This is a genomic window from Maribacter sp. UBA3344 (assembly GCF_002362375.1).
Lineage (GTDB): Bacteria > Bacteroidota > Bacteroidia > Flavobacteriales > Flavobacteriaceae > Maribacter > Maribacter dokdonensis.
The window spans coordinates 1-57,671 of the sequence record NZ_DERI01000010.1 but is presented as its reverse complement, the minus strand read 5'-3'; the positions used below and the strand labels follow the sequence as shown (position 1 = coordinate 57,671).

Annotated in this window: 44 protein-coding genes and 1 pseudogene (1 of these 45 running past the window's edge); 24 read left to right on the top strand and 21 right to left on the bottom strand. The window is 34.2% G+C overall.

Going from position 1 to position 57,671, the window contains the following annotated elements:
- Positions 1-1,893: the 3' portion of a non-ribosomal peptide synthetase gene (locus B2Z27_RS07185; protein ID WP_286813160.1), read on the top strand. 2,067 nt of this gene lie to the left of the window's left edge; the window shows 1,893 of its 3,960 coding nt (coding positions 2,068-3,960); the start codon falls outside the window, past its left edge; the stop codon is at positions 1,891-1,893.
- Between the two features lie 25 nt (positions 1,894-1,918).
- On the opposite strand, the gene B2Z27_RS07180 is transcribed toward B2Z27_RS07185, so the two are convergent.
- Positions 1,919-2,776, bottom strand: a complete 858-nt coding sequence (locus B2Z27_RS07180; protein ID WP_286813159.1) for a class I SAM-dependent methyltransferase — start codon at positions 2,774-2,776, stop codon at positions 1,919-1,921.
- A gap of 479 nt (positions 2,777-3,255) precedes the next feature.
- Between B2Z27_RS07180 and B2Z27_RS07175 the strand changes: the two genes are divergently transcribed.
- The 8 genes from B2Z27_RS07175 to B2Z27_RS07140 all read left to right on the top strand — a co-directional run bounded on the left by B2Z27_RS07175 (position 3,256) and on the right by B2Z27_RS07140 (position 19,250).
- Positions 3,256-10,623 (top strand): non-ribosomal peptide synthetase/type I polyketide synthase, encoded by a 7,368-nt coding sequence (locus B2Z27_RS07175; RefSeq protein WP_286813157.1) that lies wholly within the window; start codon positions 3,256-3,258, stop codon positions 10,621-10,623.
- 39 nt (positions 10,624-10,662) lie between these two features.
- Positions 10,663-11,355, top strand: a complete 693-nt coding sequence (locus B2Z27_RS07170) for a 4'-phosphopantetheinyl transferase family protein (protein ID WP_286813155.1) — start codon at positions 10,663-10,665, stop codon at positions 11,353-11,355.
- A 201-nt stretch (positions 11,356-11,556) separates the two neighbouring features.
- Entirely contained in the window at positions 11,557-12,345 is a 789-nt protein-coding gene (locus B2Z27_RS07165) for a polysaccharide biosynthesis/export family protein (protein ID WP_286813153.1), read from the top strand.
- A gap of 78 nt (positions 12,346-12,423) precedes the next feature.
- Positions 12,424-14,742 carry a GumC family protein gene (locus B2Z27_RS07160; protein WP_286813151.1) on the top strand — a complete coding sequence of 773 codons (2,319 nt, stop codon included), beginning with the start codon at positions 12,424-12,426 and terminating at the stop codon, positions 14,740-14,742.
- Positions 14,743-15,117: 375 nt separating this feature from the next.
- Complete coding sequence (locus B2Z27_RS07155) at positions 15,118-16,041, top strand: hypothetical protein (protein WP_286813149.1); 924 nt, start codon at positions 15,118-15,120, stop codon at positions 16,039-16,041.
- Positions 16,041-17,408, top strand: coding sequence for a lipopolysaccharide biosynthesis protein (locus tag B2Z27_RS07150; RefSeq protein ID WP_286813148.1), 1,368 nt, complete (start codon positions 16,041-16,043; stop codon positions 17,406-17,408). The genes B2Z27_RS07155 and B2Z27_RS07150 overlap by 1 nt, the downstream gene beginning before the upstream one ends.
- Positions 17,409-17,427: 19 nt before the next feature.
- A complete protein-coding gene (locus B2Z27_RS07145; protein ID WP_286813147.1) occupies positions 17,428-18,318 on the top strand; it encodes a glycosyltransferase family 2 protein in 891 nt (296 codons plus the stop codon).
- On the top strand, positions 18,315-19,250 hold the full coding sequence (locus tag B2Z27_RS07140; RefSeq protein WP_286813146.1) for a nucleotide-diphospho-sugar transferase: 936 nt from the start codon (positions 18,315-18,317) through the stop codon (positions 19,248-19,250). The genes B2Z27_RS07145 and B2Z27_RS07140 overlap by 4 nt, the downstream gene beginning before the upstream one ends.
- Before the next feature lie 44 nt (positions 19,251-19,294).
- On the opposite strand, the gene B2Z27_RS07135 is transcribed toward B2Z27_RS07140, so the two are convergent.
- The gene (locus B2Z27_RS07135) at positions 19,295-20,731 is read right to left on the bottom strand and encodes a right-handed parallel beta-helix repeat-containing protein (protein WP_286813145.1); all 1,437 of its coding nucleotides are present in this window, start codon (positions 20,729-20,731) and stop codon (positions 19,295-19,297) included.
- 460 nt (positions 20,732-21,191) lie between these two features.
- Between B2Z27_RS07135 and B2Z27_RS07130 the strand changes: the two genes are divergently transcribed.
- Together B2Z27_RS07130 and B2Z27_RS07125 are read left to right on the top strand one after the other, a co-directional pair.
- Positions 21,192-21,956: a WecB/TagA/CpsF family glycosyltransferase gene (locus B2Z27_RS07130; protein WP_286813144.1), complete on the top strand. Its 765-nt coding sequence runs from the start codon at positions 21,192-21,194 to the stop codon at positions 21,954-21,956.
- A gap of 472 nt (positions 21,957-22,428) precedes the next feature.
- Entirely contained in the window at positions 22,429-24,696 is a 2,268-nt protein-coding gene (locus tag B2Z27_RS07125; RefSeq protein ID WP_286813143.1) for a hypothetical protein, read from the top strand.
- A 34-nt stretch (positions 24,697-24,730) separates the two neighbouring features.
- Here B2Z27_RS07125 and B2Z27_RS07120 read toward each other — a convergent pair whose 3' ends face one another.
- From B2Z27_RS07120 to B2Z27_RS07055, 14 genes are all read right to left on the bottom strand, one after another.
- Positions 24,731-25,636 (bottom strand): hypothetical protein, encoded by a 906-nt coding sequence (locus tag B2Z27_RS07120; RefSeq protein WP_286813142.1) that lies wholly within the window; start codon positions 25,634-25,636, stop codon positions 24,731-24,733.
- Positions 25,637-25,828: 192 nt separating this feature from the next.
- Positions 25,829-26,731, bottom strand: a complete 903-nt coding sequence (locus B2Z27_RS07115) for a glycosyltransferase family 2 protein (RefSeq protein WP_286813141.1) — start codon at positions 26,729-26,731, stop codon at positions 25,829-25,831.
- A complete protein-coding gene (locus B2Z27_RS07110; protein ID WP_286813140.1) occupies positions 26,731-27,267 on the bottom strand; it encodes a putative colanic acid biosynthesis acetyltransferase in 537 nt (178 codons plus the stop codon). The genes B2Z27_RS07115 and B2Z27_RS07110 overlap by 1 nt, the downstream gene beginning before the upstream one ends.
- Before the next feature lie 8 nt (positions 27,268-27,275).
- On the bottom strand, positions 27,276-28,253 hold the full coding sequence (locus tag B2Z27_RS07105) for a nitroreductase family protein (protein ID WP_286813139.1): 978 nt from the start codon (positions 28,251-28,253) through the stop codon (positions 27,276-27,278).
- A gap of 27 nt (positions 28,254-28,280) precedes the next feature.
- Entirely contained in the window at positions 28,281-29,420 is a 1,140-nt protein-coding gene (locus tag B2Z27_RS07100; protein WP_286813138.1) for a polysaccharide pyruvyl transferase family protein, read from the bottom strand.
- Positions 29,417-30,568: a glycosyltransferase gene (locus B2Z27_RS07095; RefSeq protein WP_286813137.1), complete on the bottom strand. Its 1,152-nt coding sequence runs from the start codon at positions 30,566-30,568 to the stop codon at positions 29,417-29,419. The genes B2Z27_RS07100 and B2Z27_RS07095 overlap by 4 nt, the downstream gene beginning before the upstream one ends.
- A 45-nt stretch (positions 30,569-30,613) precedes the next feature.
- Complete coding sequence (locus tag B2Z27_RS07090) at positions 30,614-31,282, bottom strand: acyltransferase (RefSeq protein ID WP_286813136.1); 669 nt, start codon at positions 31,280-31,282, stop codon at positions 30,614-30,616.
- Positions 31,283-32,263 (bottom strand): glycosyltransferase family 4 protein, encoded by a 981-nt coding sequence (locus B2Z27_RS07085; protein ID WP_286813135.1) that lies wholly within the window; start codon positions 32,261-32,263, stop codon positions 31,283-31,285.
- A gap of 19 nt (positions 32,264-32,282) precedes the next feature.
- A complete protein-coding gene (locus B2Z27_RS07080; RefSeq protein ID WP_286813134.1) occupies positions 32,283-33,518 on the bottom strand; it encodes a WcaI family glycosyltransferase in 1,236 nt (411 codons plus the stop codon).
- Between the two features lie 264 nt (positions 33,519-33,782).
- A complete protein-coding gene (locus B2Z27_RS07075) occupies positions 33,783-35,411 on the bottom strand; it encodes a hypothetical protein (RefSeq protein ID WP_286813133.1) in 1,629 nt (542 codons plus the stop codon).
- 73 nt (positions 35,412-35,484) lie between these two features.
- Positions 35,485-36,858: a lipopolysaccharide biosynthesis protein gene (locus tag B2Z27_RS07070; RefSeq protein WP_286813132.1), complete on the bottom strand. Its 1,374-nt coding sequence runs from the start codon at positions 36,856-36,858 to the stop codon at positions 35,485-35,487.
- Positions 36,859-36,968: 110 nt separating this feature from the next.
- A complete protein-coding gene (locus B2Z27_RS07065) occupies positions 36,969-39,269 on the bottom strand; it encodes a GumC family protein (protein WP_286813131.1) in 2,301 nt (766 codons plus the stop codon).
- Between the two features lie 57 nt (positions 39,270-39,326).
- On the bottom strand, positions 39,327-40,673 hold the full coding sequence (locus tag B2Z27_RS07060) for an undecaprenyl-phosphate glucose phosphotransferase (protein ID WP_286813130.1): 1,347 nt from the start codon (positions 40,671-40,673) through the stop codon (positions 39,327-39,329).
- A gap of 531 nt (positions 40,674-41,204) precedes the next feature.
- Positions 41,205-41,684: a UpxY family transcription antiterminator gene (locus tag B2Z27_RS07055; RefSeq protein WP_215998573.1), complete on the bottom strand. Its 480-nt coding sequence runs from the start codon at positions 41,682-41,684 to the stop codon at positions 41,205-41,207.
- A 241-nt stretch (positions 41,685-41,925) separates the two neighbouring features.
- Between B2Z27_RS07055 and B2Z27_RS07050 the strand changes: the two genes are divergently transcribed.
- Entirely contained in the window at positions 41,926-42,192 is a 267-nt protein-coding gene (locus tag B2Z27_RS07050) for a hypothetical protein (protein ID WP_286813128.1), read from the top strand.
- A gap of 338 nt (positions 42,193-42,530) precedes the next feature.
- On the opposite strand, the gene B2Z27_RS07045 is transcribed toward B2Z27_RS07050, so the two are convergent.
- On the bottom strand, positions 42,531-44,447 hold the full coding sequence (locus tag B2Z27_RS07045; RefSeq protein WP_286813127.1) for a hypothetical protein: 1,917 nt from the start codon (positions 44,445-44,447) through the stop codon (positions 42,531-42,533).
- Between the two features lie 1,032 nt (positions 44,448-45,479).
- On the opposite strand from B2Z27_RS07045, the gene B2Z27_RS07040 reads away from it, so the two are divergent.
- From B2Z27_RS07040 to B2Z27_RS07000, 9 genes are all read left to right on the top strand, one after another.
- On the top strand, positions 45,480-47,276 hold the full coding sequence (locus B2Z27_RS07040) for a ParB/RepB/Spo0J family partition protein (protein WP_286813126.1): 1,797 nt from the start codon (positions 45,480-45,482) through the stop codon (positions 47,274-47,276).
- Between the two features lie 261 nt (positions 47,277-47,537).
- Positions 47,538-47,699, top strand: a complete 162-nt coding sequence (locus B2Z27_RS07035; protein WP_286813125.1) for a hypothetical protein — start codon at positions 47,538-47,540, stop codon at positions 47,697-47,699.
- A gap of 16 nt (positions 47,700-47,715) precedes the next feature.
- Entirely contained in the window at positions 47,716-48,552 is an 837-nt protein-coding gene (locus tag B2Z27_RS07030) for a DUF932 domain-containing protein (protein WP_286813124.1), read from the top strand.
- Positions 48,553-48,813: 261 nt separating this feature from the next.
- Positions 48,814-49,380: a Crp/Fnr family transcriptional regulator gene (locus B2Z27_RS07025; RefSeq protein WP_394340207.1), complete on the top strand. Its 567-nt coding sequence runs from the start codon at positions 48,814-48,816 to the stop codon at positions 49,378-49,380.
- A 60-nt stretch (positions 49,381-49,440) separates the two neighbouring features.
- Positions 49,441-50,241, top strand: a complete 801-nt coding sequence (locus tag B2Z27_RS07020) for a sulfite exporter TauE/SafE family protein (RefSeq protein ID WP_047550317.1) — start codon at positions 49,441-49,443, stop codon at positions 50,239-50,241.
- Between the two features lie 9 nt (positions 50,242-50,250).
- On the top strand, positions 50,251-51,129 hold the full coding sequence (locus B2Z27_RS07015; protein ID WP_286813123.1) for a sterol desaturase family protein: 879 nt from the start codon (positions 50,251-50,253) through the stop codon (positions 51,127-51,129).
- A 70-nt stretch (positions 51,130-51,199) separates the two neighbouring features.
- Positions 51,200-51,574 (top strand): rhodanese-like domain-containing protein, encoded by a 375-nt coding sequence (locus B2Z27_RS07010; RefSeq protein ID WP_286813121.1) that lies wholly within the window; start codon positions 51,200-51,202, stop codon positions 51,572-51,574.
- 11 nt (positions 51,575-51,585) lie between these two features.
- Positions 51,586-52,203 carry a class I SAM-dependent methyltransferase gene (locus B2Z27_RS07005; RefSeq protein WP_286813119.1) on the top strand — a complete coding sequence of 206 codons (618 nt, stop codon included), beginning with the start codon at positions 51,586-51,588 and terminating at the stop codon, positions 52,201-52,203.
- Positions 52,204-52,275: 72 nt separating this feature from the next.
- On the top strand, positions 52,276-53,604 hold the full coding sequence (locus B2Z27_RS07000) for an MBL fold metallo-hydrolase (protein WP_286813118.1): 1,329 nt from the start codon (positions 52,276-52,278) through the stop codon (positions 53,602-53,604).
- A 76-nt stretch (positions 53,605-53,680) separates the two neighbouring features.
- Here the strand turns inward: B2Z27_RS07000 and B2Z27_RS06995 are convergent, their stop codons facing one another.
- The 4 genes from B2Z27_RS06995 to B2Z27_RS06980 all read right to left on the bottom strand — a co-directional run bounded on the left by B2Z27_RS06995 (position 53,681) and on the right by B2Z27_RS06980 (position 55,597).
- Complete coding sequence (locus B2Z27_RS06995; protein ID WP_286813116.1) at positions 53,681-54,310, bottom strand: TlpA family protein disulfide reductase; 630 nt, start codon at positions 54,308-54,310, stop codon at positions 53,681-53,683.
- A 10-nt stretch (positions 54,311-54,320) separates the two neighbouring features.
- Positions 54,321-54,746, bottom strand: a complete 426-nt coding sequence (locus B2Z27_RS06990; RefSeq protein WP_286813115.1) for a sulfur reduction protein DsrE — start codon at positions 54,744-54,746, stop codon at positions 54,321-54,323.
- A gap of 6 nt (positions 54,747-54,752) precedes the next feature.
- Positions 54,753-55,151 (bottom strand): DoxX family protein, encoded by a 399-nt coding sequence (locus B2Z27_RS06985; RefSeq protein ID WP_286813114.1) that lies wholly within the window; start codon positions 55,149-55,151, stop codon positions 54,753-54,755.
- 128 nt (positions 55,152-55,279) lie between these two features.
- Complete coding sequence (locus B2Z27_RS06980; protein ID WP_286813112.1) at positions 55,280-55,597, bottom strand: hypothetical protein; 318 nt, start codon at positions 55,595-55,597, stop codon at positions 55,280-55,282.
- Positions 55,598-55,794: 197 nt separating this feature from the next.
- Here B2Z27_RS06980 and B2Z27_RS06975 point away from each other — a divergent pair, with 197 nt between their 5' ends.
- The 3 genes and pseudogenes from B2Z27_RS06975 to B2Z27_RS06965 all read left to right on the top strand — a co-directional run bounded on the left by B2Z27_RS06975 (position 55,795) and on the right by B2Z27_RS06965 (position 56,959).
- On the top strand, positions 55,795-56,352 hold the full coding sequence (locus B2Z27_RS06975) for a YeeE/YedE family protein (protein ID WP_286813110.1): 558 nt from the start codon (positions 55,795-55,797) through the stop codon (positions 56,350-56,352).
- A gap of 3 nt (positions 56,353-56,355) precedes the next feature.
- Positions 56,356-56,769, top strand: a pseudogene (locus tag B2Z27_RS06970) (DUF6691 family protein).
- A 34-nt stretch (positions 56,770-56,803) separates the two neighbouring features.
- On the top strand, positions 56,804-56,959 hold the full coding sequence (locus B2Z27_RS06965; RefSeq protein ID WP_286813108.1) for a hypothetical protein: 156 nt from the start codon (positions 56,804-56,806) through the stop codon (positions 56,957-56,959).
- Positions 56,960-57,671 lie beyond the last annotated feature (712 nt).

The following is a 57,671-nucleotide window of genomic DNA, read 5'->3' as shown; positions in this document are numbered from 1 at the left end:
CTTTTATTGCAAAAAGCAATTGCCGATAATATTACCATAATGTGGGGAACGCCAACCATTTGGCAGATTTTACTGGATTCCGGTTGGGAAAAACCATTACCTATAAAAGCATTGATCGGTGGAGAACCTGTGCCTAAAGCACTTTCATTACAATTATTGGAAAAATGTGATGAAGTGTGGAATATTTATGGCCCTACCGAAACCACGGTATGCTGTATACTTACTAAAATTACGGCAAACGATAATCCTATTTCAATAGGTAAGCCTATTGCCAATACTCAAATTTACCTCCTGGATGACCAGCGAAATCCTGTATCAAAAGGTATGGTAGGTGAGATCGTTATTGGCGGTGAGGGAGTAACAAACGGGTATTTAGGTCAAAGAGAACTAACTAATGAGCGTTTTGTGAATAATACGTTTGTTGGTGACGGGCAATCTAAAATGTACTTATCGGGCGATTTAGGTAAACTTTTGCCTAACGGTCAAATAGAGTGTTTGGGTAGGAAAGATGGTCAAGTAAAAGTTCGTGGTCATAGAATTGAGCTTGGCGAGATAGAACACGCTCTACTGAAATTAAAGGGAGTTTCAGCTGCTGCAACAGATGTTAGAAATCATGCTTTAAAAGCATATATTGTTTTTAATGGAAGTAATGAGGATTGGGATGCAAGTGTGTTGGAATGGAAAAATCAACTTGCCGAGGAATTGCCTTCTTTTATGTTGCCTTTTGAATATATAAGACTAAAGGAATTGCCGGTGACCATAAACGGCAAGTTAGATAGAAAGAGCCTGCCCGATACTGTTTTAAATGGTGAAACCAATATAAATGAGCCTAGTAGGACATTAACAAAAGCAGAAGAATTGGTTTGTGAAGTATGGAAAGAATGCTTGTTTTTAAACCAAGTACATCTAGATGATGATTTCTTTGAGCTTGGCGGGCATTCATTAATAGCAGCCAAGGTAATGACCAGTTTGGAGCAAAAATTTGGTCAGCGCTTACCTCTTTCTTCATTGTTTGAGTATTCTACAGTTAGGGGACTGGCTAGTTTATTAAAAATAGAAGAAAATACCGTAACCTGGGATTCTATGGTGCCAATACAACCAAAAGGTTCTAAGACCCCTTTGTTCATTGTTCATGGAGCAGGTTTAAATATTCTTTCGTTTAAAACCCTAAAGGACCATATGGATCCAGAGCAACCCATTTATGGTTTTCAGGCAAAAGGTCTTGACGGTAAAGAAGCTATGTTGACTTCTGTGGAAGAAATAGCATCTCATTATAATGATGCGTTATTGGCAACACAACCTAAAGGACCGTATAAATTAGCGGGTTATTCCTCTGGGGGTATTATTGCTTATGAAATGGCAAAGCAGTTGATGGATAGAGGAGAACAGATATCTACCTTGGCATTATTAGATACCTATGCGTATGCGCATTATGGGCGTAATACATATTTGGGTAAAAAATTGGCATTCGGTAATTATATAGCGAATAAGGCTTTACATGTATTAAAACAATTATTGTTAAGCAGAGAGGGCTTTAATTATAGAGTAGGCGTTACCAAGGCAAACTTGAAGAAGTTTTATCTAAGGTTGAAAAAGGATAAGAATACCTTGTCTAAAATGGATTACGATTGGGAATATGAAAGCAGAATTATTGAGCATAATAAGGTCGTGGATAAATACCATTTAAAACCTTTGCCCATTAAGGCAGATCTGTTCAGAATACAAGATGTAATAGATTATACCCATGATCCTAAAAATTTGGGGTGGAAATCATATGCCAAAAATGGTATAGAAGTTCATTATGTACCCGGAGAGCATTTAACAATGTTTTCACCACCTAATGATAAAATTTTGTCAAAGACGCTCCAAAACGTTCTAGATAAAAATAACTAGGTGTAAAAATGATAGCCATACCAGACTATCTTAAGGCTACCATTACAGCTTTTTTACTATAATTATCAGCACCTATATAACTAAAATAATGATCAAGGGTGCTGTCTTTTGTTGAGCTATGCCATAATGTAAAACCAGCTTTCTTAAAAAGTACCTTGTAATTGTGGGAAAATGAACGCTCATACCCATATGGCTCTGAACCGGTATTAGCATTAAGGTCATGGTTAACACCATTAGGCTCAATAGCTACAAAAATGGTGTTTCCTAATCTATTTATCTGTTGTAAAAAGTCTAGGAGCTTACTTTCGGTAAAGTATTCAAGTACACCTCTAGAGGTAACAAATATCATATTCTTATTGGCATACGTGTTTACCCAATCAAAAGCATCGTAGGCAACAAACTCAAGTCTTTGGTTCTTGCTGTATGTTTTTTGGTTACGAATTATTTGATTTTCACTTAGGTCAATACCTACGAACCTGTCTATTTGTGGAAATTGTTCGCTTAAATAATTTAAAACTTTTCCGTTGCCGGTGCCAATCTCCACTAGGGTATTAAAATCTTCCTCTTCTATAGATAATTTGTTCTTTAAAAGGTCAAACATAAAAGAACATTCGGGTAAGAAGTTTTTTTCAAAGGAGTCATCGGTGGCCGTAAAGAAATCATCTCCTTTGTTTTTCCAATATGCCTTATGAAATTCTGATAGTGTGTTGTAGTCTGATTTATCCTCTACTTTTTTTAATAGGGACTTGCGCATAAAAAGCTCAATCAGGGTAATTTTATTTCTATCGGTAATTGTCATGCCGGTTTTTGCAAGTTTCTTAGCTTTTTTTGGCATCAACAATATGAGTAAGTCACCTATGAGATATATAAGCTTTCCTTTCATTTTAACCTTGTTGTAATTTACTTGTGAAAATAAACAATATATCTATTTGAAATCGCCGATTATCTTAAATATAACACAGTTCATCTACCTAGTCATATTTGAGTGAAATTGTATATCGAAGAACGTCTTTTTTTATTCGATGAAATTATAGGAATGAAATAATTTATGTTTCAGTTATAGATGATGTATAATTTTTTAATTAATTGACAATCAATTACTTGTAATTTAATTTTGATTGAAATTGTTCATTGCTTGCTGTTAGCTGAAATCTTATTTATACAATAGATTCACTAATTTTACTACTATTATAATGTTCAATGATACATTCAAATATTTTATAAAAATAGGTATGCTTGTTGAAGCTTTTAGCACAAAACAATTTTCTTTTAACCTATTCAATAATCCATGCAGTATGTTTTGGGCATTTGCAATTTGAAAAGTACTTGAACTTAGTTGATAATTATAGCATTAAGTAAGATATGAATGCCAAAAATAAAGGGGCTGTTTCCAGTAGCGCTAAAATCTATTGGGAAAATTTATTGTCAGACGACATAAAATTGCTTGACTTGCCCAATAGAAATTTAAAAGTAAACGATACCGCTTCAAAAGGGGTTTTGTTGCGTACTTATTTTTCTGAACAGTTGTCTGGTTATTTGAAATCAAATACTTCTTCCTCTAATGAATTAACGACTTTTGCAATTTCGGCATTAGCTATACTCTTTCATAGGTATACAAATCAGAACGATATTGCTTTTGGACTATTGTTAGATCAAAATCTATCTTTATTTAGAAATACCATTGAGGCTGAATTTAACTTTAATAGGGTAAATAAAGACACTACTGAAAGGTTATTGCTAAATCAAGAAAATTTTTATCCTTCTGAAGAGCTATTGGCAGATTTTAATTTAATCGATACCAATAGTCACAATGTACTACAAGATGTCGTGCTTTCCATTAACGCTATAAAAACTGATGATACTTCTGTCTCTAATGATATTGATACATTCAATGAGATTAAAAGGATAGGTGAAGTCCATGTCAAATCTAATTTGGAAATTAATCTTGAGATTAATGCTGATACTATTAGGTTAGATGTCGTATATAATGATGCGGTATTTGAAAATAGTTTTATTGAACAGTTTATGATGCATTATATGAGCATCATTTCTCCATTAATGAAAAATTCAACTTCTGAAATAGGAAGTATAGATTTTCTTCTAGAAAAGGAGCGTGATATATTATTAAATGAATTCAATACACCTACCGTAGACTATCCAACGGATAAAACCGTGGTTGATTTGCTTAAAGAACAGGCTCTAAAAACTCCAGATCGTATAGCTGTTGCCTTTGAGGAGCATACATTAACGTACAGGGAGTTAGATGAGCTGTCCAATCAATTTGCAAATTATTTAATTCAAAAGAAAGGGGTTAAACCAAGGGACCTGGCATGTTTGATTCTAGATAGGAGTGAATGGCTAATTATTGGTATGATGGGGATTATGAAAACTGGTGCCGCATACGTGCCTGTTGACCCAAACTACCCGGAAAAACGCAAAGAATATATTAAAAACGATAGCAATTGCAATATAACGGTAGATGCCGCGGCAATTGAAGAGTTCAAGGCAACTAAAGCAAGTTTTACAACTGCCCCATTAACAGGTGTAGTGCTATTGCCTAACGACTTGATTTATATCATTTACACTTCAGGAACTACAGGTAATCCTAAAGGTGTCATGTTAGAACATAGAAATATCGTTAGTTTATTTGTTAACGATGATCCTTTCTATGATTTCAATGAGAACGATGTTTGGACCATGTTCCATTCATACTGTTTTGATTTTTCCGTTTGGGAGATTTACGGAGCGTTGTTGTTTGGGGGTAAATTGATAATTCCTTCCAGTGAAGTGATCAAGGATCCTTTTGAATTTATGTCCTTGCTCATAAAAGAAAAGGTGACCATTCTGAACCAAACACCATCATCATTTTTAAATATCATGGGTAGCTTACCTTCAGGTGATATCGATCTGAAATTGCGATACGTCATTTTTGGTGGTGAGGCATTGTTTCCAAAATATTTAGAAAAATGGTACCGTAAATTTCCGGGTATTCAATTTGTAAACGGCTACGGTATTACCGAAACTACCATATTTACAACATTTAAAATCATTGATGATGAGGATGTAAGAACCAATGTTTCCAATATTGGTAATTGTGTGTCATCGTTAACTTCACATGTGGTGAATACCAAAAACCAGTTACAACCTGTAGGGGTTATAGGTGAACTGTGCATTTCAGGTCATGGATTGGCAAGAGGTTATTTAAATAGATCGGAATTGACCAGTGAAAAGTTTATTGCGAATCCTTTTGAACCTGGGCAAAAAATGTATCGCTCGGGAGATTTGGTAAGAAGACTTTCAAATGGTACTCTAGAGTATATTGGCAGAATTGACCATCAAGTTAAAATTCGCGGACACCGTATAGAATTAGGGGAAATAGAATCTACCATTAATGCTTTAGACGGTATTGAACGTACTGTGGTGTTGCCAAATACAAATGAGGAAGGTGAAACCAGATTGGTAGCATATATGCAGGCTGTTGGTGAGAAACCTGAAATGACCGGTATTAGACTAGCGCTTGTCAATAAGTTACCAGAATTTATGGTCCCCACTTTTTTAATGTGGGTAGATGAGTTTTCTACAAACTCTAATGGGAAAATTGATAAGGAAAAGCTACCGGCTCCTGGGTATCTAAGGTCAAATTCAGATGTGATCTTTAAAAAACCACGTACCAAGGTAGAGAAGAGTATAGCTGCTATTTGGGAAAAGGAATTAAAACTTTCGGGTATTGGTGTTGATGATAACTTTTTTGAAATGGGCGGTACCTCGCTTATGGCACAAAAAGTCGTAAATGCCATTATGAAAACCCTGAACAAGAGAATTCCGGTAACCAAGCTGTATCAACATACGACCATTGCCGCACTTGTGAATTTTATAGAGGGCGACAAAGAATCAGCTATATTATCCAATAAGCGAAAAGAGAAAAATAATGCTTCATCTAAGGATGTTGCCGTTATTGGTATGACGGGCAGATTTCCCGGCGCTAAGAATATTGATGAATTTTGGGAGGTCTTAAAAAATGGAAAGGAAACTATTTCATTTTTTACCAAAGAAGAATTGGATCAAAGTATTCCTGAAACCTTAAGAAATGATAGCTTGTACGTAGCTGCAAGAGGTGTAGTGCCTTCTGTTAAAATGTTCGATGCGCGTTTCTTTGGCTTAACGCCTAAACATGCGGCGGCCATGGATCCTCAGCAACGTTTGTTTTTAGAGCTTGCATGGGAAGCACTTGAAGAGTCTGGTCATCTTCCGGAACATTATAACGGTAGGGTTGGGGTCTATGCCGGTACGGGTACCAATACGTATTATCAAAAGAACATTTTACCGAACCATGAATTGATAGAGTCCGTTGGTCAGCTACAACTGGATACGGAAAATGAAAAGGACTATATATCATCAAGAACGGCTTATCATTTAGATTTAAAAGGTCCGGCGGTAAGTGTACAATCCGCATGCTCCACATCTTTGCTGGCTATAGCCGAAGCGGTCGAAGCTATTAGAAATGGATATTGTGAGGTTGCTCTCGCTGGGGGCTCTAGTATAACGGCACCAATTAATAGTGGTCATTTGTATCAAGAAGGATCAATGCTCAGTACAGACGGTCATTGTAGGCCATTTGATTCTCAAGCAAAAGGAACCGTGTTCAGCGATGGTGCAGGAGTGGTTGTTTTAAAGGATTTGGAGGAAGCTAAAAAAGATGGGGATTTTATATATGGTGTAATTAAGGGTGTAGGTATTAACAATGATGGCGGTGGCAAGGGTAGCTTTACGGCTCCTAGCGCAGAAGGGCAGGCCAACGCTATTAGGAGCGCTATTAATGATGCCGGTATTTCACCTGCAACCATTAGCTATGTAGAGGCTCATGGTACGGCCACGCCTTTAGGGGATCCTATTGAGATGGACGGACTCAACCTTGCCTTTGGAGAGCAATCCAAGAAAAACTATTGTGGACTAGGTTCGGTGAAAAGTAATATGGGTCACCTTACCGCTGCGGCAGGTGTAACTGGTTTGATTAAAACGATATTGGCCTTTAACCATAAACAAATACCACCTTCTTTAGGTTATGAGAAACCTAACCCGGTAATAGATTTTGATAATAGTCCGTTTTATGTAAACAATACTTTGGCTTCATGGGACGTAGAAGGCCCTAGAAGAGCCGGGGTAAGTTCTTTTGGCGTTGGTGGTACCAATGTGCACGTGGTATTAGAAGAATATGAGATGACGGTAAAAGAGCCTTTGCAACAAAGACCGGTACAGCTTTTACCTATTTCTGCAAAAACGAATACAAGTTTAGAGGGTTGTGAAAATGCTTTGAAAGCTCATTTTGATGCTGATAAAGAGGGGGATTTAGCAGATGTGGCTTATACGCTGAGTACTACAAAAGCTAGTTTTGGTACTAGAAGGTTTATATTGGCATCGAACACTAAAGAGGCTTCAGATGTACTGTTTGATAAAGATAATAAAACAGCACAATCGTCAGTAGTTAGGGCAGTTCCTAATGAAGTGGCATTCTTATTGCCAGGGCAAGGTTCCCAGTTTTTGAACATGGGCAAGGAGCTGTATAGTGGCGAAGGTGTATTTAAAGATGCTGTGGATAAATGTGCCAACTTGTTGCTGGATACCCTAAAGTTGGATATCAGAAAAATAATTTTCCCGGAATCTTTAAATGAGGAAGCGGAAAATAATCTTCGCGATACACGGTTTACACAACCGGCGTTGTTTACCATAGAATATGCACTATCTCAATTATGGATCAGTTGGGGAATTCAACCTACCGTAATTTGCGGTCATAGTTTAGGGGAGTTCGTTGGGGCTCATCTGGCTGGCATTTTTAGCTTGGAAGATGCATTAAAATTGGTTTCCTTGAGGGGTATTTTGGTAAGTACACTTCCTAAAGGTAGTATGCTCACCGTTCGTATAGATGAAGAATCGCTCCATAAAATATTGCCAAAAACCTTATCTGTAGCCGCTGTTAATTCCCATAAACTTTGTGTAGTTTCTGGTGAGGATAATGAAATTGAAAAATTTGCAGAGGTACTTAAGGAAGAAAATTTGCCTTATAGATTAATAGCTACAAGCCATGCTTTTCATTCCGCAATGATGAACCCTATTTTAGAGGAGTTCGGCGCTATTGTTGAAAATATCGATTTAAAGATTCCACAGATACCCATAGTATCTACCGTAACAGGTACTTGGCTGACCAATGAGGAGGCTGTAGACCCTGTATATTGGACCAATCATTTACGAGATACCGTGAAATTCTCCGATGCTATGGATACCATAGTTAAATTAGAAGATGTGGTATTGTTAGAAGTTGGTCCGGGAAATACACTTACAACGCTAAGCCGTCAAAACAAAGAAGCTAGAAAAATAAAATCTATAGCTTCATTACCGGTTCCTAAAACCAATGAAAATAATTACCACGGAGTGCTTAATGCCTTAGGACAATTATGGTTAACGGGTATAACCATAGATTGGACTAGTTTTTATGACAAACAGGGCAGACATAGATTAAGATTGCCTACCTATGTGTTTGACCGAAAACCATGTTGGATAGACCCTATAGTTACTCAACCAAAAATTGAAAGGACTAGTGTTCATACCAACCCTACAATACAGACCTTAACAGAAAAACCAAAAAGCGTTACACCAATGAGAAACGTGACCATTTTAAATAAAATTTCGGAGTTAGTTTCAAACAATTATGGTATTGAAATTGAAGCCAATGACAAAAATCTAAGCTTTTTAGAGCTAGGGTTAGATTCCCTTATCCTTACTCAAATGGCTATTACTTGTAAGAGAGAATTTAAAATTCCAATTACATTTAGACAGCTTAATGAGGATATTAATACACCAGAACTTTTAGCAAGCTATTTAGATGCTAATTTACCTGAAGAAATTCTAAAGCCCCAACCACAAGTAGTTCAACAGCCTACTGTTGCCGTACATCAGGTTCAAGAAAATAATACAGCCCAATATGTTAAGGCCGCTGGTAATCAAACGGCTATTGGTCTAATTGGGGAGCAACTTCAACTGCTTAGCAAGCAATTACAGCTTTTACAAGGTGGATCGGTAGCTACTGTACAACCAAGTGTTGCGCCAAGTGCTCCTCAACAACCAGAAAAGGACAATGGTGCAAGTAGTATGGATATACGTACGGAACAGGAAAAACAAGAACATAAAAAACCGTTTGGTGCTTCACCAAGAATAGAAAAGCAAACAACCGGTTTAGATCAAGCTCAGTCTCAATACTTAAATGAATTGACTGCTAGATATAACAAGAAAACCATTGGCAGTAAAAATTATGCTCAGAATCACAGGGCAAAAATGGCAGATCCAAGAGTGGTGTCGGGTTTTAAACCGTTGACCAAAGATTTGGTATACCCCATAGTGATCGGTAAATCTCAGGGAAATAGACTTTGGGACCTAGACGGCAACCAGTATATAGATGCTTTGAACGGGTTTGGTTCGTGTTTCTTTGGGTACCAGCCAGATTTTATTAAAGAGGCCATGCACAAACAAGTGGATCTAGGATATGAGGTTGGGCCGCAACATCCGTTGGCTGGTGAAGTCTGTGATTTACTTTTAGAGTTTACAGGTCATGACAGGGCTGCTTTATGTAATACAGGGTCAGAAGCTGTATTGGGTGCCATGAGGATTGCACGTACCGTAACCGGGCGTTCGCTTATTATTGCTTTTACGGGGTCTTACCACGGAATTAATGATGAGGGTATCGTAAGGGGAACCCAGAAAAAGAAAACTTTTCCGGCTGCAGCAGGAATATTGCCAGAAGCCGTTCAAAATATGTTGATCCTTGATTACGGTACTGAGGAAAGCTTGCAGATTATTAAAGATAGAGCACATGAAGTGGCGGCTGTTCTTGTAGAACCGGTACAGAGCCGTAGACCGGAATTTCAACCCATAGAATTTATAAAGCAAGTAAGGGAAATAACTGCAGCCGAAGAAATACCATTTATTTTTGATGAGGTTATTACCGGTTTTAGAATGCATCCGGGTGGTGCCCAGGCCCTTTTTGACGTTAAGGCGGATATTGCAACCTATGGTAAGGTCATAGGTGGTGGTGTATCCATCGGTGCCATATTGGGTAAAAAAGAATATATGGATGCACTTGATGGCGGCTTTTGGCAGTATGGAGATGATTCTTACCCAGAAGTTGGGGTTACTTATTTTGCCGGTACTTTTGTTCGCCATCCTTTGGCATTAGCCTCTGCGAAGGCGGCTTTGCTCCATATGAAAGAACAAGGACCAAGTTTGCAGGCAAATGTTTCTGCCATGACTGAACAAATGGTGGTTAGTTTAAATGAAAATTTTGGTAAAAACGGTCTACCATTAGAGATCAATTATTTTGGGTCTTTATGGAGGATAAAGTTTAAGAAAGAAATTCCGTATTCAGAATTACTGTTTGTAATAATGCGCGAGAAAGGGATACATATTTGGGATGGCTTCCCTTGCTTTTTAACAACGGCATATACCAATGAGGATGTGGACTTTTTGAAGAAAACACTTTTAGATGCCATTGATGAATTGGTAACTGTTGGGATATTAAAAAAGGAAACCAATGGGCATGCCGTTACAATGCAAAATTCTTTTGAGAGATTGAACACACCACCTGTGCCAGGTGCTCGTTTAGGTAGAGATGAGAATGGGCAGCCAGCATGGTACGTAGCAGATGCCACAAAAGAAAATGGCTATTTAAAAATTGATATTTAGAGATATAGAATGGTTTAGGAATATTGTTTACCTGTTTAGATGACACATCTTTTATTTACTAGCTTAACACCTATTGACAATGAAATTTTCTTTGCTCAGGCACAAGAGAAATTTTCTGAAGAATTTGTGCTTAAATATTCGAAATATAAAAGATGGCAAGATGCTAAGTCTACTATTTTAGGCAGACTGTTGTTGGCATATGGTTTACAAAAATTCTATAACATTAATGTTGATGATATTGCCATTGAATATTCTAAAGATAAACGACCTTTTTTAGAAAATTCTGAGGTTCAGTTTAACATTTCCCATTCAAATGATTTTATAGTTTGTGCATTTACGTCTCATGGAGGTATAGGTGTAGATGTAGAGAAAATAAGTAATGTAGAAATAAATGATTTTAGATTACAATTCTCAAAGTCGGAATATGACAATATGGTTGGTTCTTTACATGTGCAAGAAAAGTTTTTTGAATTTTGGACACAGAAGGAAGCAGTTTTAAAAGCTTATGGAACCGGTTTGAATGTAGCTTTGGATTCTATTGAAATTATTGACGGATCATCTACAATAGGTGAAGAAGTATTTTACTTAGAAGAAATAGATCTTACTGCAGAATATAAATGCCATATTGCTACACAGCATTTAAATGAATTTTCCAGTACGGAGATTACACATGTAAGCCCAGAAAAAATAGCGGATTTTATGGGTTCCAATTTCTTCAAAACTATTCGGTGAATTGTTGTAAGACCATGTAAATACGATGAAGTGCCTAATTTTTTTTAAATTTTTCTACTAACAAAGAGTAAAATGCCCTGTTATCTTAATTACGACGATTATATAAACTAGGATGTCGGAATTAATGTCGTTCAATTTTCTCTTTCAATTAATTTTGATGTTCACCATTTACAGTAACTATAAGCTGCAAACAATTAATTTATGAAAACTAGTATTTCCCCAATTAACTTTCACAACACTAAATCTTATTTGCTGAAAATTTCAATGTTGCTTATTGTAGCATTGCAATTGACATCGTGTGGTAGCGCTAAAAAATCATCTTATTTCAATGAGGTAGGTAATAATACATTTGCATCATATTATGAGCCCTTAGAGCCCATTTTACAAAAGAATGATTTGTTGAGTATCAATATTACCAGTTTAAATGCTGAGGTAACCGAGATGTTCAATATTGCCAATAACGTAGGCGGTATACAAACTCCTGGTTATTTGATCGATCAAGATGGATTTATAAGATTCCCGGTTTTGGGTAAGATAGCGGTAGCCGGTCTTACAAAGAAAGAACTGAGAGAATATATAAGAGAAGAGTTGATATCTAAAAGATTGTTGATGGAGCCAATAGTTGATATACGCTTTATGAACTTTAAAGTTTCTGTTTTAGGAGAAGTAAATCAACCAGCGGTTTTTACCATACCAAATGAAAAAGTTACACTTCTAGAAGCTTTGGGTATGGCGGGTGACATGACAATATATGCCCAAAGAAATAATGTATTATTAATAAGTGAGGAAGACGGTATTAAAAGTACTAGAAGAATAGATCTTACTTCAGATGAATTATTTACTTCACCAAACTATTACCTACGACCAAATGATATTGTTTACGTGCAACCAAATGATAGAAAGGTTAGAAATACTTCTAATGCTACGCAATGGTTCTCGGTAATATTAGGTTCGTTGTCATTGGCGGTAATTTCTATTGCCAGCTTTTAATCAATCCATACAATTAAAAAATTCTTAAGCTAAGGACTGTTCATAGTCAGGCTTATTTATCCCGATAAATTGAATACAATGACTGAAAAGGAATATTTTGACTCAAGGCTATCTTCTTCTAATAATGAAGAAAATTTTGATGTAAAGGCATTGTTGAGCAAATACCTGAAATCATGGAAACTATTTCTATTGTTTCTTCTGATTTTTATTGGCTTGGCGGCTCTTGCCCTGCAGTTTATAAATACTTCATATGAAGTTTCTAGTAAAATTTTATTGAAAAATGAAACCTCTAATATAGATGCCTCTGGTAATAACATGGTCAGCAATAATCCATTTAGTAACTCAGAGCGGGTTAACAATGAAATTGAGGTGTTGACTTCTGTGCATTTAATGCGTTCTGTTTTAGATAGTTTGTCCTTGCAATGTAAAGTTAGTACTCCAGAGACTTTTTCTGAAACGGAACTATATGGTTCAGAGTTGCCGTTTAAAATTGTTGTAGACACCTTATATCCATCGGCTTATGATACTTCTATTAAAATTAAGTTAGAAGGAAAAGATAGTTTTAGTATATCGGAAGATTTTGAAGGTGACTTAGATGCAGCAAATTCTATTAGCTCAAGTTATGGCTATAATAGATATAATTATGGTTACAAAATTGAAAAACCCTATGGAACTTTTAAGATTGTGCCCAATGAAAAGTCCAACGTAAAGAGTACTGAATTTTTACTGGAATTTAGGGATATAGATGAGATGGCACATGATTATGTGAAAAAAGCATTGAGTGTGTATGTAATCAATAAAGATGCTTCTGTTATCAACATTGTTTTAAAAGAGCAAAATCCTCAGAAAGGCGAGGATATCATAAATACATTGGTTGAGATATATGGTATAAAGGCATATCAAGAGAAAAATGCCATGGCCTTAAATAACGTAAAGTTTATTGATGAACGTTTAAATGCATTATCTGTAGAGCTTAGTGAAGTAGAAAAAAATGTTGCCCAGTTCAAAACGGAAAATGAACTGGCTAATGTAGAGTTCGATGCAAATTCATTTTCTGAGCAAGAAATAGATTATAGTAGAAAACTGACCGAAGCTGAAATAGAACTAAAAGTTTTAAGTGCTATAGACCGTAATTTAAGAAATGGGGATAATGAATCTACTTTAAATTCTTTAAGTGTATCAAGCCCTAATCTGGTGTATTTAATAGATAATTATAATAGATTACAGATAGAGCGCAAAAGTCTACAAAGAACGGTTCCTGAGAACAACCCGCGTATGATTGATATTAGGGATCAGTTACAGCAGCTGAAAGGGAATATTCTTGGTAGCCTTTCTACATCTAGGCAAAGTTTAAGAAGTACTATAGGTAGTATTAGAAGTAGGTCCAGTCAATTTGCAGCCAAAAAGCAAAGAATACCATCTATGCAAAGGCAATTATTGGAAATTAGTAGAGAGCAGGGTATTAAGGAAAACTTGTTTTTGTACTTATTACAAAAGAGGGAAGAGGCTGTTTTAATGGTTGGTGTTAGGCAAGATAACTTTACCGTAATCGATAAGGCTATTACTGATTTTGAGTCAAAATCTCCCAGTAAAAAACTTTTCATGTTGGTATCCCTGTTATTGGGTCTTGCCGTTCCTGTAGGTATTGTTCATTTAAAGGATGGATTAAATACTAAAGTTGCCGATAAGAAAGATGTTCAGAAAAGAATTAGTGTGCCTTTAATAGGTGAAATAACACATAATGCATCAGGTAAAAATCTTATTGAAAAGGGAGAGGAGAGTAGTAGATTGGCTCAAGATTTTAGAATGATGCGTATGAATATGAGTTTTCATCTACCTAAAAAGAAGATGCAAACTATTTTGGTTACTTCTGCCCAAGAGGGGGAGGGAAAAACTTTCTTTTCTTCAAATATTGGGGTGGCACTGGCTTCTTCAAACTCTAAAGTCGTGATTTTAGAATTAGATAAGCACAATCCAGAATTAATGGGGGCATTGGGAGCTGCTAATTCAGAAATTGGTATTTCAAATTACCTATCACCAGGTACACGTACTATTACAATCAACGACTTGTTGGTGCCGGTAAATAACAATGACAATTTGTTTGCCATAGGGTTGGGTTCCGAAAAAGTAGACGGATTGGAATCTTTTAATTCGGTGCAAATGGTTCAGTTTATGGAGCAGTTAAGAAATGACTTCGATTATATTGTCATAGACTCCGCCCCAATTGGCACATTGGCAGATACGCTTGCCCTTTCTAAATATTCGGATTGTTGTGTTTTTATGGTTCGTGAGTACTACACCCATTTAGATGATTTGGAAATCTTGGAAGAAGCTAAGCGCAATAAGAAGTTTAAAAACCCTATGGTTGTTTTTAACGATGTAGGTTTTATTAAATAGTTTCATCTATTATTATTTGCACAAGACAAAACGGAAATGAATATATATTACATTGTCACTTTGTTTTTTTTAATATTTGCTTCTAAAGCCAATTTCTTAGTTAAGTCTAATTTAGCATGGTTTGGTTTTGAGGTGTTTATGATAGTAATAGCCCTTAGTTTTAATAGAATTAAGAAGAAAGATGTTCAGTTTTTTATACTAAGTAGTGTAATTTATTTCATCTATATTTTATTTAGATTCAAATTAAACCAGTTACCTACAGATTATTTCAAGAGTGATGTATTTTACTTTTTCAAATTTGTATTAACATCCTATTTATTCTGTTTAATACTCAAGGAAAGGGCACTTTATTATTTGATAAAAGTTATTTCTCATTTGGCACTTATATCTATAGTTTTTTATGTTCTTCAATTTTATCAAGATGGAGCAATAGTAAAGGCTATTGGCAAAGCATTTGAAAGCATTACTGTAGAAACGTTTTCCTTACGGTATACCAATTTTTTAATATTTACCTACGATACTATCCATTACTATAGAAATTCCGGATTTTGTTGGGAGCCTGGCGCTTTTGGTTCGTTTTTGACGTTGGCATTAATGTTCAATTTTTTAATCAATGATTTTAAACTGAACAAAGAGGCATTGATAATTACCTTGGCCATTTTAACAACGGTATCTACCACGGCATATTTAGGTGCGTTTATATTGTATTTTCTTCGGTATCGTGTATTGAGCAGGGGCAGTAAGATTACCATCATAATTTTTGCGGTCATATTTGCATTGGCTATACCCAACGTACCTTTTTTAGGGGAGAAGGTGGTTGAGATTTATGAGCAAGATATACGTGATTTAAAAGAGCTGGAGCAATTATCTGTCTATTATGAAGATGTAGAAAGGCAAATACCCTTAAACCGTTTTGCAAGTGTAATTTTTCTTTACGAACAGTTTAACTGGAAACTTTTTTTAGGGGTCAGTAATCAATATGATGAGTACTATATTAATGAGTTTAATGTTAATATCTCTAATGGTATTATGGACTTTATAACTAAGTTCGGTTTACTTGGGCTTATGGTTTTACTCTATAGATATGGTAAATTATGCCGGGCGTATTTAAGAAAAACCGAATACGTATGTTATTCCATATTAATTTTACTGATATTAAGTTTTGGTGAACCCATACTAATGCTACCTATTTGTGTCATATTTATATTTTTGCCCACATTTAAAAAACAAGATTTTACAGCTTTGTCATTTGATTATAGGTCAAAGTACCTACCATTAAAAAGACCTAACACTATATAATGATCAAAAGGTTTAACTCCATTAAGGTAATCATACAGTCTTATTTTCAAGGAAATTCTAGGACTAATCTGTTGATTAAGAATGTTTTTTCTTCATTGATATTAAGAGGCTTGGGTACGGCTATAAACTTTTTGTTTGTTCCTTTGGTTATAAATTTTGTCAACGCTGAACGATACGGTATTTGGTTAACGCTTAGTTCTGTGCTAACATGGTTTACCTTGTTGGATATTGGTTTTGGTAACGGTCTACGCAATAAATTTTCAGAAGCCGTAGCTCTGGATGATATCAAAGAGCAGCGAAAACTGGTTCATACCACTGCAGCCGTATTAATATTGATCTCTACCATCATATTTATCTTAAATGTCATATTTACAGACCAGATAAAATGGGATGAATTTTTAGGAGTAGATGCGTCATACCGTTCAGAACTGCAACAGTTGGTTTTTCTTTTAATATCCTTTTTTAGCTTACAGTTTATTTTTCAAATATATAACCCTATCCAATTTGCCCTGCAAAAGCCTGCAATGATTGCGAGAACTATCTTATTGGGCAATGTGCTTGGCTTAATTGGTATTCTGTATTTAAGGGAATTTTCTGAGCCTTCCTTATTTAATTTAGGTTTTGTGGTCATGGGTAGTAACGTACTTTCTATATTTCTTTTTACCGCATATTTCTTTGTAGTACAAAGACCGGATTTAATACAGAAAATAGAAAAACCTACGGTAGATACCTTAGGGTCGATTTTTTCTCTAGGGATCAAATTTTTCTTTTTGAACATTGCCTATATGGTGCAGTTTCAAACCAGTAATTTTTTGATCAGTAAATACTTTAGACCAGAAAAGGTAACCGAGTTCAATATAGCTTTTAAGCTTTTTAGCGTTGCTTCTTTAATATTTGGTATCATATTGAGTCCGGTGTGGAGTTCTGTTACCAATGCCCAGGTAAACAATGATTATACGTGGATTAAAAAATTGATAAAAAAGCTATTGCTCATATGGAGCGTTATTGCCGTAGGATGTATCATTGGATTATTATTGGCGCCTACCATCTATAACTTATGGATCGGTGATATTATAACCATACCGTTCATAACCTCATTGGGTGTTGTTTTAATAGTGCTGTCTAATTGCTTTTCAGAAATATTTATAAGTGTGTTGAACGGCATGGGTAAGGTCAATTTACAATTCTATATTTCCATTTTTGTAATCCTATTTTTTGTACCAATAGCTTATTTCCTATCGGTAGAAATGGGTTATGGAATTTTTGGTATCTGTATGGCAATTGTGGTAACCAATGTCAATGGGTTAATTGTTGCACCGTACCAAGTGTATGTAGAAATGAGAAAAAACAGAAAGTTACCAGCTTAACAGTTGAAAAAGTTTAGAGATGATGTCAACTAAAGAAAAGAAATTAATAACGGTTTTACTTACGTGCCATAATCGTAAGATGAAAACGTATAGCTGTTTAGAGGCGCTTTTAAACTGTGATTTAGATGATGATAGTTACTATTTAAAAATCTACCTGGTAGATGATGGTAGTACAGATGGTACTACGGAATACCTTCAGGGTAATTTTAAAAACCTTCATATCATACAGGGATCAGGTAGTTTATTTTGGGCAGGCGGCATGCGTACGGCTTGGAAAGCGGCTCGTGATAATGACAGGCATTCAGATTATTATTTACTCTTAAATGATGATACCATTGTTTTTAAAGATACGCTTACCAGGCTGTTAAGTGACTTAGAAGAGGTAAACGAACCTAAAAGTATCATCGTGGGTCCTACCTTAGATCCAGATACTAAGAAGGTTTCTTATGGCGGACATAAAATTTTAAACAAACTATCTTTTAAGAGTAAAATGGTATTGCCTAATGATAAATTTCCGCAGAAGTGCGAAATGGGCAATGCCAATATCATGCTGGTACCTAATGAAGTCTACGAGGTTATCGGTTCTTTAACGGAAACCTATACGCACGGTATTGCAGATTTTGATTACACCTTAAAAGCTTTGGATAATGGTATTTTCACCTATGTTGCCAGTGCTTATTGTGGTTACTGTAAAAATGATCATGGGGTAAATTGGTTAAGTCAAAAAAGTAATTTAAAACAGAGAATAGCATATTTATATAGCCCTACAGGCTTATCGTATAAAGAATATTTAAAGTTTATTAAGGTGCATTTTCCGTTTCACCTACCACAGGCATTCTTACTGTTGTGGGGTAAAACCTTATTTCCCATCATTTGGCAATTGTTTAAAAATGAAGACTATTTAAAATGAAAACAGCAACAGCACAAGCACCGGTACTATTTATCATTTTTAATAGGCCAGAACAGGCAAAAAGGGTTTTTGAAATGATACGGAAAGCCCAGCCAGCAAAACTTTATGTTGCGGCAGATGGTCCACGTAAAAATGGTAAGGATGATCAAAAATGCAAAGAAACTAGGGCTATTGTAGATTTAGTAGATTGGGATTGTGAAGTTAAAACGCTGTTCAGGGAAGAAAATGTAGGTTGTGGATTAGGACCTAAAACTGCTATAGATTGGTTTTTTGAAAATGAGGAAGAAGGTATTATTCTAGAAGATGACTGCCTGCCGTCTTTGAGTTTTTTCAAGTTTTGTTCAGAATTATTGGAAAGATATAGAGACAATAACCAGATTATGCATATTGGGGGCTCTAACTTTCAGAATGGGTATATCTCAGATTCAGATTATTCGTATTACTTCTCTTATTTTAGTCATGAGTGGGGTTGGGCAAGTTGGCGAAGAGCCTGGAAAAACTATGATTATGAATGTTCAAGCTTTCCAGAACTAAAGAAGAAAGGCTATTTTGACAACTACTTTTCAAACATCATCGAAAAGAAATATCGACTTAGTAAAATAGAAAAAACGATCAATGCTAAAGAAGTCTCTTGGTGGGACTATCAGTGGGACTATACAAAACTGGTCAACTCTGGCTTGTCAATAATACCAAACCAAAATATGATTAAAAATGTTGGGTTTGGTGAAGATGCTACACATACCGTTAGTGCCAATGATGCACGGCAATATAATGAAGCACAGGAAATAGATTTTCCGTTAGTGCATCCTAAGTTTATTATTAGGGATATAAAGGCAGATAGAAGGTATTTTAAATATTTCTTTAAAGACACTATAGTACGCAGAAAAATACTGGGCTTTCTAAGAATTCCCGGGTATGCTACTGAAGGGTAATGTAGTGGTATTTTCCTTGAAAATATCTAATTGCCATTACCACCTTAATCACAGTTGAAATTAAGCACAATAGGGTTTCTAGGTTCAAAATCAATATCTGTTCTATAGTCAATAACATCAAAATTGTGCTCTGGCCAAACAATATTGGTAGGGTTACAGGAATTGTACACGATACAATCATTTATACTATTTCCTCCGGTATTGGCCGTAGTGCCAAAAGCACCGAATATTAATGAGTTAGAGGTAGATTTTCCCCTGTTTTGTCCTAAATCGCCACAAATAATCTGTTTGGCACGTATTCTTGTAAAACTCACATTTTTAGAGCCTTCTACAGAAGAGACCACACCGTTACCCATTTCCAAAAAATCTACATCTTCTACAAGTCCGCCGTAACCACCCCTTGCACCTTCGGTATTTTGATCTTCAAATAACACACCAACACCAGTAGGACTGTTATTGCCAACGATCAATCCTTTTTTGATCTGTTGCCCGCCACTTTTGTAGATACTTATATTGTCTTCTGTCCAAGCCACATCACGATCATTGATCACGGAGAAATTCTCTAAAAGCCCACCGGCGCATTTATCGTATTGTACTAATTGTCCCCTAGGGAAAGGACCTCTCATATTATGACCTTCAATATATCTTAAAACCGAATCATCACATTGGTTTAATCGTATACCCGTTGACCCGTCCTCTAATTTTACATTGGCAATTACAATATTTTGCGAACCTATACCTTCAATACAGTTTCTTTCAGAATCCGCTAATGGACCGCTAGATGGCGCATTGGTATATTTTATATAACAGTTTTTTATGGTCAGGTTATCGGCACTGGTGAACTTTATTCCCATGTAAGCCCCGGTGTATTCAATAATACAATTAGAGATTACCACACCTGTATGGTTGTTGATCTCAATACCATGTTGGTCAGTTGTTCTAATATAAAGGTTTTCTATGCGTTGGTTGTTCGTACTTACTACAATAGGACCGGAATCTACTAGATTAGAAGTACAAATATTCCCTATGATACTCGGTACAACTTTATAAACAGTTGTTGTGCCGTTTTCTGCAGTAACCGTATAGGTAACTTCATGGCTAAAATCTTGTTCAGATTTTGATATTGGGCTAACCGTAGATCCAGAAGATAAGGTAACGGTAGGTATTAGTTGGTCTATGTTTAACACTAATGGATCAAGCTCAACGTAGATAGTTTTTGTTTCTTCATCAAGGGTTGCAGCAATATTGGAGGTTAAGCTATTATTGTCTGTAGTTAAAAAACTAAAAGTGATGATTTTGGGCTCTTCTGATTGTTCATGCGTGGTATTCCCATCTTCTACATGGTCTTTTTCAGAGGCACAAGATTCAAATAGACATGTAAATACTAGGAGGGTTGTAAAAAAGAACAATGTGTTTTTTAATGAAGTAGGTCTTATCATAATTCTTAAGTATTCATTAATGTCTTTATAATTGAAAGCCATTAAAATTTCTATAAGAGCAATTTGGTCTTGTAAAATTGTTATTCAGAATATGATTTGGGGGAAATATAAGCAGAATAAAAATTTAGAGTCCCTTATGTGTTAATGCTTAATTGGTTATGAATGCTAAGATAAATTTTAAAATGGAAAATGCAGTCCTCAGCGCGTTTAATAAAAGTTAAAAATTTCTACTGTTCACTGGCTCACAATACTTGTAAGAATAACACCACAATCTAAGCTGTTAATCTTTCTGGTAGTATAAGACTATATGCTTTAAGCTGCGCTATAACTATAATTTTCTACACGTTAACAGAAGTAATCTGTGGTTGCATGTCAAATAAATATATTTGTCTGAACAACCATTAACCCCCGATATAGTTATAATTGTTGTTGAAGATTGATGCGAATATTGCGTACATGTTTAGGGAGAACAAAATTATAATTAGGGCTTTTTTAGAAATTTATGATGCTTACTGAAGTTGACTCAAAGGTGTTATGCCTTGGTTATCCTATTTACAAATCTTCACTTGATAATTTACCATTAAAATCTAAACTATTGGTAAGTACAATCAATCAATATTCTTATTGTATAGCTGAAGAAGATGCTGAATTTAAAAAAGCGTTGTTGGGTAGTGATGTTATTCTGCCTGATGGTGTTGGCATAACATTAGCTGCAAAATGGTTGAATGGTGCTTCCATAAAAAAAATAGCAGGAGCAGATTTTCATGAGTATCAATTAAAACGATTAAATGAAAACCATGGATCTTGTTTTTACTTAGGGGCAAGCAGTGATACCTTGGCTAAAATAGAGTCTCGTTTAAAGGGTGAATATCCAAATATTAGATTTGCTAGTTATGCGCCACCTTTTAAACAACAGTTTACTGAAGAAGAGAATCTAAATATGATCCAGGCGGTTAATAGTTTTAATCCTGATGTGCTTTTTGTAGGTATGACCGCTCCAAAACAAGAGAAATGGAGCCATGCACATAAAAATCTCCTTAATGCCAAGATTATATGCTGTATTGGTGCTGTTTTTGATTTTTATGCGGGTACTGTAGAAAGGCCAAGCAAAGTATGGAGAGATTTAGGCTTAGAATGGTTGGGGCGTTTAGTAAAAGAACCCAGGCGAATGTCTAAACGGTATCTTTATTATGGTGTGGTCTATGCAGTACATTTGGTAAGGGCGAAGTTTTCTGCAAGAGAAGAAATGACCGCTACTATAAATTAGTAACATAACGGCTAATTTAATAGTCATTTAAATTTCACATACCTATAAACCTATTATCCTTAATCAATAGGTCAAGTTTTATTTGCTTGTTTTTATATACACTTCATCTTTTTAATTGAGTATTGGTCACTAAATTTAATATTTAAAGGCTATTTAATATCTATATTTTAACTTAATTTATTGACAAAAAGATAGATGAAAGTTGAAAAATTGGATTAAATACTAAAATTGATTTTAGGTCAACCTTTCAAATACTTTACACGTAATATTTATGTTATATCTGTAGGTTAATTCTTTCAAATTATATGTTTGAAAAATGTAACAGAACCTTAGTCCCATAAAAATTAGCAGTGTAGTGAATTATTTTTGGCAAAAATTAAACTTGACGCATGTTAGCCTTCGGTTGAAGGTGACAACTTCAATTCTGATAGCAGATATAAAAATAAGTCACTTACTTTTAAAACAAAAAAAAATGCTGATACATTTTGCGTTTATATGCTTGTATTTCTGTTCAGTTTCTTGTAGCAAGGATAATGATTTGTTAGCAGAGTATATCACCAATAATGACATTGAGGAAATTGATTATCATGAAACTATAGACCCCAACAAAAAGACTATTGTACTACCTTCTGATTTTGATTGGAATAATATACCTAGTGAATATGCTAATGCTAATTGGGACATTAACTTTGATTTTGATTTAAAAAATGCAATTGTAAGACTTCCTTCAGACGTTACTTTGAATTTTGAAAGTGGTCGTTTGTTTAATGGTACGGTAATAGGAGATGAAACTGTAATTTTTTCAAGTAATAGAAATGAAATATTTAGTGAAGTATCATTAGAAGGTGTTTTCAATAATGAATATATTTTTCCCTATTGGTTTGGAGCCATTATGGACGGAGTTTCAGATGACAGGGAGGTTTTCGTAGAAACTTTAAAACAATCCGTTGCTATAAATTCTAAAGTTTTAGTTGATCAAGATATATTTTTAGATGTTGAGGAAACAGGTAGTAAGTCTATCTTTTTAGATAGTAAAACGTGGATTGAAGGGGTTGGTAATGATACTAATATTATTATCAATAATTTACTCTCACCTGCTTTTTACATGGCATTAACTCAAGATATAACGATTAAGCAGGTTACTTTTTTATATGACCAAACGTATGATGCCAATTGGGGCTGGGATAATGCCATGCATGAAGCAAATTTAAAGCAGCTTAAAGATTATATGAGTTTAGCCCATAATGTCACATTTTCATCATGGAACCCTTGGTCTAGGTCTCCCATAGCTTGGCGTTCAGTTTTTAGTTTAGAAGCAGCTAAGAATGTATTGTTTGAAAATGTTACCCTTAAAGCTAAGGGAAGTACCGCAGACAAGTTTATAGTTTGGGGCATTAAGTTAAAAGAACAATATAATTCTGATCAAACTATAAGTGACTATAATAGCCCAACAAGTATACCCGAAAATATTGTGATTAAAAATTTTAACCTAGATGGTGTAATTATGGGAATACAAGGTGTTGTTAACGGTTTTACATCAGATGGCATTACATCTTATAGATATTCAGATGTCCAAACTTTGGATGGTTCAAGTATAGGTGGCAATGGTGTTGGTGGATTACATTGGATGCCACCACCACATCTGTTTTATTTAAATCCAGATACATCTAACAGTCATATCACTAGTAATGTAAAAATCTTGAACACTATTGATTATGGTGATTATGTTGGCACTAAAAATGTTAGGGGTAGTGCAGGGTATTGCAATTCTTTAAAACTAGTAGAGGGTATTTTAAATGCCGATGTTGAAAATTATAAATCGTACCGTAGAGATGGTCTTTGGGATTTAGGAGCTGTTACCAATGGAATTTTTAAAAATATATATTCGGAAGCTACCTCTGATATTTTTGAATCTTCTTGGGGCTTTCATAACGCTCGTTTTGTTGAAGGTAACCTTACTAATTGTACATTTGAAAATATTACAGTAAAAGACATTTCGGACGAAGCTAAAATTTATCCTTGGAACTACCCAAATGGAAATTCTAATAGAATAGAAAACTTAAATCTTTACGTAAAAGAATATGTGGGTAGTTCTCCAGGACCTTTTGGTATTTTTGGATCTAATAATACTATTTTAAATAGTAGTTTAAATATTGAAAAACATTCTTCAAAACAAGATTATGCTAGTGTTATATTTCATCTAGATTCTATTTTGGATTATAGTAGAAATAACCATTATGAAGTAGTTGTTAATGGTTGGCGTAAAATTGATGAAGATCCTTTAAAGAAAAAAGTTAGATTGATTTTTGCACGAAAAGTGAACCCAAATTCTAATCAAGCTAAAGTTACCGATGTCGATAATAATTTTGTGGCAGAACAGGTAAATGCAAATGAAACCGATACCTGGGTTAGAACCGAAATAATTTCCTTAGGTCAGGGAAATGAACAATTGCTAAATACAACGGTTCCTGCAGGTTTTTCAATTAAAAAGGTAGAAGTGGATATTTTAGAGAATTTAGCTAACGGTATTACCGCTAATATTGGTTTTTCTGCAACTCAAAAGGATAATTTGGCATCCAATATATTTAATGGGAAATCAACTATTGTTAATCAATTTGAAATTGAAAACGTTTTTAATGATAATAAAAAGATGTACATCTTTGGAAACCAAAATTTCAATGCAACTGGTAAGATAAAGGTAACCATAGAACTGGTAAGGAAAAATATTTCAGACTGGTAAAGTATTTTAAATAATGAGAAAAGTTATGTAAAGCTTATAAGATACGCTCTATATAAGCTATTATTATCTCTGCAAGCTTTTTTTGTCCACTGATTTCTAAATGAATGACATCTCTATAATCTGACGTTTCAAACTTATAATCTAGCTCTTCAATTAAAACTATATTATTATCAGTGGTCCAATCAATAATTTTTTGACCTTGATAATTATATTTTTTGGTTTTTAGTTCAGATTTTTCTGCATGTAGATAAACGATCAAAGGTATTTGTAAACTGTCTGTTATTTTTTTAATCTGTTCAAAACCGGGGTTGAATACAGGTCCATTTTTTTGAATACCTTGAGCTGCTTTTTCATCGGGATCAAGGTTGGTTTTTTTTGAAAAAGCGTTTTTTATTCTAGGGAAAATATAGCGGTCAAATAACTCCCACCAAGCTAATTTATACTGTTGGTTAGGGTAAGAACTGTGTAGACCAACTACAGGTTCAAAATCCATGACATCATAGGCATCATGGCTACTAACAACTAAGAACATTGCTTTAGCGTTAAAAGTACCATGTTCTTGTAAATATGCTGCACAATTATCAGGACCCCAACTGCCCGAAGAAATATTCAACATTTGATAATTTTCAAGCGTTTGGGATATTATAGAAGTTGCTATACTGTCTTGATCAGATTGCACACCACCAAATAGTACAGAATCTCCTAATCCTAAAATTGTTAATTTTTTAGGGTTGGGTTCGTTATTGCGTTGAGAAAATGAATTAAAATGATAGTTGTTCCCAAATCTTTTCCCTGTTTGGTTTGGTGCAGCAATATATTCATAATTTTCGTCGGCAACATAGAGGGGTGCATCGCAAAACCCTAAAAAAATTCGAAGACTAAACTCAATTATTAAAGTGAGTAAGAGTAAAGTAATAAGAATATTATAAATTTTCTTCATTTTAATAAATAAGAGATTTCTAAATCAAAACACCATTTATAAAGTGAACTTATTTTGTATAGGGATATGCTGTAGCCAAAAAAATACCGGTAATATGTTTTTAGGTAAAAGTCAAAACCTAAAAATAAATTTTAAAATTTAAATGGAAATTAAAAAGCAATTGATAATTTGTTCTAATTATAAGTTTGCAACTCAAATATTAATGTTATAAGATTGCTTAATAAATTTTTTAATTTTTTCTTTATCAGTCCCACATGCTTTTTTTATTTCGAAGACTTTCGCATCCACTAAAGTGCGATACCACCAGCCTTGTAAAAAATGCCATAAAAAACCTTCTTTACCTTGTATAAAACCAAATTTGAAAAAATATCTGTAAATGAAATAAATGAAAGAGCGCCAAAATAGCGGCATATTGGCATATTTCTCTTTCTTATTTCTTTTAGATTGCGCATCATCAGACATCGCAAGTGTTACAGTTTTATTTGTGTTTGGTATTAATTTCAACTCCAAATTAAGTAACTCTACTGCTTCCCGAATAGAATAGTTATTATGTTTCTCTATCCACCAACCTAGAGGGTTTAGGTTATGATCAATGAAATAACCATCAAAGATTATACTTTCGCCCTCTGTTAAAACTATGTGTTCATCCATCCAGCGGTCTTCGCAAATCCCCTTCTGATAACGAAACATACGTAGCATATACATTTGTATCATGCCTTTGGTCATTAGTTTTTCCAGAAAATACATTTTTCTTTCAAAGACGACCCCGGAAATATTTGGTTTTATTTTAGGTGTTTTTTCGTTAATCTCAATGATTAACTCATCGGTTAAATATTCATCTGCATCTAAACGAAATACCCATTCTGTTGTAATTGGTAAATTCTTTAAAGCCCAATTAACTTGTTTCGCATGATTATTCTCCCATTTGTTCTGGTATACTTTAGCACCTAATGATTCCGCTATTTCTACTGTTTTATCTATAGAATAAGAATCTACAATGTAAACGGTTTCAGAAAACCTTAAAGCATTATTTACACAGCGTTTAATATGCTTTTCTTCATTATAGGTCAAAATGAATGTTGATATTGATAGCATTAGTTTTTTATTATGCGTTTTTTTATAAATTTTGAAGGATTTCCACCTACTACGGTCCAAGGAGCAACATCAGCAAAAACAACCGATCTAGCACCTACTACAGAACCTTCTCCAATTCTTACCCCAGGACCTATAAAAACCTCTGCGGCTATCCACGCATAATTATCAATAATAATTGGGGCGCTTATAAATGGCTTATTTAAATAATTAATATCATGAGACCCACTACATAAATATGTCCTTTGAGAAATAGTTACTTTATCTCCTAATATAGTCTTATCAATATGCAGTTTAACGTAGGGACCCAAACAACAGTATTTGCCCATTTCTAAATTCCACGGTGCTGGTATGTAAACTGAAGAATAAACTATAGAACCTTTTCCTATTTTAGCACCAAAAATTTTTAATACCATAACACGCCAACTATTAAAAATAGAGCTAGTTAAGGGGCGAAAAATAAACAAAGAAAAAATACCCCATATTTTTTGCATGACTCTACTTTTTAGAGAAATGTTTTTTTCAACATATCTTTCCATAATAGCACTTATTTAAATGATACTATTTCTTCGACTGGAGATCTATATGATAAGGCAACATCAAATTTTTCTATTGGATTACCACAACTTATCATTACCACGAAAACTTCTGATTTTTTAATTTTACAAATTTTTCTAAGCTTATTATCTTTCCACCTTGAGAAATAACAATTTAATGGACAGGCAAGAATTTTATTAAAGTGAAGACCATTCAATAAATTCATGGCAAAAATACCTCCATCTACATATGCCATATTACGCTCATACACACCGTGACAATAGGCCAAGTCTGCAGTTACAATTAATAACTTATTTGCTAAATGTCCAAAACCCCTATTCCCACCTTGTATTTCTAGTATTTGTTTTATCTCGTCTTTATTTTCAAAAACATGAACCCTAGTTGCCTGCCTATTACAGGATGAAGGTGATTTAGTGGCTAGCTCAACTGCATTTAAGATACGATTATTATCAACTTCGGTATTTGCATAATTTCTAACACTTCTTCTTGACTTACAGAATAAATCAAAAGAAGACTTACTGTCTTTAAAATAATCAGAAGCAGATGTTTTAACTTGCTTACTGCACTCAACCAAAACACTCTGCTCTAACTTATTAATACTTTCAAGTAAATTTTCATTTAAATCGTAATCTTGCTTTTTGTGAAATTCTTTATACTCAACTAAAATGGCTATTGCTTGGCGAAATTGTTTGTTTTGTTTATTATAATTCTTTAAATAATGATTGCAATGATTTATTAACTTCATTATTTTTTTTTCTCCGAAACCTAAACGGGTTTCAGGCATTGTAAGTCCTTTTTCTACAACATGGTAATCTGCTATAATATTCCCTAAAACTTTTTCTTCACTATCACTAATGAATGCAAAAACCCCGGAATACTTTATATATCTCCCGTAATCTTTAGTGTACTCCAAAAATAAAGCTACTAGAATACTTACAGGGAAAATCTTTTTTATTTTATCTTTCATAATTTTACAAATGAATTAATTAACTATTTAATTCAATGAATTTGTTAAAAATTCTACTGAAATATCAATCTGTTTACTTAATTTATCTTTTACTTTGACAAAGTCAATGTCAGTAAGTTTTTCTAAATTAACATCATCACCTTCTCGTAATAGACGATTTTTAAGACCGACAATATTCATTAGACTTTCTTGTCTACTATTATTGTTCTTGCTTGCAGGAGTTATTGTGTAGAACGGTTTCTCAAAAATTAAAGAAAATATACTGCCGTGAAAAGAGGTAGTCAAAACTATACTTGCACTATTATATAAACCCAAAAATTCTGCTGGTCCAAAATCTCTTATATTTAATATTTTATCATCTGATTCTAAAGGTATTTCATTCTTACAAACACGGATGATTTTGTAACCAGTATCTTTCTGAATTTTGTAAGCTAAATCTTCAGCGTATTTATTCTTCTTAAATATAAAAAACAATATGTATGGTTCGGAATGTTTGTAAGGAACCATTAAACTTTCCCAATCACTTTTTGTAAGTAAAAGAGTGGGGTCTACAACGTGTGTAGCATTCTTTCCAGTACTACTTTTTATAATATCTACACCGTCTGCTTCCCTGGTACTAATATGTTTTAAATTATTAATCCACTTTTTGTATTGAGGGTAGTAGACTTCATTTATACTACCTACACCAAAGCTAGATGCATACGAAATCTTATTTGATTGATCTGGGGCAAATGTAAGAAAGTATGGTGCTATGTTGGTACCATTATTAGGGTTCCAAACTTGGTCGCTACCGACAATATAATTCTCATATCCTAGATTTGCACTATATAATTCTGAATAACTTTTATAAACTTTGGATGTTGCTGTATGCTCTTTATGAAAGTCGTTAAATCTTTGCTTTCTTCTTTTAGCTATTTCAGGATATTTTAATGCGCTGTACATATCTATCCATTTTAAAATAAGGTCTTTTAGTTTATTTTTAGCAGAAGTTTTTATTAGAGGTCTAGAGTTTTTTTCGCTTTTGAAGAAAGGATTTTTATAGTACAGATAATTAATTATCTCATTGTCATATCCCATTTTTTTTAGTTTATGGTGTAGTGCAAATGCCTGTAATTCTGCACCATAATTGTTGACATTTAAAATGGTAATTATTCCAGTTTTTTTCATTTGGTAACTTTAATGTTAATTCCTTCTAAATATTGTATTGCTGCCTTTTGCATAGTAAAGTGACAATCATATATTTTGTAAGCTTTTAGTGCCATATCTTCTTTTTGTTCCTTAGTCAGAGTTATCCATTGTTTAAGTAAGTGGTAAGAGTCTTTTTCTGTGTCATTTGCAATAATGCCCCCATTCCCATTTTCAATTTCACGCCAAATATTTACTTTGTTGCTTATCAATACAGGGGTGTTACAAGCCAACGCTTCTACTACGGCAATACCAAAATTTTCTTGATGGCTAGGTAGAACAAAGGCTTCACTTTCATAGAACGCACCCCATTTGGCATCACCACTAAGCATTCCTGCAAATAGAATGTTTGCTGAGCTCTCCGCTAACTTTTTCATTTCTATTCCATAAGTATGTTCATTTGGGCCAGCTATTATGAGTTGCGGTAGGTCATCTAATTCTTGCTCTAATTTTTTATAGGCATTAATAAGCATATCAACTCCTTTCTTAGGGTGTATTCTGCTTAAAAATAGTAGAAAGGGTTTACCGTTCCAGTTAGGTAATGTACTTCTAAATGCCTGCTTCATATTTTCATTGGCGGCAGGTGGTGGTTGTATGCCATACCCTACATTGATTTCTCTTTTAGGTTTGTAGTTAGGAAAAGTGGTTCTTGCCAATAACAATTCTTCTTCGCAAGTAAATAAAATACCATCTGCTTGGTTTATTACTTTGTTCTCAAACAATTTCCAATAAATGTCATTTCTTAATGCCTTAAGCTTTCTATCTTTTGCTGTTTGAAAATACGGATCCAGCATACCATGTGGCATTACATATATTTTTGGAAAAGATTTATTTGTTTTTCGGTAGGTCAACATTGCTTTTATTGAAGCTTGACTTTGATATAGCCATAATCCATGTATAATTACCACGTCAAATTTTATAAAATTAGCAATCAGCCATGGGATAAATTTTTTATTGTAACCCCAAGCATTAGTTGGTTTTCCTAATGTATATATTTGGAAAGGGTCATTTTTTATAAAAGCTGAATCAACTTCATTAAAACAAACTACTTCAGTTTCGACACCTAATTTGCTTAAAGCAGGTACTGCATTTCTTATTCCCTGGCATGGTCCACCTCGTTTAGGATCCATGCTTGGTATAATTCGAAGTATTTTCATAAAATTTAATTCTTAAATTTAGATTATAATTCTTGTATCCCTATGAAAGTACTTAGCGCTCTTATCGATTGGTTTTAGTGCTTTTGCATTTACCCCTCCATATAACATATATTGATGAGTAAACTTTTTGTTTAATAGTGATTTGGCTCCCAAAACGCTAAATGACGGAAGTGACGCTCCTCCTAGAATTACGCAATTAGTCCCTACAAAACAGTAGTCACCAATATTGACTGGGTGACTATCTTGTATGCATTCGTGAATATTTACAGAATGTGTTAGAAATTGCGTGTCATAACCGGCTATGGTCGTGAAATTACCTATGCTAATTTCACTTGTACAATCTAGATGATGTTTTTTGGTTATAGAAGATTCTTTTCCCAATGAAAGTTTACTAATTCTATTTTGTTGATGTTTAAAATGTTTGGATTTTGAATTTGATGGAAAGCCAGTTATCCAATTTGATCTATTTATAGATGAATTTGTATCCATAAATATTTCGTCTAGATTAATGGCTATGGTAAAATGAGCAATTTTACTTCCTGCATTCATCTTTAAATGTTTTGGATATACATAGGCTAAACCAATTTTAGCTGTAGGGTCAATGTCATATTTCCAAATTTTTATTAATAGAAATCTTTTTAATTTCCAAGGTAATACGACTATAATAAGGCTTAGGATTTTCTTCATTTAATTCAAATTTTTATATAAGTCAAGGTAAAGGTCTGTAACCGTATTCAGTTGAAAACGCTTTACATTCAACACCCCTTTATTTACCAAATTATTTCTAAAATTTTCATTGGTGATAATTTTTATATATCCGTTTTTAATAGATTCTACACTTTCTGGGTTTACCAATACGGCACCTTCACCTGCTACAGATTTCATAGGTAAAATATTTGAGGTCAATACCGGTCTACCTACTGCTTGCCCTTCTATAATAGGCATGCCAAAACCTTCAAAAAGCGATGGGAAGTTGACTATGTCACAGTTCTCATATTCTTTGACTACCTCTTTATTGCTTAAGTTGAAAACGTTACTATATTCAACATTACTTTGTTGTAATAACAATGTGTTGTTATCACTTAATTTACCTACAATTCGTAAATGACAAGGTATTTTATCTAGGGCTTTAATGGTACGTGCTAAATTTTTACGCTCTAAGTTTCCGTTTATGTGGAGTATGATAGGTTTTGCTGCACAAAAATCTTTTTGGAGATATTTAAAATCTGTAGATACTGGATTGGGAATTACACAGTATTGATCCGGTTTTAGGTAGATCTCATTTAGAACTTGTTCTTTGGCAAACTCAGAAATAAAGACAACTTTGCTAGCCCTCTTTAATGAACTTATATAGAGAAATTTCCATATTTTTTTTTTGAAACCAGACAGGTAAGAATAATACATGATATCATGTACGGTAACAATTGTTTTCTTAGACTTTAAGAAATACAACAAATAGTGCGCATCGCCGGTGATATGATTTATACTGCCCTGGTGTTTTTTAGCGTAGATGCCATTTTTAATAATAGAAAGTATACCTGATTTTTGTTCCGGTAGAAAAACCTCTTCTATGGCTTGGGTTTTGGCAACATCTTTATTAATAGTTTGTAAAACCCTTTGAATTGAAAATCCTACTTTTGGGTGTCTAAAAAAATATGTTATTCTCATATATTAACTTTTGCTAATTTTATAGATTTCCAACAAATGAGGACATTACATTGTTGATTTCCAAGTGTTTTTCGGCATAGGCTCTTGCTGATACTTTGATGTTTTCGTTATTTTGACTTTCATATGCTTTTAAAATACCTTCAGCCAAAGCTGTTGGATCTTCTGCGGTAACCAATTGACCCATTTTAAAAGTTTTTAACAATTGGTATAAACTAGATGTTTTGTTGGCTGTTACCAAAGCATGCCCGCCAACGGCTAAAATTGTGGTTAATTTGGATGGCATAACCAGATCACTAGCTTTTTCTTTTTGAATGACCAAATGAAGATCTGCCATATTAAGAAATGCATTGAATTGGTCTTTTGGTTGTAATGGCATAAAGTGTAGGTTTGCTAACTCCATTTCTTTAGCTAATATTTTAAGATTCTCCTTATAGGGTCCGGTGCCACAAATGACAAATTGAATAGCGTTGCGATGTTTTAAGGTTTTTGCCGCTTGCAATATAGCTTCAAGCCCTTGTTTTTCACCAATTGCACCTGAATAAAGTACGACCCAGTCGGAATTTGTGAAGCCAAATTGCTTTTTTAATTTACTTTTATTTTCCATAGGGTAAAAATTGGAAGTATCTGTCCAATTAGGGAACAGTAATAAAGGCATTTTCGCTTTTCGCTCAATACGGTCAATCATGCCGTTAGAAATACTACTAATGGTGTCGGTATTTTTAAAAATTGTTTTTTCTATGCCGTATAGGATGGAAAGTAATTTGTGCGAATTTATTATGCCCAAATCCTGTGCAGCTTCTATTTGGAGGTCTTGTATATGGTGCCAATGCTTGGCCCCTTTCAATTTTTTGTACAAGACACCCAACAAGCCAAATTGAAATGATGGAGCAACTGATATTACCCAGTCATGTTTTCTTTGAAATAATAAGGGTATTATGGCCAAGAATGCAGAAATAGTAAATGTGGTATCTAAAATGATGCGTTTTAATCCACTAGGTCTGCTAGGCACATACATAGGGCAACGTATTACACTTAGTTTCCCATTAGAATCATAATTTTTCACTTCTTTTTTAAACCAAAATCTATTCTTTCTGTAAGGCTCTTGTATTTTCCAATAAGGATAATAGGGGTAAGAAGTGAGTACGGTGCAATCATGACCCTTTTTAGCAAGCCAATGCATCATTTCCCCAGAGTACTTGCCAATACCGGTTAACTCTGGTGAAAAGTTATACCCTATAAATAGTAATTTTTTCATAGCAGTTTTTTACTAATTATTTTATTAAGATAGTTTACAGTCACAAACAGGTGGCATTTAATTCAATTTTGAATCAGCAATTTTATAAATGAACAATATTTACTCACTTGATTATGGTCAATTAGACCTGTACATAGGGTATAGTATTATATATAACCTAATTATTTAAACGCTGTTTGGTATATAAACTTTAAGTTCACTTGGATTGTAAAATTTTGAGTCGTTTTATAGAATGTATACGTACTCAATAAGCTTTGAACTATTTTAAATTGAATTATTTAAACCTGGTTGGAATTGTTTTATCTCTTCATGAGATTCTGAGTTCTTTACATATTCAGGATTAATAGTTTTAAGGATAAAACGAATTATATGGTAAATAATCAAATAGGTTACAATACCTTGAATAAAACCTCTTATTAAAAAACCTAAATCACCAAATATACCTTGTGCGTTACGAAAACGACCTAAAAATCCAAAAACGTCCATTACAGCGAATGGTGCATATAGCAAACCGTTAAAAGCATAATATGTAAAACAATTAATAGCTTTAAACAATAAAAAATATATTAATAGCTGTATTAGAAAATAAGAGTGACCGAAAGTGGCAAGACCATCGCCAACATGGCTGGTTACGACATAATTCCCGTAGCCTGTGCCATGTAAATAATCGCCTCTTGAAAAGTCCATGCTAGTTTTGTCTAGCTGTATCCCTAAAAAGTTTAAAATTGGGCTTGGAAATAAGTATATAATGGAATTTAATAGATTTTCCTGCATAGCATTATTTGCAAACCCCCTTTTATGTGCATAATATATGGTTTGATCGGTAATCCGCATATTGGCATACCTAGAAAGTAAGAAATTACTTACATATTGTTCTGTCCAACCCTGTGCGTAGGTTGGGGTATATGTGCCAAATATATTTTCATTTTTGCTCTCCTTCAACTGTTTCATAAGTTGCTCATTACGTAAAGTCTCTAGGGTGAACGCAAAAGTTTCCATTTTATCAGCGCTATCCCTTAATTCTTCTGTATACAAAAGAGTTTGTCTGGTATACAACATTGCGGTTGAAACGGTATTGAGAAGATTTATTCCTAAATAAATAATAGCTCCTATAAAAACGATTTTAACAGGCGTTATAATTTGAGTTATCCTAATATTTTTAAATATTAAATGAAATATGAACAGGATACCAATGGTACCCATAGGTGTAATTATAAGATGGCGCTTATTCGTCGCTAAATTTATAAGAATAATAAAGGTGGTATATGCGAGTACATATTTAGTCTTTCTATACTCTATTTTCAATAAAAACGGAAAAAAAAGACATACCGGGGCGAACATTAAATAGTTTAAGCCAGAAATCAATTTACCTAAGGTGTCACCAATTTGAGCTTCACCTTTAGCTATACTGTATAGCATTGATAGTAAACCAATAAAACCCATACTCCATAAAATTGCAGGGGTAATTTCAAAAAACTTTAATTTGTGTAGCCCTTCTTTAATGAAATTATTCTTCGTTTTTTGCACATGGGTAGGGCAGGCCAGGTATACCGCTAATGATGATACCACAAACAAGACTATTTCATAAAAAAATGTTTCAAAAGGGCTTTCAAAGCCAAAAGTAATAGGTTTATTTTCTATAAGTGTAGCTATCAAAGGTAAATAGCGATACATGAACATTGAAAGATAGATGCAGAATACAAACGGATATTGGCGAATAAATTTTTCATTGAAGAAAAATAGAAATATAAAAAGTGCTATTATAGCCATGATACAACCAAACATATTTGCCGTAGATGGGAAGAAGATCATTTCACCTATAACAGCTAAAACTAAAACCGCTATAAGCAATGTTTTAATTTGTCTAATGGTATGATTTTGTTCCTTGAGCATTTTAATATTTCAATGGGTATAGGCTTAGTAAAAAATTAATTCTTAGGGGATTTGCACTAGAACTGAACATAATTTATGTTCTAAAGCGCTGAAGTTTATGTGTCAGTATAACATACAATTCTTGAAAATCTTTAATACCGTTTTGGACTAATTCTTTTGGAGAAAAGTTTAATAGTTTGCAACCATGGGGCACTACTAAAATAACTAAAATTGCATCTAGCAACACGGCACCAATAGCTGCGCCCGTAAGCCCCATAAAGTTTGATAATACGTAGGTTGCCAATACAGATACAATGGCACTGCCCAAACCAAACCAGCCCATTAATTTAGGCTCATTAAATGCCCTGAACACCATTTCTGTGACATACCACACAGCATTAAATAGCATAGCGGAAATCATTATATACCACATGGTGCTAGGAACTTCTAGTTGATTTTGTGTCCATAGATTATAGAACCATAAACCAAACAATGCCAAACCTATAAATCCTATAAACGAAAGGATAAAAACGCCTATAAGTGATATTCTAAATATTTTACGGGCCATTTTCCAATTAGCTTTTCCTATTTGAATTTGAAGCTCTGGAAATACAGTTGGTTCAATCATGTATAGTATTTGATTGATTGAACGGCTCAATGTACGCGTAGTATTAAAAATGGCCACTGCTTCTGGACCCAAAACAATACGAACAACAAAAGTGGTGCCTTGAAAATAAATTATTTGCCACATAGGTAGCATTAAATAGCTTAGACCTTTAGTAGTTATAGCCTTTAGTATGGCTTTATCTTTAACACCTTTAAAAGTTTTGTGCAGTCCAATTATTTTTCTACCCTTTAAGCCATAAAAAATTATAAAAATTACGGTGACGAATAATTGTGAAATGGCAAATTCAACAATACCATAGCCTAAAAGTAGTACTAACAAACCAAAACCAATAGATGCTGCAGATTTAGTCGTTATTAAATTAATACTTAAGGATGCTTTTTGAGCAGCTCTATAATAGGCTTCAAATAACTGAAGATAAAACATTAAAAGTTGCGATAATATCATAATAGACACGGCTATTATGGCATCTTGACTATTAATTAAAGACTTATCGAAAACATGGAAATAATTTAAAACTAAAATTACAATAGCACTTAAGACCAATGCTGAGGATATCATAATTGTGATGATGTACAATCCTGTTTTACTAATGTCAGCTGCCTTTTGTTTATTACCAGAAGTGTAAGTAAGCACAAAACTATTACCTGCAGCAGATCCAAAACCTAAATTTGAAAAAGCCATTACACTTGGTATAATGGTGAGTGTTAACCATTCTCCGTAGTACGCAGCACCCCAGGCCGTTATAAAAAATGGGACTAAGAATAATTGCTCAAGTACGCGAACTACTTTTTGAAAAATAGAAGCTATGCCATTATTAAGCAATCTTTTTTTTAAACTCATATATTATATAAATATGATTTTTTATTCTGAGTTAGTCTAAAAAAATCAATAGGGTGACTAGATATTAAATTTATCCTTATTGAGATTAATGGCATGTAGATCATAGAAGTTTAAACTTTGGAACCATAGCCATAAGTATCGGAGACTTCAGTATGATTTAGAAGAATAAGGGTATTGTTAAGTTTTTGATTTTTGTAAATACTCTCTATATTATTTAGATGTTCTTTTTTGGTAACGTCTTTGCGAACTACATAAATTGTACTATCTACATACTTATTTAAGGCATAGGCATCAGATATTAGCCCTATAGGTGGTGTATCGATTATAATTTTGTCAAAATGTTCTTTTAGTGTATCCATGAGAACATCATTTCGGTCATTCAATAATAAGCGCCCAACAAAAGTATTGGTCATACCAGGTCCAATTAGATATAAATCATCAATACTTGGATGCTTTTGTATAATTTGATTTACATCCATACCTTTTTTAATAATGAAATCTGAAAGTCCAGGTGAGTTAGGTAATTCAAAGTTTTTCATTAATTGAGGTTCACGTAAATCAAAAGCTAGTAACGCTACTTTATGACCATTTGATGCCATTGTCACCGCCAAATTTGATGCTACATAAGTTTTTCCCTCACCTTTTGCGGTAGAAGTAACCAATATGGTCTGATTCTTTTTATTTTTCTTAAAATAATCTAGATTGAAAGATAGCAATCTAAAAAGTTCAGTTGAAGCAGACATAGTACCTTCATAATTGAGAAAGTCTTGTTTCTGATTGTTTTTTGATATTTCACCTAAATAAGGCGCTGTAATTACATCTGTAATATCACTTGCTTTTACAACTTTATTATTTAAAGCGTCAGTGATAAAAATTATAGATATAGGAACAAAAAAACCAAATAAAAGACCACTCAAGTATAATATTTTTTTATTTGGGCTAATCGGATATTTATTTGCTTTAGGAAAACTAACTATTCTAGTAGAAGATACCGGTGTTGCCAATGACAACACCTCTTCTTCTCTTTTTTGCAATAGATAAAGATAAAGCCCCTCTTTGGTTCCTTTATCTCGACTAATGTCTAACAATTTTTTTTCCATTGCCGGTACTTTTGCTAGTTGCGCATCAAATCTATTGGCGTTGGCTTGTAAATTTCCACTGGCTATAGAAAGACCATTTTTAGCACTTATAACATTCTGTAATATAGATTGACGCAAACTTGCTAAGTTTGCATCTAATTTGACTAGCATTGGATTGGATGTTACTGCAGATTGCGACAAGTTTTGTCGTTCAAGTAATATTTCGTTGTATTTATTTATTTGGTCCGTAAGTGTTCTATCGTTAATTGAAAAACCTCCTCCTATAGAATTTTCAATACTCGAATTAATTAAAGTTTGCTCTATTTGAGTTAAAATATTAATTTGATTTTGAAAGTCAGCTACTTTTTCTTTGTAGTCATTGGCTTGTTGAATATAAGTATCGGCATTGCTGGAAACATCTGTTACTACATTTTGAGTTTTAAAATCAACAACGGATTTTTCTACATCCTGTATTTCACCTACCAAAAGTTTTAGTCTGTTGTCAATCATTTTGATGGTGTTTTCTGCTAATTCATTCTCGTATTTAATGGTCTTACTTATATAGGTCTCTATGAGCTTTGAAAGAATATCCTCTCCCTTTTTTTTATGTGTTGATACATAAGTTAGATTTAGAAGACTACCTGTTTTGTTCGCAGGAACAACATTAAAACTTCTAAGAAAGTTAGTAGTAGTTTCATCTTTTTCTTTTACTTTGAAATAAAAGGGCAATTCATCTACATTACTAATGGAATCTAAATTTGATGTAATTGTAAATGTGCCATATGGCAAGTCAATTAGTTCGCCAAAAGTGTGCTCGGTTATATGTTCTTGCTCATTATGCATGGAACGAAGCTCATAATTCAAGCTGTCTATAAACTTAAAATAAATTGGTTGGTTAAAAATTAAGTTTTCAGAAGTTTCATCGGCAACTACCTTGATTGGTACAGTTTTTCCGTAAATCTCAATATCACGTATGGTACCTTCATGATAATATTCTATGTTAAATGCATTATTGGATATTACATCTTCCATTATGCCATTGGAACTTAAAATCCCTATTTCATCATCTATACTTTGTGAAGTTTTAATAAGGCCTATGTTACTGAAATTATCTACATCCCTAATTCCGTTTCCATTATTAGTATTGTTTATTAAAATTTTCCCTTGAATTTGATAATTGTTTACGGCAACATATCTAATATATAGGAAAGCGAATAAAATGCCGGCAACTATACACACTAAAAATAATTTCCAATGATCGATATATTTTAGAATAGTAGATCGAAAATTATTGTCGTTGGTTGTATGTGCGGGGTGTTTTATGTCTTTCATTTTAATACGAAAAAATTTTTAATGCATTTAAATTAAATAGGTAGCAGTTGAAAATAATCAATACGCTTTTTCCTCATTAGAAAAAACGTTTGTAACAGTAAGAATAATAATTTGAATGTCAAGCAAGATAGACCATTTTTCCATATAAAAAATATCATAACGAACTCGGTTTACAATATCCGATTTATGGATGATTTCTCCTCTATACCCTTTAACTTGAGCCAAACCAGTAATGCCCGGTTTTAAGAAATGGCGTACCAAATATTTTTCTACAGAAGTTTCGTACTGCTTGGTATGTACCTCCATATGTGGTCTTGGTCCTACAATACTCATATCTCCTTTTAATACATTGAAGAATTGTGGCAATTCATCTATACTGGTTTTTCGTAAAATTTTACCAAGTTTGGTTACCCGCATATCATTTTTTGTGGCCATTTTGGTGTCACTATCATCACTTTTGGTCATGGATCTAAATTTGTAACACCAAAAGGTATTCTTGTTGACCCCATGACGCTTTTGTTTAAAAAATAAAGGTCCTTTGGAATCTAACTTCATTAATATGTACACCAAAGGTATTAGCCAAGAAAGAACAAATATGATGACCATTAAAGAAAAGATGATGTCAAATAGGCGTTTTATTAAATTGGAATATTCTAAATCTAAAGGTGAGGCCCTTAAATTTAAAACGGGTACAGAATCATACAATTCAATAGACATAGCTCTTGAAAATAACTCTTTGTTATCTGGAATGATCTTTAGCTTCTTTAAACTATTATCTGCGATATTCATTAGATGTTTTATCTCGTCCTTGGAAAGTCTTGACGCCATGCAGTACACTTCTTCCACATTGTTTTTAAAAATATATTCGTAACTGCTTTCAATGTTACCTAAATAGGTAGGACTGTTAGATTTAGAATTGTCAAAATAACCCATATAGCGATACCCATATTTTGGGATATCAAAAATGTGACGAATTTTTTTAAGGTTTTTATCCCTACCAATGACAACCGCCCTTGTGTGAACATATTCCTTGCTTCTGACAAGATTTCTTGCCCAATAAAAAAATAACCTAAACAGCATGAGCAATATGCAAATGACCACATATACCATGAGCAGATGTTGCCAAGAATAGGGGTGCGGTGTCATAAACGTAAAAGAGGTAAAATAAGCAAGGCCAAAAACTATGATTAATTTAAAAAAGTTTTTAAGATTAACATTAAAGCCCTCCCTTCTTGCCGTAGGATAAAAATCTAAACTATAGGTAGCTATAAACCAAGCTAAATTATAAAATACAATACTGAACACATTTAGATAGGTGTAGGGCGTTAGTACATATGAAGTAATATTTATAATTAATATATGTGCTATGAACGAAAGTGGTATAACAAAAAAGGATTTTTTCATTTCACTTAGGAGGTTAACTGTAAAGTTTTGGGAATAAAAATTAAAATTCTAGAAATTTGGCAATCAGGATTTAAAATCTGAATAGATGATTTTAAATTAAAATTTGAAATAGCGCTCCGCATCGTCAGCCCCATTTTCTAGAACCAACCGTAGGTTTGCATTTTAAAAACGAAGTATACCTAATACTTCATTAAACTTTTACGGGGGAGTAAAATGTAGGAACAAACTTAAGTAGCATAAAGTAACATTCCAAAAAATATCGATAACGAAATAGTAAATTGTGAAATAGAAATTTTAAATCTCTATTTACAAGTACTTTGGTATAAATTCACAATAATAATTGTGAATTTATAAGTGTGATTTTTAAAATGGTAAGAATAAAATAATGATTTTTATTTTATAATGTATTTAGCTGATAACAAAGGTAAGAAGAGTAAAAATATGAAATGCCTAAGTACAAATACGTCATTGGAAACTAGTACGATCTAGATGCTTAGGTGCGGAATTAACGTTGAACGTGGAGATAAAAAATTATGCCAAATCCCTAATTTTCATATTGAGTACGACACCCATACCTTCAAGAACCAATCTTACGCGTTTTTTACCTACTTCTATAACTTCGGCTTTTTGGTCTTTTAATGCTCCATATTTAATGGCAACCTTATCACCAGATTCTAGTTTACATAAACTGTAGTTTTCTACCGTATCATTAGATAACCAGTTTTTTAAAGCTTCCATTTCAGTATTGCGTACAATGGCTGGTTTGCCTAACCAATACAAGTATTTTACAACACCAGGAACGTCAAACACCTTCTGTCTATCTGATTCTGCAATTTGGACAAAAACGTAAGATTTAAATAAGGGGACTTCAATAGTCTTTTTACGATCACTCCATTGCTTTACTTCCTTTATCATTGGGCAGTAGACTTCAATTTGATGACTCAATAATCTTTCTGCTACCTTTTTTTCATTCTTAGGTTTTACATAAAGTACATACCAGTTTTTCAACATAAATATAGATAATGGATTCTCTAATATGGTAACTATTTTTTTGCTTTTGTAGTATTTTGGATGCCCTAAAATAAGAATTTTGCATTCATACGTGTATGGTTTGGCGTAAATGAGCTAATTATAGTTTTTTAAAGTTAGAAGGTATTATTGGTTATTATTGAAATTAGTAGGAAAAAGATTACTTTTAATTATACTATTTTGACATAAGTATCGTTTTATACTAAACCCCAAATCAATACCTATGACGTTTTTAAGCCTATTCAAATCTGTGGTCTCTAAAGAAAATACCGTAGCATTATCTGAAACTGAAGTAACTAACGAGTTGAATCTTTTGCTAAACGATTTAACTATTGAAAGTCAAAAAGATGAGGAATCTTCTGATGCATTTGTGAGTGATGAAAGGGTATCCGAGGTTTCTGAGCGAGAAAGGTTAATTGAAGAAAATCAGATACTATATGCTCAATTAATGAATGAGCGAATGCTAAGAATTAAGCGAAAGTTGATTTAATTTTTTCGCTACTTATTTAAAACAATTCTATAAAAATTTTGAATTATTAATACGCAAAAAGCTCTCAATTTCTTGAGAGCTTTTTGCGGTCTGGACCTGACTTGAAACTATCTTGTAATATCCTGAATTTTCAGATGGAAAGAATTATAAAGTGTCTGAAATTAATATGTCTGTATTTAAGAAATTTAAAAGTTGGCTTATTGATTATAAAAAATATGCATAAAAGAGTACGGTCTTGATTGATCGGACTCTTTTTAGTTTATCACGTACTCAAAAGAAAAGAAACAAAAAAATGCCCCATATATATATGGGGCATTGATATAGTTACTCAATTTATTTTAATCCTCTAGTTGCATAGTAAAATAGATTTTATACTCAACGCCATTATCCTCTACCACAACATAACCGTCGCGATCATTCACCGTTAAGGCATAATCTTCATTGGATAAAGCCCCTGTTAATACCGTGGTGGGATAAGTGAAATAATTCTCTACAACAACATTTTCATGTTTACCTGTTACGATTCTTTTTATAGTATAATCCCCAATATCTTCATTAAAAGTCAAAAGAATCTGTTTTGCAGAAGTAGCATTGCTATCGCTATATAGCTTTGACTCAGCAACCTCTAAAGTTGGGTGCTCTGAAGGCAGTTGTGTAATAGTAATGCTATAACCGATGTATTCTAAGGGATAAATCGTATAGTTACTGGAATAAGCCACGTTATAGGTTCCCGTTGGCATGTATTGGCGAGTTGAAAGATCAACGATAAGGTTTCCGTTAGCATCTACTTCTTCACTATAAACATAATAGTAATTACCCATACCATCACTTAGCAACACATTACTTCTTTTCCTTAAAAAGTTTGAGTTGGCATAACCAATAACTGGACCATTAAACAAATTTTCCCCCAATATTTTAAAAGTTCCATCTTTGCGCACCGAAGTAGTACTTATAGAATTAACTACCGGTTCCTTGGCAAAAACAACCTCTATTTTGTTTCCTTCGCTATTGACAAGGTCAAATACTTCATCCCCATCGGCATTTCGTATGACCAATTTAAAGTCGGTACCTTCTGCCGGCAATACATTTGGAAGTTCCGGCATTTCAACCCTAACCCCTGATGTAATGGATGTATTATACTCATCTTTTTTAATCAATTCATAATAGACCCCACCCTTTAAAAGGAAAAATTCATGATCATCCACAGCATCATCCTTTATATATACAAACAAATCAAAAATATGTCCCGGCCATATTGCTTTCTCAACAGGTATTGGATTGCCATCGTTATAAGGGGTTACTACCCTTGTGAAATTCGATTTTCCTTTAAGTAACCTAAATCCGTCAGATTCATCGGTATTTTCACGTGCTATCGAAACTTCAAGTGCAAATCTGTTATTTATATAGGAATCGGGTAGGGTTGCCGTTATTTCATTGGTTTCTTCATTAATACTCTTTACCTCAAGGTCAAAGGACTCCAAATCACTGAACAACCGTACTTGGATACTATCGCGATAAGGTGTGAGTTCATTCACCTCGAACGTTATATCGCCTCCTAAAGGCACATCAGCAAATTCACTTGAAACAAAACCATCTATTCTCACTTCTTGAAGTGGCCGATTCTTAGCCAAAACAAGAATCTCATTTGTTGAACCATCGGCTCCTGTCACTGTATATTTGACCGGAGAAGAATAATCAGTTATTCCGGCGGGATCAGGCTCCAAAGTAGATCCTTCAGAAACCTCGATCTGTGCTGTTAAATCTGTTATATCGGCAAAGGTGAACGTGTAGTACAATGTATCTATATCTGCCGGATTTTGCCCGTAAAAACCTGTGCTATAACTACCCGAATTCTCAAAAGTTACCAATGTAATTTCATTTTCGGGATCAGATTTGTCCAATACGGCCGTATATTCCTTTTGGGATTCGTCCTCAGCTGTTACCGTATATTTAACCGGACTTGTAAAATCTACCGTTTCCTCCGAAGCTGGATCTATATCCGCCAATTCGGAATAAGTGATTATCGGTGCCAAAGCAGTTAAATCCGTGGTAGGAGGAAAAGTATAAAAGATACTGTCGTTCCTGATTGCCGCCGTATAATCTTCATTGTCAATACTAATCTTAAATGAAATAATCTCTTTGGCATCACTCAAAACCTCCTCTTCTGGAGTTTTAGGCGAATCATCGGATTCATTTTTGGAACATCCTAAAAAGGACAAGGTCAATAAAAAAAGTGCAATAGGTTTTTTAAGCATAATTTGATTGTTTGTTAAATTGGTTTAACGACGAAAATATAATTTCATTGCTTTTAAAAACATAATCACGGGTATTCACAACATGTTTTACTTCTACGTATTATTTCTTTTTAACGCAGGAATGTGTTAGCTACTTTTTCCATGTAATTAAAACGACAATTTTTTTTATTTTCATGTAGTGCAATCATAAATCAATGACATATGTTATTTGTTTAGTTTTGAGAATATTGGTTTAATAATCTTAGCAAATCAATATACTTGCCATCTGAATGTCCGTTTCGATTAGGTCCTACAGAGATTATTGCTTGCCCCGCGGACGGGTAAGTTTTAGAAAATTACTCTGCTTAACCAACATACTTACGATAACATAAGGTAGATTTTTTTACAATTTGGAGTTTCTGTTGATGGTCAATAGAATATTTAATCTTGGATAATTGTGAATAGCCTCCGATATAATCGAGTATTTAAAATTACCAATTGTATCATCTTGTCTCTATGGACGGACAGCTTGTAGAAATAATATGAGTGTAATTTTAGCTAGGAAAAGATTTACCGTACAAATACCGTACACGCTATAAACGCAAAAATCCTAACTAGTTATTAGTAACTAATTAGGATTTGTATTTGCGGTCTGGACGGGACTCGAACCTTGCTTGGCGAGCCCTGTCGCTGTGGCACTTCTGCCAAATATTTTTATCTATGTTGACGATTTGTGAACTAATTCTCGTGAGTTGTAGTTCAATTTGATTCGCCTGATGCAAAAATAATAATTCTTTTCAATTAACAACATTTATTACCAATAAATATTAAACTAATATATTACCAATGAATTGAAAATAAAAATTTAACTAAGGGGGTTTATTATCATACAATATGACCGCAATTTAAACTCGTAAAATACTTCCATCAAAAGACTACGGCATAAAGCCAACGTCTCTTCCATCGCTTATTTATTCCGTTTCCTTTTGAGCCAAGATTTTATCTTCCGTTTGGTTTCTGCTCAAATATTGTTTAATCTAAAATTTGAGTATTATGACAACAAAAGCGAGTACCACAAGAAAGAGCGGTAAAAAAATTACGGCCGCCAAGAAAGAAGTCAAAGAAAAATTGACACAAAAAGCGATTGGGCTTCAGATTGAGAACCTATCAATTGCAAAGGTCATTCCCGACCCGATGCAGCCCAGGAAGACTTTTAATGAGGATGCGTTAAAGCAGCTTTCAGAAAGTATCAAAAAGCACGGTGTTCTGCAACCTATTACAGTCCGAAAATCTGGAAACGATTTTATCATCGTAATGGGGGAGCGGAGGTATCGAGCCAGTAAATTGGCCAACAAGAAATCAATTCCGTGTATCTTTAGGGAATACAAGAACAATGATGTTCTGGAAATTCAAATCATCGAAAATCTACAAAGACAGGATGTTGAGCCAACCGAAGAAGCAGAGGCGATTGCTTATTTAAGCGAAAGATATGCGCCTACCGAAATTGCAAAACGGTTGGGAAGAACGGATAACTTTATCAGACAGCGACTTAAACTGGCAGGATTGATTGACGGTTTCAAGCACTTTGTACGCAATGGCGAAATGACAATCTCATTGGGTGTAGGTGTAGCGCTCTTTGAACCCGAAGAACAGCAGATGATGCTGGAAACGATGGGCGAGGATTTTAATGCGCATCAGATAAACAGGATGATTAAAGACCAGACCTATGATTTGGAAAAAACATCTTTTGATGTAGCCGATAAAAAATTGGTCCCAAAAGCTGGGTCTTGTATAGAATGTCCGTTCAATGCGGCAAATCAAGGCAATCTGTTCGGCGAGGGTAAAATGGTCTGCACGAAAGCAGCCTGTTTTGAAACTAAGAAAAGTAAATCGTTCTTAAACCTGATTGAAAAGTCCAAGAAAGAGAATATCCTTTTAATCCCTGAAATACGACAGTATTGGGCAGATGACGAGAACAATCAGCTCATTATATCACAATTGGAAAAAAACAAATTGAAAGTCTATCTATTGGACGATGTTGAAATTATAGAGAATCCGATTGAGCCAACAATCGAAGCTATTCAGAAAGAATATCAACATTACGATTATTCTGAAGATGAATTAAAGGAAGAATTGGATGAAGCAATGCAGAATTATAAAGAAGCATTAGAAAAATTCAATTCAGCAAAAGAAGATGGATTTAAAAACGGTATTGTGTTCCATCCCGATTCATTCCAGCACAAAGAAATTTTTCTAAAAATTGTTGAAAAATCAAAGAACGATTCTACGGAATATTCGGCACCATTGGCCAATAGGAAAATGGCAGATTGTACGCCTAAAGAACAAATCGTTAAAATCAACGAAAGAGAAATCCGTAAGAAGCAAATAGAGAACAACAAGCAGTTTGAAGAAGTTGTAGAAATGATTCGTGAGACGAAATATATCGATACGAAGAAGACACTTTCAACAGATGAAATGGCGGCATTCTCGATATCGCTATTTGAGAACAATGTGGACTATATGAGCCAACAAAAGTATTTCTCAAAGTTCTTGGGCGACACTTCAAAGATGACCAAAGTTGAAATGGTCGAGAATTTCAAGAAGAATTTCAAAAAGGAAATCTTTCACAAGTTGATACGCTATATGCTCACAAAGCAAGTTCATTTTGGCGAAAGCAATCACGTCAACAATCTGACGAACATTTCATTCTACAATGCGATGCAAGGGTATTACAAATCCAAGATTGCCGGCATTGAAAAAGAATATGCCGAAAAGAGAGACAAGCGTGAAGCACGTTTGAAAGAGCGCATCACAGTTCTTGAAAAACAAATTCAGGAACTCAACGATTAGCTTTTGTTGTTTGAGAAAGGGTCGGCATTCGTGCTGGCCCTTTTTCTTTTTTATGATAGTTTTTTAAAAGATGTATTTACAAGGAAGTGGTTATCAATCAATAGTTAGCGCAAAGGTAAACTCGTAAAATACACCCATCAAAAGACTACGGCATAAAGCCAACGCAACATCCTACGCTTATTTATTCCGTTTCCTTTTGAGCTGAGATTTTAGCTTCCGTTTGGGTACTGCTCAAATATTGTTTAATCAAAATATATCATTATGAAACGAGTATCTGAAAAACCTAAAATTTCGCTACAAGAAGCTGAAAAGCATTATCAGTCGAGTAGTGAAAATTATGACATTGATAGTGGCGAAAGTCACTTGGCTTATTACAGGGATAAGCATCCCAACTATTACCGAGTATTATCAGAAAATGTTTAATCTAAATTCAAAAGCTATGTATTTACAAAATTTGCAACAGGATGAAATCTTTGTTCCATCAGAAATGAAATCATTAAAAACTCTGACCCAGATGGAATCCCGAAGAGGGCTTGAAAATGCCATAATCTCTAATGGCAAAATCGTCAATGTGGTCTCTAACAGCTATGGCCACATTCCAAATCAACTATTCTTCAAGAAAGCTGAAGAAATGCTGACCGATGCACAGCTGAACTTCCACAAACGCACTATAAACAAAAATGACAGGTCTTTTATTACAGACTTTATTATCGACGACAAAAGCCAGTTTACGGTTAAGAACCATAAGGACTTGATATTGCCGATGCTTCGGTTCAAGAATTCGTATGACGGAAGTGAAAAGACCTCTGGACACTTCGGATTTTACAGAGAAGTATGTTCAAACGGACTGCACGTTTCACAAGCAGAAATTGAGTTTTCCATCAAACATAGTAAGAACAATACGCACTTGATTATGCCAAGGCTGAACAATCTATTCGATAAGTTTCTGGATAATGAATTCTACACCATTACCAAGAAGTTCGACAAGATGAAGGAATTTAAAATCATCGATACTCAGGAATTTGTAAAAGCGATTCTTGACAAAACAAAACTGTTTCGGTATGAATGTAGCGATAAGAACAGCGACCCGTCGAAAAAATCTCGTGAGGTCATCGAAATCTTAAACTATGAAGCCTTGTTGCTCAATGAAGAACCAAATCTATGGTTGGGTTACAATGCCTTCAACTCGGTACTTCATAACGTTTTGAAGAAAAGCTTCGGACAACAAGAGCGGTTAGATAAAAAGCTGTTTGATGAAGTCTATGCTATGGCATAAATTAAATAAAGGTTTGTCCAGTACCTCAAACTGGATTTTGATTTATCATTCCCTAAGGTGTCACTAAATTTTACCATTAAAAAATGGGCTATCAAGGGCATTCAAACTTATCCTGTAAGAAAAAAGTGTGTAAAGTGATCGGATGGATTTTTTTCTATTTAAATTTGATGATAATAAATTTACACGACCATAAAGTATATTTTGGAGAAATTATTTAAAACCACATATTTTAGTCAGTTTGAACCTGCCCTAATCAGCGAGATGATTGAGGTTGGGGAATTTAGTCAAATTTCTGAAGGTCAAGACTTAATTAGAGTTGGACAATTCATCCATTTTATACCATTGGTAATTCAAGGTAGTATTAAAATAATGCGTCCTGATGATGACGGAAATGAGTTATTGCTTTATCATTTAGAAGAAGGAGGAACCTGTGCGATGTCAATGAATTGTTGTTTGGGAAGCACAAAAAGTGAAATACACGCGATTGCAGAGACTGATGTCAAGATTCTTAAAGTACCAGTTGCCAAAATGGAAGAGTGGTCCAGTTCTTATAAAACCTGGAGACATTTTGTTTACAACAGTTACCATAACCGAATGATGGAAATGTTGGACAGTATAGACAATATTGCGTTTAATAATATGGATGAGCGATTGGAAAAATATCTTCAGGATAAAATGGAAATATTAAATAGCAAACACATATACTCGACTCACAAAGAGATTGCACAAGACCTGCATACCAGTCGTGTGGTAATTTCACGCCTGCTGAAGAAAATGGAAAATAGCAATAAGTTAAAATTGCACCGCAGTTTTATTGAAGTCCTGTAACAACAGTTACAGACTTTGAACATACCGACACGTACATTTGTTCCATAATTTTCTGAACAAATGGAAATCGTAGAAATTTTAGGTTACGTAGGTGCTCTTTTGATAGGACTTGTATTAGGGTTGATTGGTGGTGGTGGCTCAATTCTTACCGTTCCTATCTTGGTGTATGCACTTGCGCTTAACCCAGTAATTGCAACAGCATATTCATTATTTGTGGTGGGAGCAACATCTCTTATTGGCGCAATTAAAAATATGATGAAAGGGATGGTGGATTATAGAACGGCCATCATTTTTGCTGTCCCAGCTTTTATAGCTGTTTATCTTACTCGGGCATTCTTAATTCCTGCTATTCCTGAAGAACTTTTTAGTGTAAACAGTTTTATGGTCACGAAGAACCTGGCCATAATGCTCTTTTTTGCCATTATTATGTTGCTCGCATCTGTTTCAATGATTCGAAACAAGCGAAAAGAAATTGACGAGGAAGCTCAAATAACCTATAACTATCCTTTAATAATTATAGAAGGTTTGGTGGTGGGAACTATTACAGGTATAGTAGGTGCAGGCGGTGGCTTTTTAATTATACCTGCCTTAGTTCTCTTAGCAAAATTGCCAATGAAAAAAGCAGTTGCGACGTCCCTTTTAATAATCGCGATTAAATCTCTGATTGGTTTTTTGGGCGATGTTCAGAATTTGAATATTGACTGGCCATTCCTTCTTATTTTTACAGCAATTTCAGTTGTGGGCATTTTTATTGGGATATGGCTCAATAAATTTATAGACGGAAAGAAACTCAAGAAAGCATTTGGATGGTTCGTTCTTGTAATGGGTATTTATATTATCTACAAAGAACTAACAATGTAAAATACAAGGATGGAAAAATACATTGACATAATAATAGAATCTTTTATTGGCTATTGGAACTACCTTGTTTATGAAATATCAAACCCCTCTTGGACCAACTATTTCTATTGGCTTATTGGGCTTTCTTTGATGGTTTTCACTTTGGAAATCATTATTCCCTGGCGAAAAAAACAACCTATTTTTAGAAAAGGATTTTGGCTGGATGCTTTCTATATACTGTTTAACTTTTTCCTATTTTCTCTTGTAGGTTACAACGCCTTATCAAATGTAGGAGTCGCCCTATTCGATGATTTTCTTAGTAGTTTTGGTATAAACAATATAGTGGCTATTGAAGTTCAATCGCTACCAGAATGGTCGCAATTGTTGATTATGTTTTTAATTGCAGATTTTGTCCAATGGAACGTGCATAGGTTGTTGCACCGCGTATCTTGGTTATGGAAATTTCATAAAGTACACCACAGCGTTAAAGAAATGGGCTTTGCGGCACAGTTTCGGTTTCATTTTATGGAGACCATAGTCTATAAATCCCTACAATATATCCCATTGGCTATGATAGGTTTTGGGATAGAACAATTCTTTATCATTCATATGTTTTCGGTTTTTGTAGGTCATTTAAATCACGCAAATCTAGATTGGAGCTACGGAAAACTTGGATTCATATTTAACAATCCGAGAATGCACATTTGGCATCACGCTAAGGAACTTCCAAGACAGCATAAATATGGTATGAATTTCGGACTTACCTTGAGCATATGGGACTACATCTTCGGCACTGCGTATGTTCCCAAAAGTGGTAAAGATTTGGAAATTGGCTTTAAAGGGGATGAGACATTTCCAGAAGATTTTAAAGGTCAATTGGTTTTTCCTTTTAAAAACAATACTAAATAGCTCTTTGGTAACATAGGTTACAAATTTCCTTCTTTCACTAGTATATCTTTGACTTAAAGTTTTATATCAAATGAAAAATATTATTATAATTATGACCCTCTTTAGTTCACTCTTTGGTGCAAATGCACAACAAAATGATACAATAAAAATTCTAAATCCTTCCGATTTTAAGGATGCAATCAAGTCAAAAGATGTGCAACTCGTAGATGTTCGCACAGCAGATGAGTTTAAGGCTGGTGCTATCGAATCAGCTTTAAATATCGATTTTTTCCAGCAAGAAAATTTTACTGAAGAATTTGAGAAGTTAGACAAAGAGCAACCTGTCTATTTGTATTGTCGCTCTGGAAGCAGAAGTCAACAAGCAGCAGGCAAACTCAAAGCAATGGGCTTTACCAAAATCTATGATTTGCAAGGCGGCTATATGGGCTGGCCATTTAAAGGATAACCATTAATAAAATGTTAAAGACACCTATAAAACAACATTGGGATTCGGTTTACGAAAACAAAACCCCAAACCAAGTAAGTTGGACACAGGAAAAACCAGAGACTTCATTAAATTTAATTCAGGATGCTGGATTGCCTAAAACCGCAAAAATAATTGATATAGGTGGAGGCGATAGCAAGCTTGTAGATTATTTGCTTGAAGAAGGTTATAAGAATATAACGGTACTTGATATTTCTGTAAAATCACTCGATAAAGCCATAAAACGCTTGGGCAACAAAGCAAGTAAAGTAACTTGGATTGTAAGTGATATTTCTACTTTTAAACCTGATGTGGTATATGATTTATGGCACGACAGGGCAGCGTTTCACTTTTTAACTTTGAAAGAAGAGATTGAACGGTATCAAGCTATCGTTGCAAATTTTGTAAGTGATAGTTTGATAATTGGCACGTTTTCAAAAAATGGTCCCACAAAATGTAGTGGTCTAAAAATTTCTCAATATAATGAGCAAGAACTAATTAAAAAATTCAAGAATCATTTTAAAAAAGAAGATTGCCTTACCACCGACCATATAACACCCTTTAACACAGTACAGAATTTTCAATTCTGTAGATTGAAAAAACTGAAGTAAAAACAAGTTATGTATCAAAGGTTACAACTATTGACTGTAGCTTTTTTTATTTTTATATAAAATTTAGACATTATGAATATTAAACAATTTGAATATAAACCATTGGCTCATTATTCTTATGCTATTATCAGTGAAGGAAAAATGGCAATTATAGACCCCGAAAGAAAGCCAGAGCAATATTACGTTTTTGCGAAAGCGAACAAAGCAGAAATCGTTGCAGTAATCGAAACCCATCCACACGCAGATTTTGTGAGTTCACATCTTGAAATCCATAAAAAAACAGGTGCAACTATTTACAATAGTGAAAAGTTGGGAGCTGATTATCCATACCAATCTTTTGACGAAGGAGATACTATTTCATTGGGAAATATAACCTTGAAAGCAATAAATACCCCAGGGCACTCGCCAGATAGTATTACCATTATTGCAACAGAAGGAAATGAAACCGTGCTTTTTACTGGAGACACTCTTTTTATAGGCGACGTAGGTCGTCCTGATTTACGGGAAAAGGCTGGAAATATGAAAGCAAAACGTGAAGAACTTGCTGAAATGATGTACGAAACTATCACGAATAAATTTACGAATTTACCAGATGATGCTATTGTTTATCCAGCTCACGGTGCAGGTTCGCTTTGTGGAAAGAATTTGAGCGATGCGGCCAGTAGTACGTTAGGCAATGAGCGTATGGGCAATTGGGCTTTTAAAGAGCAGTCTAAAGAAGAGTTTATGGACACCATATTAGATGGACAACCATTCATTCCTCATTATTTTGGCTACGACGTTGATATGAATAAGAGAGGTGCAGATGATTTAAAGCCTTCGATTGGGAAAGTTCCGTTTGCTGAAAACACAACAGGGGAAGGTCTGATAGTCGATATGAGAGATGAAGCAACCTTTAAAAAAGGACATTTAAAAGGTAGTATCAACATTCAAGCGGTTTCAGATAACGCAAAATTTGAAACGTGGTTAGGTTCTATTGTTGAACCAACTGAAGAATATACTTTGGTTATTGACAATAAGGAGAACAAAGACGTTTTGTTGCATCGCGTCGCAAAAATAGGTTATGAAAAACTTCTGAAGAAAGTGATAACGCTTTCAGAAGAAAATCTTGTGGCATCTGAAAAACTTGATTTAGCAGACTTCAAAAAAAATCCTGACAACTACACCATCGTTGATATACGTAACCCAAGCGAGGTAGAAGAAGGGAAGTTTTTTAACAGCGCCATTTCACATCCTTTAAATGAGTTGAGAGATTCTGCAAATAAAATCTCAACGGACAAACCTATTGTTGTGCACTGCGCAGGTGGTTATAGAAGTGCGGCAGGAAGTAGTATTCTTGAAAAACAATTGAAAGGCATAAAAGTATATGATTTAAGTGATGACATTGAAGATTTTAAATAGTTTCAAGCACTAATTAAAATAAACCGCATTGGAAATATTTTCTGATGCGGTTTTTATATTATAGTGACTAATAAGTTTATTTCAATCCTTTTAAAAAATTCTTGAACTCTACATTGTCATAATCTGCCATTCCCTTATGTGTCAGCGCTAAATTTCCTCTTGAATCTATAACATAGGTAGTGGGTAAAGAGGATGATTGATACATAGCTGGAAGATCACTTGCAGGAGCGTAAATGGGTAAATCATAACCCTTGCGTTTATCAAAAGCTTTAGCCTTTTCAAAATCATCATCGAATGATAGCATTACGAAAGCAACTTCATCACCCATTTCTTCGTGTAATTTATCGATGCTCGGCATTTCGGCAATACAAGGCGGACACCAAGTTGCCCAAAAATTTAAGAATATTACCTTGCCTTTAAATTCTTCCAATGACCTTGTTTTGCCTTCAGCGTCGATTAATTTTAGGTTTAAATCTGCTTTGGTAAGATTTGGCATTGATGCCTCATCGTCGTTGTTTTTATTATTTCTTACTTGTGCAATTTCGGCTACATCAGGGTTCATTAAACCAGTAGTAAGTAGTCCTCGTTGTGCAAAACCAATAACTTCTGTATGTAAACCTGTTGCATAAAGTGTAATGGCCACTATGGCCATAATTCCGTATTGAATCCAAGAATTTCTCAAACTATTTGTTTTCTTATTTTTCATTTTATTTACTTTAAAGGCTTAAACTTTTATATCCTTTTTTTTGAAGTTGAAAATTGTATAGAATACCATTTTCGACGGTTTTCATTTCTTTGGGTACTTTCGTTTTATCAACTTTGAATTTATTGAGCGAAAAACCACAGGCCACCAATTGTACACCAGCATTTTCAGCACGCTCTATAAAGTCGTTCATTTTAGAACTATCTGTAATATCGCCAATTTCCTTGCCGCAAATGATAACTTCAAACTGACCAAAATTGCTACCATCTTCCTCTTTTAATGATTCCGCAGTTAAAACTATTGGTTCTAATTGGGGCACTTTTTTAGTGAGTACCACATAATTATTTTTGTTTGTATCTACAGTGTTTTGCGCTAAAGAACTACAACTCGTAAAAAGAGTCATTACTATTACTACGGTACTATAAAAAATTGTTTTCATTTTGATTTATTTTAAAAGATTATTGGTGTCATTCAGTACGAAAAAAAGAAGTCCACCGAGAATTGCTATGTTTTTGAATAGTGGCCCAAGGGTTGTGATTTGTCCAACCTGAACCGTTAATGTAATTGGTATTAAAACTGCCATCAATACCATTGCCGCCCATTTGGTTTTATATCCCACAAGAAATAGGAAGCCTGCCGAAATCATAACGATACCAGATAGTATGATGAGCCATTGGGGTTCGCCAAACAAATGCGCGATACCCTTAAAGCTTGCCCGTTCAATTCGCATTGCGGTTTTTTCAGTTTCAAGCAAATGATTAAAACCTGCTACGAGAAATATTCCACTGACTAATACGCGCAATAACTGTATGGAACGGCGACTGATTAAAATTTTTGTCGTCATTATAAATACGTTAAATAAAATTGATTTTGTGCGATGTCTAGCCGTACTATTTCCTTTGGTTTAATTGCTTAAGCTCGAAAAAATATTACGGCTGCACCGACTTTTAATTTTTAAAAAAAGTAATGGATTTAAGCCAAGCGAGGTGGTGGAGAATCGTTATCTAAATAGCGATAACTTAATATTGAAGTGAAATGTTCGTTAAAAACTGCAATGGGTTTTGAGATATTTGTTTCCCAAGTGAACAGCTCAAATTGAAACTGCGAGGTACAAAAACCACTTAACGTAACAAGTTGTGACGCGCTGAAATCATTTTGCGAAAATTCTGTTTTCTGATTTGACTGTTTCGGGGAATTCTTCTTTTTACAATTCGATTTTACAAATGTTATGTCATTTCCGCTGAAAATAGTGTTCAAACCATTCGCATCAATAGCAAAAAATTTTGCCATAAAGATGAATGTAAGAAATACCGCTATGTAAGTTTTATTTTTCACGCTGACACAAAAATAGGTAAATGAATAAACAGGAACTGTAACAATTGTTACCCAACGTTGATAAACTAATTTTAAATAAATATTTAAGCAGTGTAACAAAGGTTACCGTATTCACATTAGGAAAATTTGATATTTGCCTTAAAATAAAAAAGATGAATTGGATTTATGAGCCTTGGCCTTGGTATGTAGCAGGGCCACTTATCGCACTTGTGATGTTTATTCTATTGTTCGTTGGAAAGCAATTTGGTATGTCGTCAAATTTACGTACTGCTTGCGCTGCTGTAGGCGCAGGGAAAGCAGCAGATTTTTTTAAGTTCGATTGGAAAGCAGAGCGCTGGAATTTAATGGTCGTTCTTGGAGCTATTATAGGTGGTTTCATAGCTTCGAATTTTATGAGTGACAATACGGTGGAAATCAATCCTGAAGTTGCCCAACAACTATCGGACGACTACAATATTACAAGTGGTGGCGAAAGCTATATGCCACCAGAGATTTTTTCAACCGAAGCACTATCCGATCCTTTTACCATTATTATACTTTTAGTAGGTGGATTGCTGGTTGGTTTTGGGGCGCGATATGCTGGTGGTTGTACATCGGGTCACGCAATATCAGGATTAAGTAACTTGCAATTACCATCTTTAATTGCTGTCATAGGTTTCTTTATCGGTGGACTTGTAATGGTTCATTTAATTTACCCCTTAATTTTTTAAAGAATGAGATATATTACATATTTAGCAATTGGTATTTTCTTCGGAATAATAATGTTTAAATCTTAAGCTGCTTCTTGGTTTCGTATTTATGAAATGTTTCAGTTTGGCAGTTTCCATATGTACGGAATTATTGGGTCAGCTTTAGTGTTGGGTGTAATTGGCGTTCAAGTGATTAAAAGAATGAATATAAAGCCGTTGGATGGTAGCGAAATGAGACTAAAACCTAAAAACAAAAGTGTCGCTCGATATTTAATTGGTGGTATTATATTTGGGTTAGGCTGGGCTCTTGCAGGTGCTTGTCCTGGTCCTATGTATGTATTAGCAGGAGCGGGTTATCTTTCTATTCTCGTGGTCATTGGTGGAGCGCTGTTGGGTACGTTTGGTTATGGACTCTTAAGAAAACATCTGCCACATTAATTAAAATTTTAATTATTTTAAAAAAAAGATAAATATGACACGTAATAAAAAAATAGATTTGATAAGTGTTTTGCTAGGCTTAACTGCGATTGCGATGATAGTGGTTGGTATAGTAATGAAAATACCTGCCCCAGCAATAACAGGAGTTGGTTTTTTATTAATCGTATGGGCATTTCAAGTTTTTAAGTAAGAAATTTATTATTTAATTAAAAGATATATTTTAAATAAATAATCGGTTTAAATTGGAAACAAAAACACCTTCTTACTTTGGTAGGGAGGTTTTTTTATGCCATTACATTTATAATCCCACTCAGCAAATTCCCCTACATTCCGCTAAAAGCTACATTTCGGGAAAAACGCTTCCCTACAATAGTCTTGGACACAACTTCAAAGCTTCCGTTTTCCATTCCACTTGCCCGCTCATTCCCGAGAAATGTCAGGAAGCGGTCAAACTACATTCCAAGCTACACCTTCAAAGTCAAGTCCGCTTTAAATCCAACGGAAAAGGAAAATTCATTTTCATAATCCATTCAGCACATTCCCCTACATTCCCCAAAAAGCTACATTTCGGGAAAAGAGCTTCCCTATAAATATCTTGGACACAATCCCCAATTTCAGCTTTCCATTCCGTTAACCCTTCCCGATGCTCTGGGAAGGAACACTTCATTCCTTTGCCAAAATTGTGAATTAAGTCCGCTTTTCATCGGAAAGTCTTCACTTCGGTTTTCTTAACAGGATTTTCGGCGCGGTCTTCTTGAGCCCTCACTCGAAAATCCTTAAAAACCAAACCGCTGTCTTACACATTTTAAGGGGTTTATAATGGATAAAGCCTTTGTTGTTTTTCGGGGCGTCGAAAAACAGGCACGACATAACCAATTCTAATTTAACCACAGCTACTTATC

Bases quoted from the DNA above. Each gene is read 5' to 3' on its own strand.
- B2Z27_RS07135 (WP_286813145.1), bottom strand. From the start codon at position 20,731: ATGGCTTTCAATTATAAAGACATTAATGAATACTTAAGAATTATGATA.
- B2Z27_RS06980 (WP_286813112.1), bottom strand. From the start codon at position 55,597: ATGGCAAAATTTTTTGCTATTGATGCGAATGGTTTGAACACTATTTTC.
- B2Z27_RS07050 (WP_286813128.1), top strand. From the start codon at position 41,926: ATGACGTTTTTAAGCCTATTCAAATCTGTGGTCTCTAAAGAAAATACC.
- B2Z27_RS07140 (WP_286813146.1), top strand. From the start codon at position 18,315: ATGAAAACAGCAACAGCACAAGCACCGGTACTATTTATCATTTTTAAT.
- B2Z27_RS07145 (WP_286813147.1), top strand. From the start codon at position 17,428: ATGATGTCAACTAAAGAAAAGAAATTAATAACGGTTTTACTTACGTGC.
- B2Z27_RS07180 (WP_286813159.1), bottom strand. From the start codon at position 2,776: ATGAAAGGAAAGCTTATATATCTCATAGGTGACTTACTCATATTGTTG.
- B2Z27_RS07110 (WP_286813140.1), bottom strand. From the start codon at position 27,267: ATGGAAAGATATGTTGAAAAAAACATTTCTCTAAAAAGTAGAGTCATG.
- B2Z27_RS07000 (WP_286813118.1), top strand. From the start codon at position 52,276: ATGAATATTAAACAATTTGAATATAAACCATTGGCTCATTATTCTTAT.
- B2Z27_RS06990 (WP_286813115.1), bottom strand. From the start codon at position 54,746: ATGAAAACAATTTTTTATAGTACCGTAGTAATAGTAATGACTCTTTTT.
- B2Z27_RS07065 (WP_286813131.1), bottom strand. From the start codon at position 39,269: ATGAAAGACATAAAACACCCCGCACATACAACCAACGACAATAATTTT.
- B2Z27_RS07045 (WP_286813127.1), bottom strand. From the start codon at position 44,447: ATGCTTAAAAAACCTATTGCACTTTTTTTATTGACCTTGTCCTTTTTA.
- B2Z27_RS06975 (WP_286813110.1), top strand. From the start codon at position 55,795: ATGAATTGGATTTATGAGCCTTGGCCTTGGTATGTAGCAGGGCCACTT.
- B2Z27_RS07020 (WP_047550317.1), top strand. From the start codon at position 49,441: ATGGAAATCGTAGAAATTTTAGGTTACGTAGGTGCTCTTTTGATAGGA.
- B2Z27_RS07095 (WP_286813137.1), bottom strand. From the start codon at position 30,568: ATGGATCCTAAACGAGGTGGACCATGCCAGGGAATAAGAAATGCAGTA.
- B2Z27_RS07120 (WP_286813142.1), bottom strand. From the start codon at position 25,636: ATGAAGAAAATTTATAATATTCTTATTACTTTACTCTTACTCACTTTA.
- B2Z27_RS06995 (WP_286813116.1), bottom strand. From the start codon at position 54,310: ATGAAAAATAAGAAAACAAATAGTTTGAGAAATTCTTGGATTCAATAC.
- B2Z27_RS07115 (WP_286813141.1), bottom strand. From the start codon at position 26,731: ATGCTATCAATATCAACATTCATTTTGACCTATAATGAAGAAAAGCAT.
- B2Z27_RS07040 (WP_286813126.1), top strand. From the start codon at position 45,480: ATGACAACAAAAGCGAGTACCACAAGAAAGAGCGGTAAAAAAATTACG.
- B2Z27_RS07175 (WP_286813157.1), top strand. From the start codon at position 3,256: ATGAATGCCAAAAATAAAGGGGCTGTTTCCAGTAGCGCTAAAATCTAT.
- B2Z27_RS07035 (WP_286813125.1), top strand. From the start codon at position 47,538: ATGAAACGAGTATCTGAAAAACCTAAAATTTCGCTACAAGAAGCTGAA.
- B2Z27_RS07085 (WP_286813135.1), bottom strand. From the start codon at position 32,263: ATGAGAATAACATATTTTTTTAGACACCCAAAAGTAGGATTTTCAATT.
- B2Z27_RS07105 (WP_286813139.1), bottom strand. From the start codon at position 28,253: ATGAAAGATAAAATAAAAAAGATTTTCCCTGTAAGTATTCTAGTAGCT.
- B2Z27_RS07075 (WP_286813133.1), bottom strand. From the start codon at position 35,411: ATGCTCAAGGAACAAAATCATACCATTAGACAAATTAAAACATTGCTT.
- B2Z27_RS07130 (WP_286813144.1), top strand. From the start codon at position 21,192: ATGATGCTTACTGAAGTTGACTCAAAGGTGTTATGCCTTGGTTATCCT.
- B2Z27_RS07165 (WP_286813153.1), top strand. From the start codon at position 11,557: ATGAAAACTAGTATTTCCCCAATTAACTTTCACAACACTAAATCTTAT.
- B2Z27_RS07010 (WP_286813121.1), top strand. From the start codon at position 51,200: ATGAAAAATATTATTATAATTATGACCCTCTTTAGTTCACTCTTTGGT.
- B2Z27_RS06985 (WP_286813114.1), bottom strand. From the start codon at position 55,151: ATGACGACAAAAATTTTAATCAGTCGCCGTTCCATACAGTTATTGCGC.
- B2Z27_RS07125 (WP_286813143.1), top strand. From the start codon at position 22,429: ATGCTGATACATTTTGCGTTTATATGCTTGTATTTCTGTTCAGTTTCT.
- B2Z27_RS07080 (WP_286813134.1), bottom strand. From the start codon at position 33,518: ATGAAAAAATTACTATTTATAGGGTATAACTTTTCACCAGAGTTAACC.
- B2Z27_RS07055 (WP_215998573.1), bottom strand. From the start codon at position 41,684: ATGTTGAAAAACTGGTATGTACTTTATGTAAAACCTAAGAATGAAAAA.
- B2Z27_RS07005 (WP_286813119.1), top strand. From the start codon at position 51,586: ATGTTAAAGACACCTATAAAACAACATTGGGATTCGGTTTACGAAAAC.
- B2Z27_RS07025 (WP_394340207.1), top strand. From the start codon at position 48,814: ATGATTGAGGTTGGGGAATTTAGTCAAATTTCTGAAGGTCAAGACTTA.
- B2Z27_RS07030 (WP_286813124.1), top strand. From the start codon at position 47,716: ATGTATTTACAAAATTTGCAACAGGATGAAATCTTTGTTCCATCAGAA.
- B2Z27_RS07070 (WP_286813132.1), bottom strand. From the start codon at position 36,858: ATGAGTTTAAAAAAAAGATTGCTTAATAATGGCATAGCTTCTATTTTT.
- B2Z27_RS07090 (WP_286813136.1), bottom strand. From the start codon at position 31,282: ATGAAGAAAATCCTAAGCCTTATTATAGTCGTATTACCTTGGAAATTA.
- B2Z27_RS07170 (WP_286813155.1), top strand. From the start codon at position 10,663: ATGACACATCTTTTATTTACTAGCTTAACACCTATTGACAATGAAATT.
- B2Z27_RS07100 (WP_286813138.1), bottom strand. From the start codon at position 29,420: ATGAAAAAAACTGGAATAATTACCATTTTAAATGTCAACAATTATGGT.
- B2Z27_RS07160 (WP_286813151.1), top strand. From the start codon at position 12,424: ATGACTGAAAAGGAATATTTTGACTCAAGGCTATCTTCTTCTAATAAT.
- B2Z27_RS06965 (WP_286813108.1), top strand. From the start codon at position 56,804: ATGACACGTAATAAAAAAATAGATTTGATAAGTGTTTTGCTAGGCTTA.
- B2Z27_RS07150 (WP_286813148.1), top strand. From the start codon at position 16,041: ATGATCAAAAGGTTTAACTCCATTAAGGTAATCATACAGTCTTATTTT.
- B2Z27_RS07060 (WP_286813130.1), bottom strand. From the start codon at position 40,673: ATGAAAAAATCCTTTTTTGTTATACCACTTTCGTTCATAGCACATATA.
- B2Z27_RS07015 (WP_286813123.1), top strand. From the start codon at position 50,251: ATGGAAAAATACATTGACATAATAATAGAATCTTTTATTGGCTATTGG.